Annotated in this window: 53 protein-coding genes and 1 tRNA gene (2 of these 54 cut by a window edge); 42 read left to right on the top strand and 12 right to left on the bottom strand. The window is 68.5% G+C overall.

The window, feature by feature from the left end; translation table 11 throughout:
* The 11 genes from ACQ4LY_RS10055 to ACQ4LY_RS10105 form a co-directional block, all read left to right on the top strand.
* Positions 1-434, top strand: the 3' portion of a protein-coding gene (locus ACQ4LY_RS10055) for an FAS1-like dehydratase domain-containing protein (protein ID WP_431071077.1). It extends 22 nt beyond the left edge of the window; only the last 434 of its 456 coding nucleotides appear in the window; its start codon lies beyond the left edge, outside the window; its stop codon occupies positions 432-434.
* Positions 434-832: a MaoC/PaaZ C-terminal domain-containing protein gene (locus ACQ4LY_RS10060; protein ID WP_431071079.1), complete on the top strand. Its 399-nt coding sequence runs from the start codon at positions 434-436 to the stop codon at positions 830-832. Before ACQ4LY_RS10055 ends, ACQ4LY_RS10060 begins: the two co-directional genes overlap by 1 nt.
* Positions 833-846: 14 nt before the next feature.
* Positions 847-1,977 (top strand): UDP-N-acetylmuramate dehydrogenase, encoded by a 1,131-nt coding sequence (locus ACQ4LY_RS10065; protein ID WP_431075666.1) that lies wholly within the window; start codon positions 847-849, stop codon positions 1,975-1,977.
* Positions 1,978-1,984: 7 nt separating this feature from the next.
* Positions 1,985-2,605 carry a nicotinamide riboside transporter PnuC gene (gene pnuC / locus ACQ4LY_RS10070; RefSeq protein WP_431071081.1) on the top strand — a complete coding sequence of 207 codons (621 nt, stop codon included), beginning with the start codon at positions 1,985-1,987 and terminating at the stop codon, positions 2,603-2,605.
* A 10-nt stretch (positions 2,606-2,615) separates the two neighbouring features.
* Complete coding sequence (locus ACQ4LY_RS10075) at positions 2,616-3,686, top strand: AAA family ATPase (protein ID WP_431071083.1); 1,071 nt, start codon at positions 2,616-2,618, stop codon at positions 3,684-3,686.
* Positions 3,687-3,690: 4 nt separating this feature from the next.
* The gene (locus tag ACQ4LY_RS10080) at positions 3,691-5,259 is read left to right on the top strand and encodes an AAA family ATPase (protein ID WP_431071085.1); all 1,569 of its coding nucleotides are present in this window, start codon (positions 3,691-3,693) and stop codon (positions 5,257-5,259) included.
* Positions 5,256-5,930 carry a potassium transporter Kef gene (locus ACQ4LY_RS10085; protein ID WP_431071087.1) on the top strand — a complete coding sequence of 225 codons (675 nt, stop codon included), beginning with the start codon at positions 5,256-5,258 and terminating at the stop codon, positions 5,928-5,930. Before ACQ4LY_RS10080 ends, ACQ4LY_RS10085 begins: the two co-directional genes overlap by 4 nt.
* A complete protein-coding gene (locus ACQ4LY_RS10090; protein ID WP_431071089.1) occupies positions 5,927-7,801 on the top strand; it encodes a VWA domain-containing protein in 1,875 nt (624 codons plus the stop codon). Before ACQ4LY_RS10085 ends, ACQ4LY_RS10090 begins: the two co-directional genes overlap by 4 nt.
* A complete protein-coding gene (locus ACQ4LY_RS10095; protein WP_431071091.1) occupies positions 7,794-8,402 on the top strand; it encodes a phosphohydrolase in 609 nt (202 codons plus the stop codon). The genes ACQ4LY_RS10090 and ACQ4LY_RS10095 overlap by 8 nt, the downstream gene beginning before the upstream one ends.
* Positions 8,395-9,756, top strand: coding sequence for a CoF synthetase (locus tag ACQ4LY_RS10100; RefSeq protein ID WP_431071093.1), 1,362 nt, complete (start codon positions 8,395-8,397; stop codon positions 9,754-9,756). Before ACQ4LY_RS10095 ends, ACQ4LY_RS10100 begins: the two co-directional genes overlap by 8 nt.
* A 67-nt stretch (positions 9,757-9,823) precedes the next feature.
* A complete protein-coding gene (locus ACQ4LY_RS10105) occupies positions 9,824-10,225 on the top strand; it encodes a VOC family protein (protein ID WP_431071095.1) in 402 nt (133 codons plus the stop codon).
* Between the two features lie 94 nt (positions 10,226-10,319).
* Here ACQ4LY_RS10105 and ACQ4LY_RS10110 read toward each other — a convergent pair whose 3' ends face one another.
* The 3 genes from ACQ4LY_RS10110 to ACQ4LY_RS10120 are packed head-to-tail and all read right to left on the bottom strand — an operon-like array spanning position 10,320 to position 12,770.
* Complete coding sequence (locus ACQ4LY_RS10110) at positions 10,320-11,519, bottom strand: pyridoxal phosphate-dependent aminotransferase (protein WP_431071097.1); 1,200 nt, start codon at positions 11,517-11,519, stop codon at positions 10,320-10,322.
* Between the two features lie 49 nt (positions 11,520-11,568).
* On the bottom strand, positions 11,569-12,336 hold the full coding sequence (locus tag ACQ4LY_RS10115) for an amino acid permease (RefSeq protein WP_431071099.1): 768 nt from the start codon (positions 12,334-12,336) through the stop codon (positions 11,569-11,571).
* Positions 12,333-12,770: an amino acid permease gene (locus ACQ4LY_RS10120; RefSeq protein WP_431071101.1), complete on the bottom strand. Its 438-nt coding sequence runs from the start codon at positions 12,768-12,770 to the stop codon at positions 12,333-12,335. The genes ACQ4LY_RS10115 and ACQ4LY_RS10120 overlap by 4 nt, the downstream gene beginning before the upstream one ends.
* A gap of 180 nt (positions 12,771-12,950) precedes the next feature.
* Between ACQ4LY_RS10120 and ACQ4LY_RS10125 the strand changes: the two genes are divergently transcribed.
* The 8 genes from ACQ4LY_RS10125 to ACQ4LY_RS10160 all read left to right on the top strand — a co-directional run bounded on the left by ACQ4LY_RS10125 (position 12,951) and on the right by ACQ4LY_RS10160 (position 21,056).
* Entirely contained in the window at positions 12,951-13,409 is a 459-nt protein-coding gene (locus ACQ4LY_RS10125) for an Lrp/AsnC family transcriptional regulator (protein ID WP_431071103.1), read from the top strand.
* A 46-nt stretch (positions 13,410-13,455) separates the two neighbouring features.
* Positions 13,456-14,283, top strand: a complete 828-nt coding sequence (locus ACQ4LY_RS10130; RefSeq protein ID WP_431071105.1) for a PaaX family transcriptional regulator — start codon at positions 13,456-13,458, stop codon at positions 14,281-14,283.
* Positions 14,284-14,361: 78 nt separating this feature from the next.
* Positions 14,362-14,802, top strand: coding sequence for a cupin domain-containing protein (locus tag ACQ4LY_RS10135; RefSeq protein WP_431071107.1), 441 nt, complete (start codon positions 14,362-14,364; stop codon positions 14,800-14,802).
* Positions 14,799-15,662 (top strand): acyl-CoA thioesterase, encoded by an 864-nt coding sequence (locus ACQ4LY_RS10140; RefSeq protein ID WP_431071109.1) that lies wholly within the window; start codon positions 14,799-14,801, stop codon positions 15,660-15,662. The genes ACQ4LY_RS10135 and ACQ4LY_RS10140 overlap by 4 nt, the downstream gene beginning before the upstream one ends.
* A gap of 30 nt (positions 15,663-15,692) precedes the next feature.
* Positions 15,693-17,354 (top strand): AMP-binding protein, encoded by a 1,662-nt coding sequence (locus ACQ4LY_RS10145; RefSeq protein WP_431071111.1) that lies wholly within the window; start codon positions 15,693-15,695, stop codon positions 17,352-17,354.
* 1 nt (position 17,355) lies between these two features.
* The gene (locus ACQ4LY_RS10150) at positions 17,356-19,746 is read left to right on the top strand and encodes a bifunctional salicylyl-CoA 5-hydroxylase/oxidoreductase (protein WP_431071113.1); all 2,391 of its coding nucleotides are present in this window, start codon (positions 17,356-17,358) and stop codon (positions 19,744-19,746) included.
* A 66-nt stretch (positions 19,747-19,812) separates the two neighbouring features.
* Positions 19,813-20,220, top strand: a complete 408-nt coding sequence (locus ACQ4LY_RS10155; protein ID WP_431071115.1) for a RidA family protein — start codon at positions 19,813-19,815, stop codon at positions 20,218-20,220.
* Complete coding sequence (locus ACQ4LY_RS10160) at positions 20,220-21,056, top strand: fumarylacetoacetate hydrolase family protein (protein WP_431071117.1); 837 nt, start codon at positions 20,220-20,222, stop codon at positions 21,054-21,056. Before ACQ4LY_RS10155 ends, ACQ4LY_RS10160 begins: the two co-directional genes overlap by 1 nt.
* Positions 21,057-21,170: 114 nt before the next feature.
* Here ACQ4LY_RS10160 and ald read toward each other — a convergent pair whose 3' ends face one another.
* The gene (gene ald, locus ACQ4LY_RS10165; RefSeq protein ID WP_431071119.1) at positions 21,171-22,265 is read right to left on the bottom strand and encodes an alanine dehydrogenase; all 1,095 of its coding nucleotides are present in this window, start codon (positions 22,263-22,265) and stop codon (positions 21,171-21,173) included.
* A 115-nt stretch (positions 22,266-22,380) separates the two neighbouring features.
* On the opposite strand from ald, the gene ACQ4LY_RS10170 reads away from it, so the two are divergent.
* Positions 22,381-22,890, top strand: coding sequence for an Lrp/AsnC family transcriptional regulator (locus ACQ4LY_RS10170; RefSeq protein WP_431071121.1), 510 nt, complete (start codon positions 22,381-22,383; stop codon positions 22,888-22,890).
* A 137-nt stretch (positions 22,891-23,027) separates the two neighbouring features.
* On the opposite strand, the gene ACQ4LY_RS10175 is transcribed toward ACQ4LY_RS10170, so the two are convergent.
* From ACQ4LY_RS10175 to aceA, 4 genes are all read right to left on the bottom strand, one after another.
* Positions 23,028-23,462, bottom strand: coding sequence for a hypothetical protein (locus ACQ4LY_RS10175; protein ID WP_431071123.1), 435 nt, complete (start codon positions 23,460-23,462; stop codon positions 23,028-23,030).
* 41 nt (positions 23,463-23,503) lie between these two features.
* Positions 23,504-23,884 carry a hypothetical protein gene (locus ACQ4LY_RS10180; protein ID WP_431071125.1) on the bottom strand — a complete coding sequence of 127 codons (381 nt, stop codon included), beginning with the start codon at positions 23,882-23,884 and terminating at the stop codon, positions 23,504-23,506.
* Between the two features lie 114 nt (positions 23,885-23,998).
* A complete protein-coding gene (gene aceB, locus ACQ4LY_RS10185) occupies positions 23,999-25,681 on the bottom strand; it encodes a malate synthase A (protein ID WP_431071127.1) in 1,683 nt (560 codons plus the stop codon).
* Positions 25,682-25,703: 22 nt separating this feature from the next.
* Positions 25,704-27,029 (bottom strand): isocitrate lyase, encoded by a 1,326-nt coding sequence (gene aceA / locus ACQ4LY_RS10190; protein ID WP_431071129.1) that lies wholly within the window; start codon positions 27,027-27,029, stop codon positions 25,704-25,706.
* 136 nt (positions 27,030-27,165) lie between these two features.
* On the opposite strand from aceA, the gene ACQ4LY_RS10195 reads away from it, so the two are divergent.
* Positions 27,166-28,617 (top strand): helix-turn-helix domain-containing protein, encoded by a 1,452-nt coding sequence (locus ACQ4LY_RS10195; RefSeq protein ID WP_431071131.1) that lies wholly within the window; start codon positions 27,166-27,168, stop codon positions 28,615-28,617.
* 183 nt (positions 28,618-28,800) lie between these two features.
* On the top strand, positions 28,801-29,490 hold the full coding sequence (locus ACQ4LY_RS10200; protein ID WP_431071133.1) for a hypothetical protein: 690 nt from the start codon (positions 28,801-28,803) through the stop codon (positions 29,488-29,490).
* Between the two features lie 10 nt (positions 29,491-29,500).
* Here the strand turns inward: ACQ4LY_RS10200 and ACQ4LY_RS10205 are convergent, their stop codons facing one another.
* Positions 29,501-31,009, bottom strand: coding sequence for a PucR family transcriptional regulator ligand-binding domain-containing protein (locus ACQ4LY_RS10205; RefSeq protein WP_431071135.1), 1,509 nt, complete (start codon positions 31,007-31,009; stop codon positions 29,501-29,503).
* Between the two features lie 116 nt (positions 31,010-31,125).
* Between ACQ4LY_RS10205 and gabT the strand changes: the two genes are divergently transcribed.
* The 7 genes from gabT (at position 31,126) to poxB (ending at position 41,120) form a co-directional block, all read left to right on the top strand.
* Positions 31,126-32,487, top strand: coding sequence for a 4-aminobutyrate--2-oxoglutarate transaminase (gene gabT / locus ACQ4LY_RS10210; protein WP_431071137.1), 1,362 nt, complete (start codon positions 31,126-31,128; stop codon positions 32,485-32,487).
* A 111-nt stretch (positions 32,488-32,598) separates the two neighbouring features.
* Positions 32,599-33,981, top strand: coding sequence for a flavin monoamine oxidase family protein (locus ACQ4LY_RS10215; RefSeq protein ID WP_431071139.1), 1,383 nt, complete (start codon positions 32,599-32,601; stop codon positions 33,979-33,981).
* On the top strand, positions 33,981-34,865 hold the full coding sequence (locus tag ACQ4LY_RS10220; RefSeq protein ID WP_431071141.1) for a universal stress protein: 885 nt from the start codon (positions 33,981-33,983) through the stop codon (positions 34,863-34,865). The genes ACQ4LY_RS10215 and ACQ4LY_RS10220 overlap by 1 nt, the downstream gene beginning before the upstream one ends.
* Complete coding sequence (locus tag ACQ4LY_RS10225) at positions 34,865-36,409, top strand: APC family permease (RefSeq protein WP_431071143.1); 1,545 nt, start codon at positions 34,865-34,867, stop codon at positions 36,407-36,409. Before ACQ4LY_RS10220 ends, ACQ4LY_RS10225 begins: the two co-directional genes overlap by 1 nt.
* Positions 36,410-36,440: 31 nt before the next feature.
* On the top strand, positions 36,441-37,907 hold the full coding sequence (locus ACQ4LY_RS10230) for an NAD-dependent succinate-semialdehyde dehydrogenase (protein ID WP_056312776.1): 1,467 nt from the start codon (positions 36,441-36,443) through the stop codon (positions 37,905-37,907).
* A 26-nt stretch (positions 37,908-37,933) separates the two neighbouring features.
* Positions 37,934-39,298 (top strand): NAD-dependent succinate-semialdehyde dehydrogenase, encoded by a 1,365-nt coding sequence (locus ACQ4LY_RS10235; RefSeq protein ID WP_431071146.1) that lies wholly within the window; start codon positions 37,934-37,936, stop codon positions 39,296-39,298.
* Positions 39,299-39,395: 97 nt separating this feature from the next.
* Positions 39,396-41,120 (top strand): ubiquinone-dependent pyruvate dehydrogenase, encoded by a 1,725-nt coding sequence (poxB, locus tag ACQ4LY_RS10240; protein WP_431071148.1) that lies wholly within the window; start codon positions 39,396-39,398, stop codon positions 41,118-41,120.
* Between the two features lie 128 nt (positions 41,121-41,248).
* Here poxB and ACQ4LY_RS10245 read toward each other — a convergent pair whose 3' ends face one another.
* On the bottom strand, positions 41,249-44,047 hold the full coding sequence (locus ACQ4LY_RS10245; RefSeq protein ID WP_431071150.1) for a hypothetical protein: 2,799 nt from the start codon (positions 44,045-44,047) through the stop codon (positions 41,249-41,251).
* A 27-nt stretch (positions 44,048-44,074) separates the two neighbouring features.
* Positions 44,075-45,898 (bottom strand): HSP90 family protein, encoded by a 1,824-nt coding sequence (locus ACQ4LY_RS10250; RefSeq protein ID WP_431071152.1) that lies wholly within the window; start codon positions 45,896-45,898, stop codon positions 44,075-44,077.
* Between the two features lie 192 nt (positions 45,899-46,090).
* Here ACQ4LY_RS10250 and ACQ4LY_RS10255 point away from each other — a divergent pair.
* The 8 genes from ACQ4LY_RS10255 to ACQ4LY_RS10290 all read left to right on the top strand — a co-directional run bounded on the left by ACQ4LY_RS10255 (position 46,091) and on the right by ACQ4LY_RS10290 (position 51,658).
* A tRNA-Trp gene (locus tag ACQ4LY_RS10255) sits at positions 46,091-46,163 on the top strand.
* Between the two features lie 39 nt (positions 46,164-46,202).
* The gene (secE, locus tag ACQ4LY_RS10260; protein WP_056514052.1) at positions 46,203-46,475 is read left to right on the top strand and encodes a preprotein translocase subunit SecE; all 273 of its coding nucleotides are present in this window, start codon (positions 46,203-46,205) and stop codon (positions 46,473-46,475) included.
* Between the two features lie 41 nt (positions 46,476-46,516).
* Positions 46,517-47,560 (top strand): transcription termination/antitermination protein NusG, encoded by a 1,044-nt coding sequence (gene nusG / locus ACQ4LY_RS10265; RefSeq protein ID WP_431071154.1) that lies wholly within the window; start codon positions 46,517-46,519, stop codon positions 47,558-47,560.
* Between the two features lie 507 nt (positions 47,561-48,067).
* Entirely contained in the window at positions 48,068-48,499 is a 432-nt protein-coding gene (gene rplK, locus ACQ4LY_RS10270) for a 50S ribosomal protein L11 (protein ID WP_056312763.1), read from the top strand.
* Between the two features lie 11 nt (positions 48,500-48,510).
* Positions 48,511-49,200, top strand: coding sequence for a 50S ribosomal protein L1 (gene rplA / locus ACQ4LY_RS10275; RefSeq protein ID WP_400865858.1), 690 nt, complete (start codon positions 48,511-48,513; stop codon positions 49,198-49,200).
* Positions 49,201-49,362: 162 nt separating this feature from the next.
* Entirely contained in the window at positions 49,363-50,181 is an 819-nt protein-coding gene (locus tag ACQ4LY_RS10280) for an amino acid ABC transporter substrate-binding protein (RefSeq protein ID WP_431071156.1), read from the top strand.
* Between the two features lie 3 nt (positions 50,182-50,184).
* Positions 50,185-50,850, top strand: coding sequence for an amino acid ABC transporter permease (locus tag ACQ4LY_RS10285; protein ID WP_431071158.1), 666 nt, complete (start codon positions 50,185-50,187; stop codon positions 50,848-50,850).
* A complete protein-coding gene (locus ACQ4LY_RS10290; RefSeq protein ID WP_431071160.1) occupies positions 50,837-51,658 on the top strand; it encodes an amino acid ABC transporter ATP-binding protein in 822 nt (273 codons plus the stop codon). Before ACQ4LY_RS10285 ends, ACQ4LY_RS10290 begins: the two co-directional genes overlap by 14 nt.
* Before the next feature lie 18 nt (positions 51,659-51,676).
* On the opposite strand, the gene ACQ4LY_RS10295 is transcribed toward ACQ4LY_RS10290, so the two are convergent.
* A complete protein-coding gene (locus ACQ4LY_RS10295; protein WP_431071162.1) occupies positions 51,677-52,351 on the bottom strand; it encodes a LysE/ArgO family amino acid transporter in 675 nt (224 codons plus the stop codon).
* Positions 52,352-52,421: 70 nt separating this feature from the next.
* Here ACQ4LY_RS10295 and ACQ4LY_RS10300 point away from each other — a divergent pair, with 70 nt between their 5' ends.
* The 5 genes from ACQ4LY_RS10300 to ACQ4LY_RS10320 all read left to right on the top strand — a co-directional run.
* Positions 52,422-53,297: a LysR family transcriptional regulator ArgP gene (locus tag ACQ4LY_RS10300; protein WP_431071164.1), complete on the top strand. Its 876-nt coding sequence runs from the start codon at positions 52,422-52,424 to the stop codon at positions 53,295-53,297.
* A 249-nt stretch (positions 53,298-53,546) separates the two neighbouring features.
* Positions 53,547-54,170 carry a SipW-dependent-type signal peptide-containing protein gene (locus ACQ4LY_RS10305; RefSeq protein WP_431071166.1) on the top strand — a complete coding sequence of 208 codons (624 nt, stop codon included), beginning with the start codon at positions 53,547-53,549 and terminating at the stop codon, positions 54,168-54,170.
* Positions 54,171-54,172: 2 nt separating this feature from the next.
* Complete coding sequence (locus tag ACQ4LY_RS10310; protein ID WP_431071168.1) at positions 54,173-54,790, top strand: SipW-dependent-type signal peptide-containing protein; 618 nt, start codon at positions 54,173-54,175, stop codon at positions 54,788-54,790.
* A gap of 41 nt (positions 54,791-54,831) precedes the next feature.
* Complete coding sequence (locus ACQ4LY_RS10315) at positions 54,832-55,461, top strand: signal peptidase I (protein ID WP_431071170.1); 630 nt, start codon at positions 54,832-54,834, stop codon at positions 55,459-55,461.
* Positions 55,461-56,083, top strand: partial view of a hypothetical protein gene (locus ACQ4LY_RS10320; protein ID WP_431071172.1) — the 5' portion only. It continues 34 nt past the right edge of the window; the window shows 623 of its 657 coding nt (coding positions 1-623); it begins with the start codon at positions 55,461-55,463; its stop codon lies off the right edge, out of view. The genes ACQ4LY_RS10315 and ACQ4LY_RS10320 overlap by 1 nt, the downstream gene beginning before the upstream one ends.

A 56,083-nucleotide genomic window follows, 5' to 3' on the forward strand; every position in this document is an offset into this window, starting at 1 on the left:
TCGGTCGTGAGTTCCCCCCGACCGCCCCCTACCTCGTCGGCCGTGAGAAGGTGCGCGAGTTCGCGCGCGCCGTCTTCGCCGACGCCCCTCAGCACACCGACGTCGAGGCCGCTCGTGCAGCGGGCTTCGACGATGTCGTGGCGCCCCCGACCTTCGCGATGGTGATCCAGGATCACACGCTTCAGCAGCTGCTCGCCGAACCGGATTCGGGCATCGTCCTCGCACGAACGATCCACGCCGAGCAGAAGTTCTCGTACTCCCGGCCGATCGTCGCGGGCGACGAGCTCGTCGGGCGACTCAGCGTCACCGGCATTCGCATGATGGGCGGCAACGCCATGATCACGAGCGCCGCCGAGATCACGGATGCTGCAGGCGAGCACGTCGTCACCGCCACCAGCGTGCTGCTGGTCGGCGCCGAAGAAGGAGCCGCGTGATGCCGTTCGCTGTCGGAGACGTCGTCGCAGAGCGCACCGTCCACCTCACGCGGGAGTCGCTCGTCCGGTACGCCGGTGCCTCCGGCGACTTCAACCCGATCCACTACCGTGACGACATCGCCGCCTCGGTGGGACTGCCCGGTGTCCTCGCGCACGGCATGCTCACGATGGGCATCGCCTCGTCCGTGGTCGTCGCAGCTCTCGAGCCCGGCGCTCAGATCCTCGACTACGGCGTGCGCTTCACGAAGCCCGTCGTCGTCGACCCGAGCGAGGGAGCCGATCTGCACGTGGTCGCCACCGTCGGAGCGGTCGACGAGACGTCGACGAGGATCGATCTCAAGGTCACGTTCGACGAGACGACCGTGCTGGTCAAGGCGCAGCTGCGCATCGCCTCCTGATGGGTGACCGCGTGGTGCACGAGATCGAGCCGGTGCAGCTCTCGACGCTGACGACGCTCCACACCGGGGGAGCGCCCGAGCGGATGCTCGCGGCCTCGACCACGGCCGAGCTCGTCGACGCCCTCACCGACGTGTGGTCCCGCGGCGAGGAGTGGTTCGTCCTCGGCGGAGGCTCCAACCTGTTCATCGGCGACGAGCCGTTCGAGGGCACGGTGATCCGCGTCCTGACTCGCGGCATCGAAGAGCTCCCCTCTCCGCACGCAGGTCGGGTCAGACTGCGCGTGCAGGCGGGCCACGGCTGGGACGACCTCGTCGCCTACGCCGTCGAGCACGGCTATGCCGGTCTCGAGGCCATGAGCGGCATCCCCGGCACCGTCGGCGCGGCTCCCGTGCAGAACATCGGCGCCTACGGCCAGGAGATCCAGGAGACCCTCGTCGAGGTCGAGCTGATCGACGAGGCGACGGGCGAGGTATCCGTGGTGTCCGCCGCCGATCTGGGTCTCGGCTTCCGAACGTCCGTGCTCAAGCATCACTACGGCAGTGTGCCTGAGCGACCAGCCGTCATCCTGTCGGTGACGGTCGATCTGGTCGTGGCGGGAGAGCGTGTCGTCCGCGGCGAACAGCTGCGTCGGGCTCTCGCACTCGACTCGGATGCTCCGGTGCCCCTCGCATGGGTGCGGGAGCGCATTCTCGCCACCCGCGCATCGAAGGGCATGCTGCTCGACGAGCACGACCGGGACACTCATGGCGTCGGCTCGTTCTTCCAGAACGCGATCGTGCCCGATGCCGTGGCCCGCGCGCTGCCGCCCGAGTGCCCTCGCTGGCCCGTGGCCCCCGACCTCGATGCCGTGACGGTGATCCCGCTCGCGTCGTACGACGGATTCGTGCCGCCGGTGAAGACCGAGGCCCCGGACGTCAAGGTGAGCGCCGCGTGGCTGATCGAGCAGGCCGGGATCCGCAAGGGCTTCAAGCTGCCTCGGTCGCGTGCGTCCGTCTCGACCAAGCACGCCCTGGCGCTGACCAACCGCGGCGGCGCGACCGCCGCCGAGGTCTCGGAGCTCGCGCGCTTCATACAGAGCCGCGTGCACGCCGAGTTCGGTCTGGTGCTGCAGCCGGAGCCCGTGCTGCTCGGCGTCGAACTGTAGGAGCCCCGTGCTCGAATGGCTCCAGGCCGAGTGGCCTCAGGTTCTCGGTTTCGTCACGGGTGCGGTCTGCGTGTGGCTCGCCGGGCGTCGGAACGTCTGGAACTACCCGATCGGCATCGCCAACAACGTGGTGCTGTTCGTCGTCTTCATCGGCGCGGGGCTCTATGCCACGGCTGTGCTGCAGGTCGTCTATCTGCTGATGGGCCTGCATGGCTGGTGGCGCTGGACGCACGGCGCCGAGCAGAGCCGCACGTACGTCGTGAACACCCCGCGCCGAGCATGGCCGTGGCTGGTGCTCGCTGCGATCGCGGGCGCTGCCGTACTGGTGTGGGTGCTCACGACGTTCACCGACTCGCAGGTGGCGATCCCGGATGCTGCGACGACCGCCGCGAGCCTGGTTGCTCAGTACATGCTCAACCGCAAATGGATCGAGAACTGGTTCGTCTGGATCGGCGTCGACATCGCCTTCGTCGGCCTCTCGATCGTCGCAGGTCTGTGGGTCATCTCCGCGCTCTACGCCCTCTTCATCGGGCTCTGCGTGATCGGATACCGCTCGTGGCGTCGGGCTGCAGGCGCCGATCGCGATGCCGCGGCAGCGGGCACGACGTCCGCTCCCGCCCGGGCATGAGGCGACGGGCATGAGCGGTCACGGACTGGTGCTCGGCAAGTTCTACCCTTTCCACAGCGGGCATTCGCATCTCATCCGTCAGGCGCAGCGGGCGAGTGACCGGGTCACCGTCCAGGTGCTCGGCGCCTCGATCGAGTCGATTCCGCTCGAGGTGCGCGCCGACTGGATCCGAGAGTCGCACCCCGGCGTGCGAGTGGTCGCCGCGATGGACGACGCCCCGGTCGACTTCGAGTCGGAAGCAGCGTGGGACGAGCACATGGCGCTGATCGCCTCGCTGCTCGACGAACCCGTCGACACCGTGTTCTCGTGCGACGCGTACGGGGGCGAACTGGCGAGGCGACTGGATGCCCGCTGGGTGCGCATCGATGAGGGGCGACGCATCAATCCCGTCTCAGGCACCGCCATCCGCGCCGATGTCGCCGGCAACTGGCATGAGCTCGCGCCGGCGGTGCGGTCCTGGCTGACCGCCCGGGTCGTGGTGCTGGGGGCGGAGTCCACCGGATCCACGACTCTCGCTGCGGCGCTGGCCGACAGGCTGGGAACACTGTGGGTGCCGGAGTACGGCCGCGAGCACTCCGAGATCCGTGAGGGCGGCCTCGAATCCCCGTGGCGGAGTGACGAGTTCGACCTGATCGTCGATCGACAGGTCGCTCTCGAACAGCGCGCTCTGCGGGAGGTGCCGGTGCCGGTGCTGGTCTGCGACACCGATGTGCTCGCGACAGCGCTGTGGCACGAGCGCTACGTCGGTTCGACGGCCGCGCGCCTGAACGAGGCCGCCGCCGCGCATCCGCCGTTGCTCTACGTCCTCACGGGTGACGAGATCCCGTTCGAGCAGGACGGCATGCGCGACGGCGAGCACATCCGCCATGGCATGCAGCAGCGGTTCCGCGATGTGCTGGCAGTGCAGGACGTGCCCTGGCTCGAGGTGCGTGGCGATGTTCCGACACGGGTCGAGGCCGCGGCATCCGCTCTCGAGCCCCTGCTCGCCGAGCACCTGAGCTTCGCCGTTCCGCTCGAGGCACGGCCGCTCGACGAGCAGCGCGCGCTCCAGCAGCACGCCCGATCGACATCGTTAGGATGATCGCATGCCCGACCGCTGGAACAGAGTCTCCGCCTCGCCCACGAACCCCGGCAGCGGACACGGCGTCGATGCGCTGACCGCCGAGGACCTGTTCCGGCCGGCTGCACGGGCCGCGGTGCCGCTCGACGAGAAGCTCCGTCAGGTCTACTACTGGATCGTCAATCGAGCGGTGATCTCGCCCTACTACGACATGGAGTTCTCACACGGAGAGCCGCTCTCGATCGGGCTGGGAGATGCCGGGGCGGCTGTATCGCTGCCGACCCAGGCGTCGTTCTCGTCCAACGTCCTCGTGCCGCTGCTCACGTTCGCGGTGGGTGGCAGATGCCTGCTGATCGGCGGACCCGGTCGGGGCAAGACCACCGTCGCCGTGCTCATGGGGGTGCTCGCGGGCACCTCGTCTGCGGATGTCAGGCGCGCCGTACAGCAGGGGCAGCCGCAGCTCACGGTCAGCGATCTCGTCGGCATCCCGTTGCCGCGCGATCTCGTCGGAGCAGAGCGGCTCGCCGACATCCGCATCGCCTGGCGCGACTGGCTGGGGCTTCCCGTCAAGATCATCGACGAGTACAACCGCATTCCCACCAAGACCCAGTCGGCGCTCCTGACGATGGTCGCAGAGGGCTACGTCGAGAGCCACGACCAGATGCGCCGCACCGCACCGGACGGGGGAGTGGAGAGCTGGTTCTTCACCGCGAACGACGACGCGGGCGGCGGAACCTTCCCCGTCATCCAGGCGCTGCGCGACCGCATGGACGTCACCGTGCAGGCGGCCGGGTTCAACAGCCGGTTCTTCGACGAGCTGATCACCCGGGTCGAGGCGGGCGAGAAGCCCGAGGAGCACGTGCCCGCCGAACTCGCGTTCGACGCGGCGCAGCAGCACGAGATGCGCGCGCAGATCCGCGCGATGCCCATACCCGATGCCGTGCGCGAGCGCCTGCGGTTCTTCCTCAGCCATTTCGAGTTCGTGCAGCACGGCGGGCGCCGCTTCGAGTACCGCACCAAGGACGTCGTGACGACGGCGGGCGGACGCGTCGGCGAGGTCATCGAGGCGAACAGCGGTGCCGATCTCGAGGTCGATCTCGGTGCGCAGACCCGCAACGGACTCTCGGTGCGCGCTCTGCAGACGCTCATCATGTACGCCAAAGCCATGGCCTGGTTCCGGGGCGTGGACGCCGTCGAACTCGACGACGTCGCCGCAGTCCTGCCGTTCGTGCTCCGTGGCAAGCTGCTGCCCAACGCCACGCATCCGCGGTTCGACGTCGGCGCCGAGCGTGAGCTCAGCACCGACACCGTCAGCTGGCTGGCCGACCTGTTCGCCCAGTCGTGCCGACAGTACGACGCGCTCGGACGAGACACCGACGACGAGGTGGCCACGCTCCTCAGGGAATTCGACCGAGGCCTCGACGGCCTGCCGGCACTCGAGGCCTCTCGTCGAATCACCGCGGTCGAGGCGCAGCTGCGCCGGATCGCCACGGTCGGCAAGCTGTACGGTCGCGACTTCGACGACGTCATCGCGTTGAAGTACCTGCATCAGCGTTACACGGCCTACGTACGCTGGCAGGAGCTGCGCGGGTGAACCGCGTCCCGGTGCAGTTGGCGAACGTCTCGGCGCCGTTCCCGCCCGCCGAGCTTCCCGATCTCTCGGCGGCGGGGCTCGATGTGGCGCTCGCGGCGGAATCGGTGCGGGGTGCCCACGGCGATCCGCTGCTGTTCGGACGCGCGCTCGCCGCGGGGGTCGAGCACGACCCGGCGTCCCTCACCGACCGCGATCTCGCGCTCGACCTCGTCGCGATCGCCGCGTGGCGTGCGGGCGCGCTCGGGCTGCGCGCCGATGCGCTCACCAGGCTCGACGCTCTCGACTCCGCAGAGCAGCGGGTGTCGGCGGCCGCGGCCCTCGGCGTCGGCGTAGACGTGCTCGACGAGTTCCGGCGTCGGCAGCGGAGCGACCGCTTCTGGTGGCCCGGCCGTGCCGACCAGCGTGGCTACGTGCTCGCCACAGGAGGCTTCCGCGGCCTCGGAGGTGCGTGGATCCGTCCTCCTGAGCGCGTCGAGCCACTGCCGGATGACGGTGCCTTCGCCTTCCTCGTCGCCGGCGCCTGGTGGCGTCTCGACAGTGACGTGTGGGGCACGCGGCTCTCGCTGCTTTCCGAGCGACCGTCGACGGCTGAACCGCGCGACGACCGGGTGACCATCGTGATCGGACCGGATACTCACCTGGCCTGGGTGCACGTGCGGGAGCAGGGGTGACGGCCCTCCCCGATCGGGTTCCGCTCACCGACGACGCCCGATCGGCGTGGGAGCGGGCGCTCGCCCTGTGGCGGGTGCGGCTCGACGACCCGGTCGTCCGTCCGGGGGCGGCGGCGACGCACGGTGCCCCCGCGTGGTTCTCGTTCCCTCCGTCGGTGACCGTCGACCCCCGCTATCTCGCCGATCACGGGCTCGCCGACGAGCTGTGGAGCATGTTCGCCCACGAGATCGGACACCACGTGCTGGCGCCGAGCACCCGCATCAACTCGCTCAAGATCGACCACCAGATGGCGCGCGCGATCACCGCCGCCACGGCGCGCGTGGATGCGGGGGACGGGGCGCGGAGGCTGTCGAATCTGTGGAGCGATCTGCTCGTGAACACACGCGTCGCCCAGCTGCAGCGGGCGGAGCAGACCGGCGCGCCCACCGCCACCCGAGATCTCGGCATCGTCCGGCTCGGCCTCGCGCTCTATCCGGCGCCGACGGGCAGCGCCGATCGGCTGTGGTGGGTGTACTGCCGCGCGTACGAACTGCTCTGGCAGCTGCCGGCAGGCACCCTGTGCCCACTCGAGGCTCCGCCCCGACCGGAACGTGCGCGTGTGCGGACGACCCTCGTGCCGCTCAGTCAGATCCCCGAGAAGCACCGCGAGAAGGAACGCGCACTGCGTGCAGCCCAGGCCGAACGCGAGCGGGTGGCGGCAGAGCTTGCCGGGGCGACGGCGACGAACCCGGCCGTCGACGCCGCTCTCGTCGCGGATGCCGTGCGCTCGTTCGCGACCGACCCCGTTTCGGGTGCCGCGCTGTTCGGGGTGATCGCGGCCCCCTATCTCGCCGAGCAGGCGGGGGCGGCGGAGAGCGGTGCCGGCGAGCCGCTCGCCGGATGCGGTGTCGACGACGCCCCTGCCACGGCAGACGAGCTCGGCCGCATCCTCGCCGATCAGCGCCTGCGCGGCGATCTGCCGCGACACCCCGGCATGGTGCGGGATCCCGACGGACAGGACGACCCGGAGGACACGACCGACGATGGAGCGAAGAAGGACAGACAGCGTCTGACGATCGCGCGCACTCTCGCGCTGTACCGCGAGAGCGGCGAGGACGCCGTGCTCGCCGCCTGGTACCGCAACGAAGCGGCCGCATGGGTGCGTCCGTACACACGACCGGCTCCGTCGACGCCGACCGGCGGCATCCCCGGTCCCGTGGAACTGTGGGAGGTGGGAGACGCACTGGCCGACCTCGACTGGCCGCTGACGTTGCGCGGGGGCACCGTGATCCCCGGGGTCACGACCCGCCGGCGCTCGGAGCTCGACGACGAGCCGATCGTTCGCGAGACCAGCCTCGAGCTCGACCTCTACATCGACTCGTCAGGATCCATGGTCCATCCGCGCAACGGCTCGCCCGCCGTGCTCGCCGGCACGATTCTCGCGCTGTCGATCCTGCGCGGCGGAGGACGGGTCAGGGTCACGAGCTTCTCGGGCACGGGTGAGGTGGCGGGGATGCCGCGATTCGGCCGCGACCCCGCCGAGATCATCGCCGCGATCTCGCTGTTCTTCGGCAGATCGACATCGTTCCCGCTCGACCTCTACGCCACCAGGTACGCGGGGCTCCCGCCAGCGGACGAAGACGACCAGCGGCATGTGGTGGTGCTCTCCGACGACGGACTGGTGTCGATGTTCGGTGTCGGCAACGAGCCGTACCAGGGCGTCGCTCGCACCGTTCGAGAGGTTCTCACGACCGGTACGCTCGTGCTCATGGACCGTAGACACCAGGTCGCGCAGCTCGCCGAGCGCGACGGCTACGACGTGGTGTATCTGCAGACGATGGCCGACGCTCCCGCAGCGTGCGCGGCCCTGGCGGAGGCTCTGCATGGCTGACACCGAGGCACTCCTCGCCGCGTGGAGCGAGCGCTCGGGAGGAGAGCCCGAGGCCTGGGCCCGCACGAGACCAGGACCCTCGCTCGATTCGGTCGCTGCTCGTATCTCCCGCGTGCCCCAGGAGTTCCTCGATGAGCGGATCTCATTGCGTGCCCTGGCGGGAGACGTCCTGGGTGGTCAGATCGTCGCCGCCGGGTTCGAGGACGACCCTCGTGTGCGTCAGGGGGCCGCGGTCGGACTGTGGCTCGTCGCGAGCGAAGGTCTCATTGAGTCGCTCGATCCGGCACTCTCGACCGGATGGGCCGCCCTCGCCGTCGATGCGCTCGCGCTGCGCGTCGCCCCGGTCGCCGACCCCGCGGAATGGACCTCCGACGACGAGCGGCGCACCGAGGCCGCTCGCACGTTCCTGCTCTGGTGCGGCTTCCTCCCCGCGGGGGAGGATGCGGCGACCGCCGCCTCCCTTCTCGCCGCCTGCGACTCGCTGGCCCGCGACCGGGCGCTCGCCGAGGCGTACGAGGGCCACAGGCACCGGGCCGACATCGCCCGCAAACTCGAAGAGGCCCGCCGCAAGGAGGCGGCGGCGCGGTACTCCAGTGAGTGATCCTGACCTCCGTGGTGCGCTGACCCTCGCCGAGTACACGCCGGGAGAGGCTGCCGTGCTCACCGACGCAGAGCGCTGGCCGACCATCGACGCCGGGGGAGTGGCGAGACTCGCGCGCTGGCGTTCGCATCCGGATGCCCCGCAGTGGACCCACGCGACCGGTGATCGCCTCACCGCCGAGCAGGCAGAGCGGGTGCGGCATCCGCTCTCCACCGAAGACTGGCTCCGCGAACATCTCGTGGCCGCGCGACGCACGCTGCGCTATCGGGGGATGCCGGAGGACGCTGCGCTCGAGGACTTCCCGACGATCACGCGAGCCGACCTCGTCGACGATCTCGCTGCGTTCGTGCCGCTGGATGCGGACCTCTCACGCATGCTGCACGGCACGAGCTCGGGCTCCACCGGAGCGGCGCTGCTCATCCCCGACGACGTCGAGGAGGTCGCGCGCGGCTTCCACCTGCTCGTCGCGCTCGCCGCATCCGCCGGGGCCGTGGTCGCCGCCGACGGCGAACGGATGGCGGTGGCGAACCTCGTCTTCCAACGGCAGGCGTTCACCTACGTGTCAGTGATCTCGAGCTTCGCGCATCGCGCCATGGCGCGACTGAACCTGCATCCCTCCGCCTGGGACGACATCGACGCACGCGCCCGATTCCTCGGGGAGGCCGATCCGCAGATCCTGAGCGGGCATCCGACGAGCCTCGCCGAGTTGCTGGATGCCGGACTCGACGCCGTACTGCACCCTGCCGTGATTTTCTCGGGTGCCATGGCACTCTCCTCGCCGCTGCGTGCGCGCCTCGAAGTGGCGTTCGGCTGCCCGGTGATCGACGTGTACGGTCTGCACGAGGCGCGCCCGATCGCCGCGCGCACCGATGACGGGCCGTTCCGGATCCTCGACCGGCGAGTGCACGTCGAGGTCCTCGCCCCTCGCCGCGACGTCGCCGTGCCCCCGGGGGTCATGGGAGAGATCGTGGTGACCGCGGGGGAGAACCCGTTGCTGCCGCTGGTGCGGTACCGCACCGGCGACTTCGGCCGGCTTGTCAGCCTCGACGACGGCGCGTTCGGCATCGTCGACCTCGAAGGACGTGACAACACGCGCTTCCGCGCGGCCGACGGCACCCTCGTGCCGTGCGTCGAGCTGACGCAGCAGCTGCAGGCCCGTGGTGCGCTGGGGTGGTCGATCGATCAGGGCGACGACGGGCGGGTGCGCGCGGCGATCGCGGGCGGCGATGAGGCAGGCATCCGCACGGCTCTCGAGGCGCTGCTCGGGATGCCGGTCGAGCTGCACCGGGTGGAACGTCTCATCGACCTCGGCGAGGGCAAGCCGCGGCGCTATCGCAGCAGCGTCCCCGACTGACGGCCTCGCCCTGACCGACGAGGTCGCGCCGACTGACAACGTCGCCCGTTCGCCGTACACTCGCGGCATGAGCGGACTGATCCCTTACCTGCTGTTCCCGGGAAACGCGGCCGAGGCCCTGGAGCACTACCGCTCCGTCTTCGGCGGCGATCTGCAGCTGCTCGACTACTCGCAGGCCGGTCGTCACGACGGCCCGGGCGATGCGATCGCGCACGGACAGCTGTCCGGCCCGGTCGAGCTGGCAGGTGCCGACGCCGGAGCCGACGACGATGCCGTGCAGATGAGTGGCATGTTCCTCTCGCTGCTCGGCACGGCCGACGCGTCGACCCTGACCAGCTGGTTCGATCAGCTGTCCCTGGAGGGTCGAGTCATCGATGCCCTGCAGAAGAGACCGTGGGGCGACTACGACGGCACTCTCGTCGATCGCTACGGCATCCGCTGGCTCATGGGCTTCCACGACGAGGAGTGACCGGTCGTATAGTCTCGTCGCTGCGCTCCTCGCTCAACGACCGGGGTGCCTCCGACCCTGGTCGTCGAGCGAGCGGAGCGAGACGAAACGCAGGTCAGCTGAACAGTCGCTGCAGGCGCTGCACGCCCTCGAGCAACTGCTCGTCGCCGAGCGCGTACGACATGCGGAGGTATCCGGACGGGCCGAACGCCTCACCGGGGACGACCGCGACCTCGGCCTGGTCGAGGATGAGGTCGGCGAGCTCGAGCGAAGTGGACGGTGTCATGCCGCCCCAGGTGCGGCCGAGCAGGCCCTGCACATCCGGGTACACGTAGAACGCGCCGAGGGGGTTCGGCACGACGAGGCCGTCGATCTTCGACAGCTCCGACACGATCAGGCGGCGTCGGCGGTCGAAGGCCTCGCGGAACTGCTCGGCCTCGGTCTGGGGGCCGTTGAGGGCTGCGATCGCGGCCTTCTGGGCGATGTTGTTGACGTTGCTCGAGAGGTGCGACTGCAGGTTGCCGGCGATCTTGATGGCATCCGCGGGGCCGACCATCCAGCCCACACGCCATCCGGTCATCGCGTAGGTCTTCGCGACGCCGTTAACGAGGATCGTCTGGCCCGCGAGAGCCGGGACGGCCTCGACGATGGAGGTCGCCTTGACGCCCTCGTAGGTGAGATTCTGGTAGATCTCGTCCGAGATCACCCAGATGCCGTGCTCGAGCGCCCATTCGCCGATGGCCGCGGTCTCTTCGGCGGTGTACACGGAGCCGGTCGGGTTGGAGGGCGAGACGAACACCAGCACGGTCGTGCGCTCGGTACGAGCGGCCTCGAGCTGCTCGACGGTGACCTTGTAGTCCTGGTCGGCGCCGGCGAAGACCTCGACCGGAGTTCCGTCGGCGAGACGGATCGCCTCGGGGTAGGTGGTCCAGTAGGGCGCGGGCAGCAGCACCTCGTCGCCCGGGTTCACCACGGCCTGGAAGGCCTGATACACCGACTGCTTGCCGCCGTTGGTGACGATGACCTGGCTGGGGGAGATCTCGAGACCCGAGTCGCGAAGAGTCTTCGCGGCGATCGCCTCCCGAAGCGCAGGAAGGCCGGGCGCGGGCGTGTAGCGGTAGCTCGCCGGATCCGCCAGCGCCTCGGCTGCGGCGTCCACGATGAACTGCGGCGTCGCGAAGTCGGGCTCGCCCGCGGCATACGAGATGACGGGCTTGCCTTCTGCCTTGAGGGCCTTTGCCTTGGCATCGACCTTGAGGGTCGCCGATTCGGCGATGGCGGACAGCTTGCGAGAGAGAGGAGCGCGTTCGGTCACGAGTACGAGCGTACCCGGGTCGACCGTCCCGGTGACGGGGCGGATGCCGTCAAGATTCGCTGTTCTTCACAGCCGCTGTCGTGGTTCCGGTCTGCGTCTCGGTCCCAGCGGTCGCCCGCCGGCGCCTCTGTACGAAGAAGAAGGCGATGATCGCGATCACGAGACACGGGATGCCGAAGGGCAGCGTCGCCCGGAACTCCTCGGTCAGCGCGGTCGAGACGGCGATGGCGACCATCAGCACGGCGCCGATGACCGCCCCGATGCGCGACCCCCACACCGCGTACTTGGGCTTCTCTCCACGTGTCGCAAGATGGCGGCGGAACGCGACGTGCGTCACGAAGATCATGAACCAGGTGAAGAGGGCGCCGAACATCGAGATGGCGAACATCATCGTGAAGGCCTCGGTCGGGTTGAGCACATAGATCACCGTCGCGACGGCGATGCCGCCGGTCGAGAGGAGGAGAGCGTTCAACGGAGCGCCGTTCTTGGCCACCTTGCCGAGCATCCGGGGCGCTTCACCGGCTCTCGACAGCGAGAACATCATTCGCGTCGAGATGTACAGCTGGCTGTTCATGGCCGACAGTGCCGCGATGATCACCACGAAGTTGAGCACCGAGTCGGCGAACGGGATGCCGATGACCTGCATGACCGTCACGAAGGGGCTGGATCCCTCGAGGATCTCGGAGACGGGGGCGATGGAGACGATCAGGGAGAGCGTGAGGATGTAGAAGATCAAGAGGCGGAACGCCGTGACCTTGAACGCCTTCTTGACCGCCTTCTCGGGTTCTGCGGCTTCGCCGGCCGCGACCGCGATCATCTCGATGCTATCAGCGCCCCGCCGAACAGCACGACCCAGATCCACGGCGGGATGCCGGGGAACCACAACTGCATGTATTCGCCCACCGCCGTCACCTCGGTGCCCACGGCGAGCACGATGCAGCCCCAGTACATGTAACGCACCAGGAAACCGGCGAGCGGTCCGATGTAGTGCTCCGCGTACGCGCCGAAGGAGCCGGATGTCGGGTGCTGCACGGTCATCTCCGCGAGACCCGCCATCAGCAGCAGCGCGATCATGCCACCGATCAGATAGCTCACGATCACACTCGGACCGGCGAAGCCGATCGCGAACCTGCTGCCGAGGAAGAGGCCGGTGCCGATCGCCCCACCGAGGGCGATCATTCCGAGCTGCCGTGCGGTGAGTGACTTCTGCAGCCCGATCTCTCGGGTCTGGATGTCAGAGAATTCAGCCATGGTCGTCCTTCAGCGTCATTGCGTGCGGATGGGAGGGGGAGCCGCGGCGAGGCATCGCCCCAGCGCGACGCGAGTCTTGCAAGGATTCGATCGGAATGGCACAGTCGTGAAGATGATTCGACGAATTCACTGTTTCTCGAATCTGATTCGAAAAAGCACTGCTGGACTGAAAGGTGAACGATGACGTTCATTGTGACCGACGCCGACAGGCGGATCCTCCGCGAGCTGTCGCAGGACGGACGGCTGTCGAACAAGGAGCTCGCGGTCCGCGTGGGGCTCGCGCCGTCGACGTGCCACGGACGAGTGCGGATGCTCGAGGATGCCGGCGTCATCCGCGGGTATCGCGCGGTCGTCGATCCTCAGGCGGCGGGCGCCGCGATCAGTGCGCTGATCTCGGTGGCGGTGCTCGATCATGCGCGCAGCCAGGTCACCGAGCTCATTCCGCTCATGCAGGCGATCCCCGGCGTGCAGCAGGTCTTCCTCCTCGGCGGCGATCGGGATGTCGTGATCCATGTCGCGATGGCCGACGTGCCCGCGCTGCGCGAGTTCATCCGGGCGCACATCGGAGCGCATCCGGACCTCGGCCAGTCGCAGACCCAGCTCATCTTCGAACATGCCGTCGGCACGGCCCCGGCATGAGCGCCGATCCCGGTCGAGGCCGACGTGACCGGTACGCTGAGTGCTCATGAGCGCGGGTCATGATGCGGTGGATGCGGACGACCTCATGTCGGAGGGCGGCGTCCGACCGCAGCATCTCATCGTGACGGTGTTCGGGCGTTACGTCCGTGCCCACGGAGGCGAGATCCGCATCGCGGCCCTCATCGAGATGATGTCCGCGCTGGGACTCGATCCCGGCGTCGTACGGTCTTCGGTGTCGCGGCTGAAGCGACGAGGGATCCTCGTGAGTGAGGGGGGTGGCGCGTATCGACTCTCGTCCTCGCTCGAGGGCGTGTTCTCCGCGGGTGACAGGCGCATCTTCGCATCGCGGAGAGCGGAGCCCGCCGATCCGTGGCTGCTGGCGTCGTTCAGTATTCCTGAGAGCGAGCGCCCGCTGCGGCACCAGCTTCGCAGGATCCTGCAGCGGCTGGGGTTCGGGCAGGTGAGCGGCGGACTCTGGATCGCGCCCGGGCTGATCGCCGACGAAACGGAGACGGCGCTCCGCCGAGCCGGCCTCGACGGCTATGTGGAGCTCTTCCTCGGTTCGCGCGTCTCGTCGGATCCGCTCGAGAAAGCCGTGGGGGAGTGGTGGGATCTCGAGGGGATGGAACCGCTCTATCGCGGATTCGTCGACGCGTTCGGCGACGTGCCCGGGGAGATCGACCAGGGGGCCGCGTTCGCCGCCCATGTCCGAGCGATCACGCAATGGCGGCGTCTGGTGTATCTCGATCCCGGGCTGCCCCTGGAGCTGCTTCCGGAGCGCTGGGTCGGGGCGGAGGCCGGCGGCCTGTTCGCCGACCTGCATCGGCGACTGGAGCCGGATGCGGAGCGCTTCGTCAGTTCCGTGATGACCTGACGCGGCATATCGCTATCGCACTTGCGTGACGATCGTCACGTGTGTGACACTTCTTCGACACGGAGCGAAGGAGCTTTCATGACCGAGCACGAACTGCGCTGGGACCGGATCCCTCAGGTCACCCGCGGCGGCGAAGAGGACACGCAGACGATGTCGTCGGGCGGCTGCGTCCGCGTCTCCGGAGTCGGACCGCAGCACACCGAGGCGACGAAGATCTGGTTCGGCCAGGTGTCCAATGATCCCGGCTACCGATCACTGCCGCACCACCACGGCGAGGCTGAGACGGGAGGGTACGTCCTCCGAGGCACCGCCCGCATCTACTTCGGCGAGGGGTACCGCGAGCACCTCGACATGACCGCAGGCGACTGGGTGTTCGTGCCGCCGTTCATGCCGCACGTCGAGGCCAACATGTCTGTGACCGACGAGCTCGTCTGGCTGACCACCCGCACTCCTGACAACATCGTCGTCAATCTCGACGACGTCGACGACTCCACGCTCGACGGCTTCCGGCGCGTATGAGCACCTCTGCCGCCTTCCTCCGCGCCATCGCCCTCACCGAGGTGACGACGCAGACGGGTCGGGCGTTCGACGCGCAGCCGCAGCCGGTCCCGTGGCCCAAGGCCTACGGAGGAGACACCGTCGCACAGAGCATCGCGGCCGCACTCCGCACCGTCGGCGACGATCGGGCGCTGCATTCCGTGCACAGCACCTTCCTGCGCGGTGTCGATGTCACGAGGCCGGTGCGCTACGAGGTCGAGGTGATCCGTGACGGCCGGGGTTTCTCGACCAGGCACGTCCGTGGCCATCAGCACGGCAAGCTCGCGTTCATGGCGACGGCATCCTTCCACGTCCCCGAATCATTTCCCGACCATGCTCCGCCGATGCCGGAGGTACCCCTGCCCGAGCAGCTGCGCTCAACCGCCGACGTGCTCGCGGGGTTCGAAGGCGACGACATCGACTACTGGTCGCACGGTCGCAGCTTCGACCTGCGGCATGTCCCGGGGACCGTCTACATCGAGATCGAGGGCGACCGCGCGCCGCACCAGGCGGTGTGGGTGCGCTCCTTCGATCGGCTCGACGACGACCCCCGAACCCACCAGCTCGCGGTGGCCTACGTGTGCGACTACACGATCCTCGAACCGATGCTGCGCGTCCTCGGTCTTCCGTGGCGCACCGAAGGCCTCGTCACGGCCAGCCTCGACCATGCGATGTGGTTCCACTCGCCTGCGCGCGCCGACGAGTGGCTGCTCTACGCGCAGGAGAGTGCGGGGATCTCCGACGCCCGCGGCCTCGGTCTCGGCCGGTTCTACACCCGCGACGGACGCCTCGTGGCGACCGTCGCACAGGAGGGGATGATCCGCCCGGGTCGTCCGCTCTGACCTCCATCTCCTCTCCCGAAGGGACCGGCAATGACGCTTTCCCCCTCAGCGCACATCGACACGTTCGCACGCGATGCGCTGCCTCCTGCCCACCTCTGGCCCACCCTCGAATTCACGATTCCCGACGTCGTGTACCCGGAACGCATGAATGCGGCCGTCGAGCTCCTGGACCGGACGATAGACGACCTCGGTGCGGACCGCACGGCGATCCTGCTCGTCGACGGATCGACCTGGAGCTACGGCGAGCTCCGCCGGCGTGCCGACCAGTTCGCCCAGGTGCTCACCGAGGATCTCGGTCTGGTACCGGGGAACCGAGTTCTGCTCCGCATGCTCAACGGCCCGTGGACCGTGGTGTGCTGGCTCGGCGCGCTGAAGGCCGGGATGATCGTCGTCACCACGATGGTGGCATGGAAGGCGAGAGAGCTGAGTGCCATCGCGCACCGCGTGCAGCCCCGTCTGGCGGTCATCGACCACCGAGGCATCGACGACGCCGAGATCGCGTTCGCCGAGATGGAGGCGCCACCGGTCATCGTCGTCGCGGGCGGTGAGCGCGACGAACTCCTGCGGGCATGCGACTCCAAGCGAGGCGTGTTCACGGCGGTCGACACCGCCGCCGACGATGTCGCACTCCTCGGCGCCACGAGCGGTACGACAGGAGTGCCGAAGATCACGATGCACTTCCACCGCGACATCCTCGCCAACGCCGACACCTTCGCGCGGCACGTGCTGCATCTGACCGCGGATGACGTGAGCGCGAGCACCGCGCCACTCGCCTTCACCTTCGGACTCGGTGGCAACGTGGTGTTCCCGCTGCGGACGGGCGGTGCGATGGTGCTCGCGGAACGGGCCACACCGATCGAGCTCGCGAACCTCATCGAGCCCCTGGGAATCACGGTGCTCTACACCGCACCCACCGGATATCGGAGCATCATCAAAGAGGGGCTCGCGGGCGAGCTCCGCCGGCTGCGCCTCGGGATCGCGGCGGGCGAGCACCTCACGATCTCGACCTTCGAGGCCGTCGAGGCCGCCAGCGGACTCCGGCTGGTCAACGGCATCGGCGCGACCGAGATGCTGCACGTCTTCATATCGGCGTCCGGCGACGACATCCGGCCCGGTGCGACGGGACGGCCCGTGCCGGGCTATCGCGCGACCATCCTCGATGAGGACGGTCACGAGCTGGGTGCGGGCGAGCCGGGGAGGCTCGCCGTGATCGGCCCGACGGGATGCCGCTACCTCGACGATGAGCGGCAGCAGGTCTACGTGCGCGACGGCTGGAACATCACCGGCGACACGTTCGTGCAGGACGAAGACGGATACTTCACCTTCCAGGCTCGCAACGACTCGATGATCGTCACCGCCGGCTACAACGTCGGGGCGCCCGAGGTCGAAGAGGTCGTCCTCAGCCATGATGACGTGCTGGAGTGCGCGGTCATCGGGTGCCTCGACCCGGAACGGGGCATGATCGTCGCCGCCTTCGTGGTGCCTCGCGAGGGCGTCGTGCCCTCGGACGCCCTCACGGCCCGCATCCTCGACCACGTCAAAGCACATCTCGCGGTGTACAAGTGCCCTCGCCGCGTCGACTATCTCACCGAGCTGCCCCGCAACCCCAGCGGCAAGGTGCAGCACTTCATCCTTCGCGAACGAGCGGCCGCCGCGGCCGACCTCGCAGTATCACACACTCAAGGAGTCTGACATGCGCGTAGCCGTCATCGGCGGAGGGCCCGGAGGCCTCTACTTCGCCTCCCTCATGAAGCAGCTCGACGCCGCCCACGAGATCACCGTGTGGGAGCGCAATGCCCCGGACGACACCTTCGGATTCGGCGTGGTCTTCAGCGATGAGACCCTCGGTGGGATCGAGAACGCCGACCCGGTCATCGCCGCGCGGATGGGTGAGCAGTTCGCGCGGTGGACCGACATCGACATCACGTTCGGCGGCGTGACGCACACCGTCGGAGGGCAGGGGTTCGCAGCGATGGGACGCAAGGAGCTGCTGCAGCTCCTCCAGCAGCGCAGTCTCGAGCTCGGTGTCGACATCCGCTTCCGTGCACCGGCCCCGGACGCCGCCGAGCTCATGGCCGAGTACGACCTCGTGCTCGCGGCCGACGGTGTGAACTCTCTCGTGCGAGGACAGTTCGCCGAACGCTTCGGCCCTGATCTCGATCGTCGCGTCTCGAAGTACATGTGGCTCGGCACCGACAGGGTGTTCGAGGCGTTCACGTTCGCCGTGCTGCACACACCGCACGGCATCATGCAGCTGCATGGGTACCCGTATTCCGACGGAGGCAGCACGTTCCTGATCGAGATGCACGAGGACGTGTGGCGCGCTGCCGGCTTCGACGCCACCGAGGGCGAGGTGTTCCCTCCCGGCATCAGCGATCAGTATTCGGTCGACCGGATCCGAGAGATCTTCGCCGACGTGCTCGACGGTCATGAGGTGCTGACGAACAACTCCAAGTGGCTCAACTTCACCACGGTGCGCAATGAGCATTGGCACCATGAGAATCTCGTGATCCTGGGCGACGCGGCGCACACCGCGCACTTCTCGATCGGGTCCGGGACGAAGCTGGCGATGGAGGATGCTCTCGCGCTCGCCGCATGCGTGCACGAGCACGTCTCGCTCGACGAGGCTCTCGTCGCTTACGAGACCGAGCGTCGTCCTGTCGTCGCGTCGACCCAGCGCGCTGCGCAGGCCTCGCTCGAGTGGTTCGAGAGGATCGGGCAGTACGCCGATCAGGAGCCCCTGCAGTTCGCCTTCAACCTGCTCACGCGCAGCAGGCGCATCACGCTAGACAACCTGGCGGTGCGAGATCCCGACTTCGCGACCGAGATCGTGCGCGGTGCGCCGCTGGCGAGTCGCGAGGCCGACGAGCCGGCGATGTTCCGCCCCCATCGCATCGGACGACTCGAGCTCAAGAACCGCATCGTGGTCTCGCCCATGGACATGTACTCGTCGGTCGAGGGAGTGCCGGGCGACTTCCACCTGGCGCACCTGGGCTCGAAGGCGATGGGCGGTGCCGGGCTCGTGATGACCGAGATGGTGTGCGTGTCGTCCGAAGGGCGTATCACTCCGGGGTGCGCGGGGCTGTACTCGGATACCCAGGCGGACGCTTGGCGGCGCATCGTCGGCTACGTGCACGGCAACTCGACGGCGAGGATCGGCGTACAGATCGGGCACTCCGGACGCAAGGGCTCCACCCGCCGGATGTGGGACGGGATCGACCAGCCGCTCGATCAGGGCAACTGGAAGACCGTGGCGCCGTCACCTCTTCCGTATGGGCCGACGAACCAGGTGCCCGATGAGATCGATCGCGCGACCATGACCGCGATCCGCGAGGAGTTCGTGGCGGCGACCAGACGTGCAGCCGCCGCGGGCTTTGATCTGGTCGAGCTGCACGCAGCGCACGGATACCTCATCTCGTCGTTCCTCTCTCCGATCTCGAACCGGCGGACCGACGAGTACGGCGGTTCCCTCGAGAACCGCCTGCGCTACCCGCTCGAGGTGTTCGACGCCATGCGCGCCGCCTGGCCGGAGGATCTGCCGTTGACCGTGCGGCTCTCCGCCGAGGACTGGATCGACGGCGGGAACACGATCGACGACTCCGTCGAGATCGCTCGCGCCTTCATCGAGCACGGCGCGGACGCGATCGACGTGTCGTCGGGGCAGATCGCGTCGCACGAGAAACCTCAGTTCGGACGCAGCTATCAGACGCCGTTCGCCGATGCGATCCGCAACCGCGTCGCAGCCGCGGCTGGCGTCTCCGTGATCGCAGTCGGAGCCATCTCGAGTCACGACGACGTCAACTCGATCCTGCTGGCGGGCCGCGCCGACCTGGTCGCACTCGGTCGCACCCACCTGTGGGATCCGCAATGGACCCTGCACGCGGCCGCCGATCAGGGGTATCGCGGCCCTGGCGCCGTGTGGGTGCCGCAGCTGCGCGCCGGATCCCGCAAGCCGCCGACCTCGCGCACCGATGCGGTGCGCCCGCGCCTGGCGCTTGTACGCGATGTGCCGGACGAGAGCACCGACACGGCTCATCGGCGGTGGACGCCGCGGCCCGCCGGGGTCGAGGCCCTGGCTCGCTGAGCCGGTCGTCGATCGACGCGCGCAGACCCCAGCAACTCAGACAGAACGAAACTAAGGAGACCGCACATGTCGCGGCAGATCATCAACCCCGAGTCGCTCGTGAAGCCGAGTGGATTCGCACACGGCGTCCGAGCCGGGGAGTTCCTCTATCTCGGCGGTCAGACGGCGATGGATGCCGAGGGGCACATCGTCCCGGGCGGCATCGTGGAGCAGTTCGTCCAGGCGTTCTCGAACGTGCTGACCACGCTCGCGGCGGCAGGCGGCGAACCACGTGACCTCGTCGACGTCACCATCTACCTCACCGACGTCGACGACTATCAGCGCAACGGTCGCGAGATCGGCAGGCGCTGGCGCGAGCTCGCCGGCACCGAGTATCCCGCGATGGCGGGTATAGGCGTGACTCGGCTGTGGCAGCCGGAGGCGCTGATCGAGATCCAGGGCGTCGCGCACCTGTCGGGCGGGCAGGACGCCTGATGCGTCTCGCGACGGTGCGTCGAGACGGCGACACGCACGCGGCGGTGGGGGATGCGGCGGGATGGGTGCTGCTGGACGAGTCCGACGTGCAGGAGCTGATCGCCGCCCCCGACTGGCGCGGGCGCGCGGCGGATGCTCTGCGGCATCCGGCGAGGGCAGATGTCGACGCGCACGAGTTCGCCAACCCGGTGCCACGGCCCGCGAAGGTGTTCTGCTGCGGCTTGAATTATCGTGACCACATCGTCGAGACCGGACGACCGGTGCCGGAGTTCCCGACTCTGTTCGCGAAGTTCGCAGACACTCTGACCGGGCCCGCAGACGACATCGTCGTGCGCGAGACACGCAAGCTCGACTGGGAAGCGGAGCTGGCGGTCATCGTCGGCGCTGAGGTGCACCGGGCCGATCGTGAGCAGGCGAGGGCGGCGATCCTCGGATATGCGGTGTCGAACGACATCTCGATGCGGGACTGGCAGCAGCGCACGCTGCAGTGGTTGCAGGGCAAGGCGTTCGACGCGACGACCCCGGTGGGGCCGTGGATCGTCACCGCTGACGAACTCGATCCGAATGCCGGGCTGCGCATCACCTGTTCGCTGAATGACGAGCTCGTGCAGGATGCCGACACCGCGGCGCTCGTCTTCGATGCGGCCGACCTCGTGGCCTATGTCTCGCAGATCACGGCCCTCCGCCCCGGTGACATCGTCCTCACCGGAACACCGGGAGGTGTGGCTCTCGGGATGCCGGAGCCGCGGTGGCTTCGCGACGGAGACGTGCTCACGACCGAGATCGAGGGGATCGGCGCGCTCCGGAACACCATCCGCTTCGACCACGGACGCTAGACACGACCGACGGCGAGCAAGGCCGGGGAGTTCGACTCCCCGGCCTTCGCGCGTACCTCATCCGGTCAGCCGGCCGGCCAGGTCACCGTGTCACCCGGCTGGCTGGTCACGCAGTCATGCCGTGGCGAAGCCGTGCGCGCGGGCGACGGCATCCAATGTGATGCGACCGCCCTGCACGTTGAGTCCCTTGGCGAGTGCGGCGTCGTCTGCAGCCGCGCGCTCCCACCCCTTACCGGCGATGGCCGAGACGTAGGGGAGTGTGGCATTGGTGAGGGCGCGGGTGGCGGTCTCGGGCACGGCGCCCGGCATGTTGGCTACGCAGTAGTAGATCGAGTCGTGCACGGCGAAGGTGGGATCGTCGTGCGTGGTCGGACGCGACCCTTCGAAGCATCCGCCCTGGTCGATCGCGATGTCGACGAGCACCGATCCGGGCTTCATCGCCGCGACCATGTCGTCGGTGACGAGCTTGGGCGCGGCGGCACCGGGGATCAGCACCGAGCCGATCACGAGGTCGGCCGTCGCCAGCTCCTCCGCGATGTCGTACCTGCTCGACGCGCGGGTCTGCAGAGCGCCGCCGTAGCGGTGCTCGAGCTCGCGGAGGCGGGGCAGCGAGATGTCGATCACGGTCACCTGAGAACCGAGCCCGAGGGCGTTGGCTGCCGCGTGCTCGCCGGCGACACCGCCGCCGATCACGACGGTGTTGGCGCGGGGAGCGCCGGCGATTCCACCCATCAGCACGCCTCGCCCGCCCGCTGACCGCATCAGGGAGTACGAGCCCATGGTCACCGACAGGCGGCCGGCGATCTCACTCATCGGCACGAGCAGTGGCAGGCTGCGATCGGGCAGCTGCACGGTCTCATAGGCGACGGCGGTGGTTCCCGCGCCGACGAGAGCAGTGGTCAGCGCGCGATCCGCCGCGAGGTGCAGATAGGTGAAGAGAGTGAGGTCCGGGCGCAGGAAGCCGTACTCCTGCGCGATCGGCTCCTTCACCTTGATGAGCAGCTCGGCCTCGCCCCAGGTCTCTTCGGCCGTCGCGACGATCTCAGCGCCGGCCAGACGATAGGCCTCGTCGGAGATGCCGGAACCGACGCCCGCACCGGACTGCACGAGCACGCGGTGGCCCTCATGCACCAGGCGGTCGGCGCCCGCAGGTGTGAGTGCTGTGCGGTTCTCGTTGTTCTTGACCTCTGTGGGCACGCCGATCTTCATCGATCCTCCAAGTGACGGTTGCGTGGGTACATCTCAGAATCGCAGAAACATCGGTCGATCGACAGAATGCCTGAAGAACATTCGCTCCTTTGTTGAATCCTGCATAATCGTTCGCATGGAGACATCGTCTGAGGCCGCGCCGTCGAACACCCTTCGGGCCCCGGCGCTCGATGCGATCGATGCGCGGATCGTGCAGCTGCTGAGCGCTGACGGCAGGATGACGAACGCCGAGCTCGCCGGCCACCTCGGCGTCGCCCCGTCGACGGCTCACGCGCGTCTGCGCGCACTCGTCGACAGAGGCGTGATCAGCGGCTTCCATGCGAGCGTCGATGAGCGGATGCTCGGCGCGGGCCTGCAAGCGATCATCGGTGTGACCCTGCGCCCGAGCGGGCGCAGGGAGAGCATCGTCGAGTTCGCCGACCGTGTGCGGGTACTGCCGCAGGTCATCCAGGTGTTCTTCCTCGGGGGAGACGACGATTTCCTGCTGCACATCGCCGTCGCCGACTCGTCGGAGATGCGCGAGTTCGTGCTCGAGCACCTGTCGGCGCAGTCGAGCGTCGCCTCGACGAGGACCAGCATCGTGTTCGACTATCACCGAAACTCGGTGGCGGCCTCGTTCCGCTAGCCGGTGCCGGCCTCCGACTGACGGGTGTCGGGGCACAGCGGATCCACGTCGATTCTCGGTGCCTCGGATGCCCGCACGCCGCGACCGCCGCTGACCTGAGCTACGGTCGCGATCCTCGGCGTCCCTCGAATCGACTCTCAGGCGCCGAACGACGAAGGCAGTGCGCAGTAGTCCGCGAAGCGCCGGGTCGGGTTCACCGGGTCGGTCACGTCGACCAGCGCCGAGGCGATCGCGTGCGGTGGTTCGTCTCCTGCGAGCTGCCACACGATGAAGTTCCAGAGACCGCGCGCGGTGTCACTCAGCAGCGCGGGCGGACCCGAGACGACGAGCACGCCGCCATCGTCGGGAGACTCTCGGAACGGGGCGATGACGTCGGAGCGAAGATCGTGCTCATCGCCGTCGGGGGTGTGCGTGCGCACGGTCTGCTGGCCTGCGGCGGTCAGTGCCTCGGTGAGCTCATCGGCCGTGTGGCGTGAGCGCTCGGCATCCGCTCCCGCGACGACGAGCAGGCGTCGTCCCCGCGGGTAGAGGTGCAGGAACTCAGCGGAGATGTCGGACCAGACGTCGCTCATGTTCTCAGGCTACGCCCGCCGGTGATCACAGGCGCCGCCGGTCAGAACATGGTCAGGAAGCCGGCGAGCAGGGCGGCGACCATGAGAAGCACGGGCATCGCCACCAGCACCATGGACGCGCCGACGGTGAGGAGCGCAGCCACCCCCAGTTGCACGGGCAGTCTCGGTCGGGGTACACCCGTGCGAGGCAGGTTCCCGCCGAGCACGAGCCCGACCGCGCCGGTCGCGATCGCGAGGGTCTGCATAGGACGCACGAGCTCGATGGGGACAAGGAGGACAGCGGTCTCCTCAAAACCGAACACGACCAGGGTGAGCGGTATCGCGGTCAGCAGGGTGAGTGCGAGCGAGGCGGCGCTGAGGCCCAGGGATGCGGAGCGGCGGACGCGGAGAGCATGTTCGGAGAGAGGCGCAGGTGTCGACATCCCGCGAGCGTAGGGCGGGGCCGAGTCGCTCGAACGCGGTTGTCCACAGGGCCGAACAGCGGAGCCCCTCGGATGCAGGAACGCGGCATCCGAGGGGCTTCTGTGCAGTGCGAGTCAGCCCTCGTCGACGAGGAACCGGCTGTAGGCGCCGAGCGTCAGGAACGCCGGGAACTCCTCCTGCAGGGCGACGTCGCGGAAGATCTCCGCCGCGTCGTCGAACCGGTCGCCGGCCGATCGCGTCGCCTGTGCGAGCACATCGCGGATCAGGCCCTCGATGTACTCGGCCGTGATCGGCGTGCCGTCTTCGGTGGTGCGGTCCTGGTGGATCCACTGCCACACCTGCGAGCGGCTGATCTCGGCTGTGGCGGCATCCTCCATCAGATTGTCGATGGCGACCGCACCGAGGCCCCGCAGCCAGGCCTCGAGATAGCGGATCGCCACCGAGACGTTGTCGCGCACGCCGCGGGCCGTGATCGGGCGGCCGATGTGCACGTCGAGCAGCTGAGCCGCGGTCACCGTGACCTCGGGGCGCTGACGATCGACCTGGTGCGGTCGCTCGCCGAGCACGGCGTCGAACTCCGCCTGTGCCGTGGGGATCAGATCGGGGTGGGCCACCCAGGTGCCGTCGAAACCGTCGCCGGCCTCGCGCTTCTTGTCGGCCGACACCTTCTCGAATGCCCGTGCCGTGACCTCGGGATCGCGACGGTTGGGGATGAATGCGCTCATGCCACCGATCGCGTAGGCGCCCCGCTTGTGGCAGGTCTGCACGAGCAGTTCGGTGTAGGCCCGCATGAACGGCACCGTCATCGTGACCTCACTGCGATCGGGGAGGACGAAGCGCGCGCCGCGACCGCGGTAGTTCTTGATGATCGAGAAGATGTAGTCCCAGCGTCCGGCGTTGAGGCCAGCGCAGTGGTCGCGCAGCTCGTACAGGATCTCATCCATCTCGAACGCCGCGGGCAACGTCTCGATGAGCACGGTGGCACGGATCGTGCCATGCGGGATGCCGATGTACTCCTCGCTGAACGAGAACACGTCGTCCCACAGCTTCGCCTCTTCGCTCGACTCCAGCTTCGCGATGTAGAAGTAGGGCCCGCGGCCGTTCGCGATCAGCTCCTTCGCGTTGTGCAGGAAGTACAGGCCGAAGTCCACGAGCGAACCGGACGCCGCCGTGCGTCGCCCGGCCCGGTCGGTGAACTGCAGGTGCTTCTCCGGCAGGTGCCATCCGCGGGGGCGCATCACGATGGTGGGCGTGCGCTCGGCGGTGACGCGGTACTCCTTGCCCTGCCCCGACTCGGTCGACGGGCCCGTGAAGGAGAGCTCGCCGCGGATCGCGTCGCGGAGGGACAGCTGACCCTCGATGACGTTCTTCCACGTGGGACTGGTCGCATCCTCCTGGTCGGCGAGCCAGACACGAGCGCCCGAGTTGAGAGCGTTGATCGTCATCTTCGGGTCGGTCGGACCGGTGATCTCGACACGGCGGTCCTCGAGGCCGGGGCCTGCGCCGGCCACGCGCCACTCGGCATCCTGGCGGATGTGCGCGGTGTCGTCGCGGAATCGGGGGTCGTGGCCGTTGCCGATCTCGAACCGACGGCGCATCCGGTCGGCGAGCCGATCGTGGCGGCGCGAGGCGAAGCGATGGTGCAGCTCGGTGAGGAACGCGGTCGCCTCGGGACTGAGGATCTCGTCGTAGCGCTCGCGCAGCGGACCGGTCACGGTGATCGCCGGGCCCTGCTGCGTCGTCTGGATCGGAGCGGTGGTCGCGCTGATGGTCGGGGGTGCGGTGGGAGTGGTCATGATCTGAGTCCTTTGGAATGGCTTAGTGGAACTGCGCGGCTTCGGTGGAGCCTGCAAGGGCGAGGGTCGCGCTGTCGGGGTTGAGCGCGGTGGAGATGACGTCGAAGTAGCCGGTGCCCGCCTCGCGCTGGTGCTTGGTGGCGGTGTAGCCGTTCGCCTCGGCGGCGAACTCGGCCTCCTGCAGCTCGACGTACGCGCTCATGGCGCGCTCGGCGTAACCGCGGGCGAGGTCGAACATCGAGTGGTTCAGGGCGTGGAAGCCCGCGAGCGTGATGAACTGGAACTTGTAGCCCAGGTCAGCCAGCTCCTGCTGGAACGTCGCGATCTCGGCGTCCGACAGGTGGCGCTTCCAGTTGAAGCTCGGCGAGCAGTTGTAGGCGAGCAGCTTGCCGGGGAACTGCGCGTGGATGGCTGCGGCGAACTCACGGGCCAGCTCGATGTCTGGCTCGCCCGTCTCGACCCACAGCAGATCGGCGTACGGAGCGAACGCGAGACCGCGGCTGATGACCGACTCGATGCCGGGGCGGATGCGGTAGAAGCCCTCGGTCGTGCGCTCGCCGGTGGTGAACTGCTGGTCGCGCTCGTCGACGTCGCTGGTCAGCAGGTCGGCGGCGAGAGCATCCGTCCGGGCGATGATGACCGTCGGGACACCTGCCACGTCCGCCGCGAGGCGTGCCGCGTTCAGCGTGCGGATGTGCTGCTGAGTAGGCACGAGCACCTTGCCGCCGAGGTGACCGCACTTCTTCTCGCTCGCGAGCTGGTCCTCCCAGTGGATCGCCGCGGCGCCCGCCTGGATCAGCGACTGCGCGAGCTCGTAGGCGTTGAGCGGCCCGCCGAACCCGGCTTCGGCATCGGCGACGATCGGGGCGAGCCAGTCCTGCGTGACGTCGCCCTCGGCGTGCTCGAGCTGGTCCTGGCGGATCAGCGCGTTGTTGATCCGGCGCACGACCGCCGGCACCGAGTTCGCCGGATAGAGCGACTGGTCGGGGTACGTCTGGCCGGCGAGGTTGCCGTCGGCCGCGACCTGCCAGCCCGAGAGGTAGATCGCCTTGAGGCCCGCGCGCACCTGCTGCACTGCCTGGCCACCGGTGTAGGCGCCGAGCGCCCGCACGTAGTCCTCGGTGTGCAGGAGGTTCCAGAGGTTCTCGGCTCCGCGGTGGGCGAGGGTGGAGTCCTCGCGGACCGACCCGCGGATGCGGATGACGTCGTCGGCCGAGTACGTGCGCTCGACGCCGTCCCAACGAGGATCGGTCTCCCAGATCTCCCGGAGCTCGGCGGCCGTCTGAACCTGGTCGCCGGCGCGCAGACCGGCGGGGCGAGGTGTCTGGTTCTGAGCGGTGTTCGTCATGGTGTCTCCTCCGTTGGATGCCCGGACCGTGAAGCCGGGTGGCGTGTTTCCACTGTGGGTGAAGAAGCTGCGCACAAGTGGCCGATCCGCGTGTGAAGATCGACCAAAATTCTGTTTCTGTGACAGAATCGGCCGCATGAGCACCTCAGCGGTCGAAGAAGACGCCGACGCCCTCACGATCGGGCGACGCATCCGTCAGCTGCGCACGGCGCGCGGGATGACCCTCGACGACCTCGCGGCGGCCGTCGATCGGGCCCCCAGTCAGATGTCGATGATCGAGACGGGCAAGCGCGAGCCGAAGCTCACCCAGCTGCAGGCGATCGCGCGGGCACTCGGCGTCACGATCGACGCGCTGCTCGAGGGGGAGCCGCTCGACGAGCGCAGCGCGATCGAGATCGCCCTCGAACGTGCCATGAAGGGGCAGACGTTCCAGGCGCTCGGGATCGAGCCGTTCCGGATCGCCAAAAGCATGCCGACGGATGCCCTCAGGGCGCTGCTCGCGCTGCATGGTGAGATCGACCGGCTCAAGGACGAGCGCGCAGCCACGCCGGAGGAGGCCAGGCGCGCGAACGTCGAGCTGCGCCACCTGATGCGCCGGCAGGACAACCACTTCGCCGACCTAGAGACGAAGGCGGCGGAGATCCTTGCGGCCGTCGGGCATCCCGGCGGGCCGCTCACCCAGCGCACCGCATCCGAGATCGCGGCCTACCTCGGCTTCACCCTGCACTACGCACCCGACCTGCCGCAGACCACCCGGAGCGTGGCCGACCTCGCGAACGGGCGGCTGTACCTGTCGAGCAGCGTGCCGGCCAAGGGCGACGCGCGCACCGCGGTGCTGCAGGCGCTGTCCAGCCGCATCCTCGGTCACTCCGAACCGCGCAGCTACGCCGAGTTCCTTCGCCAGCGCGTCGAGACGAACTATCTCACCGGAGCGCTGCTGGTTCCTGAGGCCCACGTGGTGCCGGCGCTGAAGGACGCGAAGTCGCGTAGAGCGATCTCGATCGAGGACCTGCGCGATGCCTATTCGGTGTCGTATGAGACGGCCGCGCACCGCTTCACGAACCTCGCGACCCGTCATCTCGACATCCCCGTGCACTTCCTCAAGGTGCACGAGTCGGGCACGATCACGAAGGCATACGAGAACGACGACGTGAACTTCCCGACCGATCGGCTGGGGGCGATCGAGGGGCAGATGTGCTGCCGTCGCTGGACCAGCCGCGTCGTGTTCGACGAGGACGACCGCTTCAACCCCTACTACCAGTACACCGACACGGGCAACGGCACCTACTGGTGCACGGCCCGCGTCGAAGCGTCGAGCGAGGGGCTGCACTCGGTCAGCGTGGGCGTGCGCTTCGACGACACGAAGTGGTTCGTCGGACGAGACACCCCGCATCGCGGAGTCTCGAAGCACTCGGTCGAGGTGTGCTGTCGCAGGGCGCCGGCCGAGCTCGAGGGGCGGTGGCGTGAGAACTCCTGGCCGAACGTGAAGACGCCCCGCACCCTGCTGGCGACTCTGCCGACGGGGGCCTTCCCTGGCGTGGACACGACGGATGTGTACGAGTTCCTCGAGGCGCACGCGCCGCGGTGACGGTTCAGGGCGTCGGCACCTCCGGCTTCTGTGGAAGACGGCGACGGCCACCGATGCCCGAGCCGCGGCTACCCTGAGACGGTGAGTCTCGGGGGAGTGTCCGGATTGCGGCGGCGCCGCACATTCATCGGTCGTCCGCCGCAGTCCCTGCGGCCGTCACCGCAGCGGAAGGCGCCCTGGTGGATGATCCTGATCGCACTCGCCGCGCTGGTCGGCATCGTGATCGTCGTCAACAGGTACGGGATGCCGACCCTGTGGCTTCTCGTGCTGCCGCTCGCGGGCGTCGTGCTGATGGAGTTCGAGCGTCGGAGGCTCCGCTCCGGAGACCCATTCGTGGATGCGATGGTGGGTCCCGGTGTCATGGTGTTCGGCTCTCGTCGCCGAGTGGCGTGGGTCGGTGTCGTCACGGTGCTGCTCGGCGTCGCCGCTCTGCTCCTCGCCTTCGGGCCGGCGCATCCGTTCGTGACAGATCTTGGTCGACGGTCGACGGCCGGTGTTCTCCTGGCGCCACTCATCTGCGTGATACAGGGCGCGATCGTGGCGGGTCTCGCGCTGCGTTCCGGTCGAGTCCGAGTCGACGAGCTCGGGGTGACGATCAGCGCGCCTTTGAGCCGCACTCACACGGTCGGATGGGCGGACGTTCTCACTGCATTCATCGATGAGAAGCATGTCTTTCTGTCGCGGATGGACGGCGGAAGGCCGCGCGTCGGCTCGCGATATCTGCGAACCGACCCGGCGATCATCGTCGAGATCATCGCGCGCTGTGCGGCGGATCCGCAGGCCCGACCACTTCTCGGCGACGCGATCATCGACGAGATGCATGCCGAGGAGCGCTGGCGCCGGCACCATCGAGCGGCGCCGGCGGGGTCATGACATCGATCGTCTAGTCCCGCGCGGTCTGCAGCAGCGCCCACAGCTCGGCGCGGGCGGGGAACGACGACAGGTCGGAGCCGAGCAGCGCGCCGGCCTGCGCGATGCGTGACCGCAGGGTGTGGCGGTGCACCCCGAGTGCAGCCGCCGCCGGATCGGCCTTCGCATCGTTCTCCAGCCAGGTGCGCAGCGAACGTTCGAGGTCGCCGCCCGATCGCGCATCGTGGTCACGGATCGGTGCCAGGCGCGACTCGGCGACGAGGCGCGCCTCATCCGTCGCGAGTGCGCTGAGGATGCTCGACCCTGCGGCGTCGGCGAAGTGGAACACCCCCGTGCCGGACTGCTGGCGCAGTGCCGCGAGCGCCTGCGCGTGCGCTCGCGAGAACGCGTCGTAGGACTCCGATCCTGAGGCGCCGATGCGGATGCCGAAGCGGGTCGCGATCTCGTCGAGCAGCGCCTCGTCGGCCATCGACAGGCACAGCACGACACCCTCCGGCGATTCCGCGAGGAAGCTCGCGGTGCCGTGCTCGGAGCGCCGCCGCTCCCACCAGTCGGTCAGCGGGCCGGCCGGGGCGTCAGCGGCGATCGCCACCACGACGGGGGCTGCGGGCATGCTGCCGAGCACCCTCCGCGCGAGAGAGGGGTCGTCATCGAGCAGAGAACTCAACAGCTGCGAGTTCAGCCGTCGCCGGCTGCGGGCGAGCTGATCGCTCTGCTCGAGGGCGAGTCCGGCCATCGCGATCACCGAGGTCACGACCGTGCGGGCCTCGGCATCGAGCGCGTCGACGGCCAAAGCGATCACGCCCCGCAGGTGTCCGCCGCGTCCGACGGTGAAGAGTGTGAATGTCTGCTCGTCGATCGTGAGCGACTGCCCTGCCTCGAGTCCGCGGGTGAGGATCTCGGTGACGCGTTCGCCGAGCTCGGCCAGCCGTCCGGCCGTCACGGCCGTTCGCGGATACGACAGCTGCAGGGCGCCTGATGCGTCGTACATGCCGACCCAGACTCCGAGACGCCGGCCGAGCTCTGCGACGGTCGCATCGAGCCCGTGCGGGCGGAGCGCGGCGAGTGCCAGCGCGCGCTGCGTGTCGAGCGCCCACGACCTTCGGGCGTATGCCTGTGCCGCGATCGCTTCGGAATGTGCACGGGCGACGGCGATGAACGGCGTGCGATAGGGCACCTCGAACAGGGGGATCCCTCGGCGTGCGCACTCGATGACGAGCTCGTCGGGGATGCCGGCGCGGTGCACATCCGTGCCGAAGCCGAGACCGAGCACACCGCGGTCGGAGAGGCGCCCGACGTAGACGTCGAAGTCGGTGCCGGCGTCGAACTGGGTGCCGGTGGTCAGCAGAGCGAGATCCTCCGCGAGGAATGGCGTCGGATCAGCGAGGTCGGAGCTGTGCACCCATCGCAATGGGCGATCCAGCGCGCCGCGCGGGAGGTCGGCCTCTGCGGAGATGAGGCCCAGGCCGAGGTCGCGACGGCTGAGCAGCGCTCGAAGCGTGGGCTGCTCAGCTGCATCCATGTCCTGCTCCTTCTCCGACTCCGGCCGACGTGCTTATACAGCTTGGCGATGACCTCGATCAGATTGTACAGCCGGGCGAATGCGGCGGTCGATGCTCGGGTCGTACGCTCGCCCACATGGCACTCCTCGACAACGCAGCTGTTGCAGTTCCCCTCGGCGGACCCGAGCTCCCCCAGGAGCGTCGCCTCGTGACAGACCTTCCCGGCCCCCGGTCGGCGGAGATCCTCGCACGCAAGGCGGACGCCGTGGCAGCGGGCGTCGGGCATACGGTCCCCGTGGCGGCCGTCGCCGCCGGCGGAGGAGTGGTCGTCGACGCCGACGGCAACTCGCTCATCGACCTCGGTTCCGGCATCGCCGTGACCACGGTCGGCAACGCACACCCGAAGGTCGCCGCAGCGGTCGCCGCGCAGGCCGCGCAGTTCACGCACACCTGCTTCATGATCTCGCCGTACGAGTCGTACATCGGCGTCGCCGAGGCTCTCAACCGGCTCACCCCCGGCGACTTCGCGAAGAAGAGCGCGCTGTTCAACTCCGGCGCCGAGGCCGTCGAGAACGCGATCAAGATCGCCCGCAAGCACACCGGTCGCCAGGCCGTCGTCGCCTTCGACCACGGCTACCACGGCCGCACCAACCTCACCATGGCACTGACCGCCAAGTCGATGCCATACAAGAGCGGCTTCGGCCCGTTCGCGCCCGAGGTGTACCGCGCGCCGATGTCGTACCCGTTCCGCGACGGACTCGCCGGCCCCGAGGCGGCATCCCGCGTCATCCTCCAGCTCGAGAAGCAGATCGGTGCCGACAACCTCGCCGCCGTGATCATCGAGCCGATCCAGGGCGAGGGCGGCTTCATCGTCCCCGCCGAGGGCTTCCTGCCGGCGATCGCCGCATGGTGCCGAGCGAACGGCGTCGTCTTCATCGCCGACGAGGTGCAGACAGGCTTCGCCCGCACCGGCCACATGTTCGCGAGCGAGATCTTCGGCATCGAGCCCGACCTCATCACGACGGCCAAGGGCATCGCGGGTGGTCTGCCGCTCGCCGCCGTCACCGGTCGCGCCGAGATCATGGACGCCTCGCACTCCGGCGGACTCGGCGGCACCTACGGCGGAAACCCGATCGCGTGCGCGGCAGCCCTCGCGGCGATCGACGTCTTCGAGAACGACGGTGTGATCGAGCGGGCGCGCGAGATCGGCGAGATCCTCACACAGCGCCTCGGCGCGATGCAGGAGAAGGATGCGCGCATCGGCGACATCCGTGGACACGGCGCGATGATCGGAGCCGAGTTCGTCGATCCCGAGACCCAGGCACCGGATGCCGCGCTCACCGCAGCCGTCGCCAAGGCGTGCGTCGCCCAGGGCGTCATCGTCCTCACCTGCGGCACCTACGGCAACGTCATCCGCTTCCTGCCCCCGCTCGCGATCGGCGACGAACTGCTGAACGAGGGTCTCGACGTGGTCGCTGCGGCGCTCGCCGCGGCCTGATCGACCAGCGGTCGCACACCCTGCGACCGCCACCACACGTCCGGTCGCGATCCGTATCGGGGGATTTCGGATCGCGACCGGCACTACCCCTTTCCAACGAAGGAGAAGCAGATGGCTGAGATCACCCGTGACGTGCTGATCGTCGGTGCGGGAGCCGCAGGGCTCACGGCGGCGAACGACCTGCGCAAGGCCGGCCTGTCGGTCGCCGTCCTGGAGGCCCGCGACCGCGTCGGAGGCCGTCTGTGGACCGACGTCATCGACGGCGCCATGCTCGAGATCGGCGGACAGTGGGTCTCGCCCGACCAGGACGCGCTGAAGGACACGATCGAGGAGCTGGGGCTCGAGACCTACAGCCGCTACCGCGAGGGTGACAGCGTGTACGTCGGCCCCGACGGTCAGACGCACCGCTTCACCGGAGAGATGTTCCCGGTGTCGGCTGAGACCGAGGCGGTCATCGCCGAGATCACGGAGCGCCTCGACGCCATGGTCGCCGAGATCGACCCCGACCGTCCGTGGGAGCACGCGAATGCCGAGGAGTGGGACTCGGTCACCTGGGATGCCTGGCTGCGAGCGCAGACCGACGACGACGAGGCAGTGCGCAACCTGGCCTTCGCCACGGGATCCGCGATGCTCACAAAGCCCACGCACTCGTTCTCGCTGCTGCAGTCGCTGCTGATGGCCGCATCCGCGGGGTCGTACTCGAACCTCGTCGACGCCGACTTCATCCTCGACAAGCGCGTCGTCGGCGGCCTGCAGAAGGTGCCGCTGCTGCTGGCCGAGCGCCTCGGAGAAGACGTGCTGCTGAACCAGCCGGTGCGCTCGCTCGAGTGGGGCGCCGACGGCGTGGCCGCCACCACCGACGACACCACGGTGCGCGCGCGGTTCGCCATCCTCGCCCATGCTCCGGTGCTGTACAGCCGCATCGCCTTCGTGCCGCCGCTCCCGCGTCGCCAGCACCAGATGCACCAGCACATCTCGATGGGCTTCGTCATCAAGGTGCACGCCGTCTACGACCGCCCGTTCTGGCGAGAGCAGGGCCTCAGCGGCACCGCGTTCAGTCCGTACGAGCTGGCGCACGAGGCGTACGACAACACGAACCACGCCGACGAGCGCGGCACCCTCGTCGGTTTCGTCAGCGACCAGAACGCCGATGACCTCTTCACGCTCACGGCAGAGGAGCGCAAGGAGCGCATCCTCGAGTCGCTGTCGCACTACTACGGATCCGAGGCCAAAAACCCCGTCGTCTACTACGAGAGCGACTGGGGCACCGAGGAGTGGACGCGCGGCGCGTATGCGGCGAGCTTCGACATGGGGGGCCTCCACCGCTACGGCGCAGACCTGCGCTCGGCCGTCGGCCCGATCCACTTCGCGTGCAGCGACCTCGCGGGCGCCGGTTACCAGCACGTCGACGGCGCGATCCGAATGGGCCACCTCGTGGCATCGAACATCGTCGACTCGAGCCGCGCGACCGGCGACACGGCCGAGGTCGGCTGATGACCGGCGCAGTCGTCGTCGGCTACACGGCGACGGATGCCGGTGCGGATGCCGCGGCTCTCGGCGCGCGGCTCGCCCGCAGCCTCGGGGCGGTCCTGCACCTCGTGATCGTGCTGCCCTCCGAGGGCACCCGCAGTGCGGCGGTCCCCCCGGAGCGTGCGTACGAGGATCACATCCGCCGTCAGGCGAAGGAGTGGCTCGAGGATGCAGTCGTCCGACTGCCGCAGGAGCTCACCCGCACGGGGCATGTCCGCTTCGGCGAGTCCTTCGCCGAAGGGCTGATCGCTGCGGGCGAGGAGTTCGACGCCAGGTTGATCGTCATCGGCACCGCCGGCGGCAGCATCTTCGGCCGCCACCGTCTCGGCAGTGTCGCCTCGGAGCTGCTGCATTCCTCGACCATCCCCGTCGCGCTCGCCCCCGCCGGCACGGCGGAGCAGGACGACCACGTGCTTCCTCGGGTGACCGCCGCCGTCGGCAACCGCGCCGGCGCCGACAACCTGCTCGACGAGGCGGCCGCGATCGCGACCGAGTCCCGGGTCGGCCTGCGTCTCGTCTCGCTCGTGCCGTTCGATGTGCCGCCCGGTCTCGACACCGGTGCGATCCGAGTGGTCGGTGACGCACACGCGAACGACGTGCTCGAGGTGGCCAAAAGCCTGCTTCCCGACGAGCTGAAGGCCGAGGTCGAGGAGGCCCCGGGCGACACGGTCGAGGATGCGGTCGCGAATCTCTCGTGGCTCCCCGGCGAGGTCATCCTCGTCGGCTCGAGCCGTCTGGCGCAGCCGCGCCGCCTGTTCCTGGGCTCGACCGCGGCGAAGATGCTGCACGAACTGCCCGTACCCATGATCGTCGTCCCGCGCACCCGCGCCGAAGCAGGAGTCCGCTGATGAGCAGCTCGAACCGGGCGACGGAGCCCGCATCCGGTGTGACGACCGGTATCTCCCAGAAGGGACTCAGCGCAGGAGCCGTCGGCGTGCTCGGAGCCGTCGTCATCGGCGTCTCCACGATCGCGCCCGCATACACGCTCACCGCATCGCTCGGACCGACGGTCGCGGTCGTCGGCACCCAGGTGCCGGCGATCATGCTCGTCGGGTTCATCCCGATGCTGCTGACCGCGTTCGGCTACCGCGAACTCAACCGCATGATGCCCGACTCCGGCACCTCGTTCACCTGGGGTGTGCGGGCGTTCGGCCCGTGGGTCGGCTGGATGACCGGATGGGGCCTGATCGCCGCCACCGTCATCGTGCTGTCGAACCTCGCCGGGATCGCGGTCGAGTTCCTGTTCCTGCTGATCGCCCAGCTCAGCGGCAACCCCGAGATCGCAGATCTCGCCTTCAACCCGTTCATCAACGTGGTCGTCTGTCTGCTCTTCATGCTCGGCGCGACACTGGTGTCGTACCGCGACATGCAGACCACGCAGAAGTTCCAGTACATCCTCGTCGGCTTCCAGGTGCTCGTGCTCGTCGTCTTCGCGACCGTCGCGATCGTCAAGGCGGTCAACGGAGACGCTCCCGAGCCGACCGCGTTCTCGTGGTCGTGGTTCAACCCGTTCGAGGTGCCGTCTTTCAGCGCCTTCGCCGCCGGCCTCTCGTTGTCGATCTTCATCTTCTGGGGCTGGGACGTCGTCCTGACCATGAACGAAGAGACGAAGGACCCGGCCAAGACCCCGGGCCGCGCCGCGATGGTCACCGTCGTGGTCGTCGTCGCCCTGTACCTGCTGCTCGCGATCGGCCTGATCATGTTCGCCGGCGTCGGCACGGGCGACTACGGTCTCGCGAACGAGGACATCTCGGCGAACGTGTTCTTCGCCCTGTCCGACCCGATTCTCGGACCGCTCGCGTTCCTCGTGTCGCTCGCGGTGCTGTCGAGCTCGGCGGCATCCCTGCAGTCGACTGCCGTGGGCCCCGCCCGCACGCTGCTGGCGATGGGGCACTATGGTGCCCTGCCGAAGAAGTTCGCCCGCGTCAGCCCGCGGTTCTTCACCCCCGGCTACTCGACGATCGTGTCGGCCGTGGTCGCATCCGTCTTCTACGCCGTGATGCGTCTGGTGAGTGAGAACGTGCTCACCGACACGATCCTGTCACTCGGCATGATGATCTGCTTCTATTACGGTCTCACCGCGTTCGCGTGCGTCTGGTACTTCCGCAAGCAGTGGTTCGACTCGGCCAGGAGCTTCTTCTTCACGTTCCTGTTCCCGCTCGTCGGCGGCGCCATCCTGGCCGTGCTGTTCGTGACGACGCTGATCGACTCGATGGATCCCGCGTACGGCAGCGGATCGAGCATCGGCGGTCTCGGCCTCGTGTTCGTCCTCGGCGTCGGCATCATCGTGATCGGCATCGTGATCATGATCTGGCAGTCGATCAAACGCCCGGCGTTCTTCCGCGGCGAGACTCTCAGCATGGATGCTCCCGCCAGCGCGCGTCGCCGCTGATCCCACCCCCGTCCCCACAGAAAGAGATTCCATGAGCACTCAGACAGAGCAGGCGCTGCTCGACAGCATTCCCACCGGCCTCTTCATCGGGGGAGAGTGGATCGACGGCGAGACCGGCGGCACGTTCGACGTACAGGACCCGGCGACCGGTGCGGTCATCCGCACGATCGCAGATGCGACCCCCGCTGACGGCATCCGCGCCCTGGATGCGGCCGTGGCCGCGCAGGACTCATGGGCCGCCACCGCTCCGCGCACCCGCAGCGAGATCCTGCGACGCGCGTTCGACCTCGTGCAGGAGCACAAGGAGGACCTCGCGCTGCTGATGACGCTCGAGATGGGCAAGCCGCTCGCCGAGGCACGCGGAGAGGTCGCCTACGGCGGCGAGTTCCTTCGGTGGTTCAGCGAAGAGGCGGTGCGCATCAGCGGTCGCTACGGCATCAACCCCGAGGGCACCGGCCACATGGTCGTCTCGCAGCGTCCGGTCGGACCGTCGTTCTTCGTGACGCCGTGGAACTTCCCCTTCGCGATGGCGACGCGCAAGATCGCTCCCGCTCTGGCCGCCGGCTGCACCGTGGTCATCAAGCCCCCGGCACTCACCCCGCTGACGACGATCTTCTTCACGTCGCTGCTCGAGAAGGCAGGGCTCCCCGCCGGCGTCGTCAACGTCGTGCAGACATCGAAGTCCTCGGCGCTGTCCGCGCCGATCATCGCCGACCCGCGCCTGCGCAAGCTGTCGTTCACGGGGTCGACCGAGGTCGGCCGCAAGCTCATCGCGCAGGCCGCCGAGGGCGTGCTGCGCGTCTCGATGGAGCTGGGTGGCAACGCCCCGTTCGTCGTGTTCGACGACGCCGACCTCGACAAGGCGGTGGACGGCGCGCTGGCTGCGAAGTTCCGCAACATCGGGCAGGCGTGCACGGCGGCCAACCGCTTCATCGTCCACAAGGACGTCGCCGAGGAGTTCGCCCGCAAGGTCACTGAGCGCGTCAACGCCATGAAGATCGGCCGCGGCACCGAAGAGGGCGTCTCGATCGGACCGCTCATCGATGAGGGAGCCGTCGCCAAGGCGGGCGAACTCGTCGACGACGCCGTCGAACGCGGCGCGACACTGCTCGCCGGCGGCAAGGCGCTCGAGGGAACCGGCACGTTCTACGAGCCGACCGTCCTCACCGATGTCGTCGCCGGCTCGGCGATCCTTCGCGAGGAGATCTTCGGACCGGTGCTCGCGATCGCGACCTTCGACACGGAGGACGATGCGGTGCGTCTCGCGAACGACACCGAGTACGGCCTCGTCTCGTACGTCTTCACCGAGAACCTGCAGCGCGGCCAGCGCATGATCGACAAGCTCGAGACCGGCATGATGGGTCTCAACGTGGGCGTGGTGTCCAACGCCGCGGCCCCCTTCGGCGGCGTCAAGCAGTCCGGCGTCGGCCGCGAGGGCGGTCTCGAGGGCATCCACGAGTACCTGTCCACCAAGTACACGCTGATCCCGGTCTCCTGACCGGTCGGCCCAGAGGAGGAGAGAGCATGACCGATTACGCCGTCATCAACCCCGCCACCGGAGAGACGCTGGCGTCTTTCGACACCTTCACGGATGCGCAGATCGAGGCGGCGATCGCTGCCGCCGACGAGGCGCACCGCGAGTGGTCCCGCTCGTCGACCGTGGCTGAGCGCGCAGCGCTGCTGCGCCGTGCGGCCGAGCTGCACCGCGAACGCCGTGAGGAGCTCGCAGACGTGTTCGTCCGCGAGATGGGAAAGCCCCGCGAGGCCGCGCTCGGCGAGGTCGACTTCGCCGCCGACATCGCCGAGTACTACGCCGACCAGGCCGAGGAGATCATGGCCGACCAGCCGATCGCCATCCTCGGAGACGGCACGGCGATCGTCCGTCGCTCGTCGCTCGGACCGCTCGTCGGCATCATGCCGTGGAACTTCCCGGCATATCAGATCGTGCGTTTCGCGGCGCCGAACCTGATCGTGGGGAACACGATCCTGCTCAAGCCCGCACCGCAGTGCCCCGAGTCGTCGACAGCTCTCGAGGCGATCTACCACGACGCAGGATTCCCGAAGGGCGCATACCAGAACGTGCTCGCGACGAACGACCAGATCGCCGACATGATCGCCGACCCTCGCGTGCAGGGAGTCTCCCTCACGGGATCCGAGCGCGCCGGTGCGGCGGTCGCCGAGATCGCCGGACGCAACCTCAAGAAGGTCGCGCTGGAGCTCGGCGGGTCCGACCCGTTCATCGTGCTCTCGACCGACGACCTCGACGCCACCGTGCAGGCCGGCGTCGACGCACGTCTCGACAACAACGGCCAGGCCTGCAACGGCGCCAAGCGCTTCATCATCGTCGACGGTCTCTACGACTCGTTCGTCGAGAAGTTCACCGCCGCGATGGCGTCGGTGACGGCGACCGACCCGATGCTGGACGACACCGTGCTCGGCCCGGTCTCGTCCGAGACGGCGGCCGAGAACCTGCAGAAGCAGATCGACCAGGCCGTCGAGCAGGGTGCCACCCTTCTCACCGGCGGCACGCGCGATGGCGCGTTCTTCGCTCCGACCGTGCTGGCCGACGTGACGCCCGAGATGAACGTCTACCGCGAGGAGCTCTTCGGCCCCGCGGCCGTCGTCTACCGGGTCGCCGACGAGGACGCCGCGGTCGCCCTCGCGAACGACACCACCTTCGGCCTCGGGTCGTACGTCTTCACGACCGACGCCGAGCAGGCCGAGCGCGTCGCCGACAACATCGAGGCGGGCATGGTCTATGTCAACCTCGTGCTCGCCGACAGCCCCGAGCTGCCGTTCGGCGGCATCAAGCGCAGCGGCACCTCGCGTGAGCTCGGTCACCTCGCGGCCGACGAGTTCGTCAACAAGAAGCTCATCCGCATCGGCTGAGCGACGCGCACGACAGGAGGGGCGGATGCTCCGGCATCCGTCCCTTTCTCGTCCCCGGCCCGGGGCGCACCGCACCCGGCGGGCGTAGGTTGGAAGCATGGCAACCGTCGCAGCGAACATCGTCAAGACTCTCCGCGCGAATGGGATCGACCGTGTCTACGGCCTCCCTGGTGACTCCCTCAACGGGTTCACCGATGCGCTCCGCAAGGACGGCGGCATCCGATGGGTGCACGTGCGACACGAGGAGTCCGCGGCCTTCGCGGCGGCTGCGGACGCGGCGCTCACGGGCGACCTCGCGGTGGTGGCCGGTTCGTGCGGCCCCGGCAACCTGCACCTGATCAACGGACTCTACGATGCCAATCGCTCGCGGGTGCCGGTGCTGGCGATCGCGGCCCACATCCCGACCACCGAGATCGGCACCGGCTACTTCCAGGAGACCCACCCGCAGGAGCTGTTCCGCGAGTGCAGCGTCTACGTCGAGTACGTCGCCGACCCCAAGCAGATGCCCCGCCTTCTCGAGATCGCGATGCGCGCGGCGATCGAGCAGCGGGGCGTCGCCGTGCTCGTCATCCCGGGCGATGTCGCGCTGGCGGAGATCCCCGACGACCGTGCCGTCGTCATCGAGCGCGCGCGCCCGGTGATCGTGCCGAGCGATGACGAGCTCGAGCGCGCCGCGACCCTGCTCAACGCCTCGAAGAAGACCACGATCCTCGCCGGCGCGGGCGTCGAAGGCTCGCACGACGAGGTCATCGCCCTGGCCGACAGGCTCGGCGCTCCGATCGTGCACGCCCTCCGAGGCAAGGAGTTCATCGAGTACGACAATCCCTTCGACGTCGGTATGACCGGACTTCTCGGCTTCGCCTCGGGTTACCGCGCGATGGAGGCGGCCGACACCCTTCTGGTGCTGGGCAGCGACTTCCCGTATGAGCAGTTCTACCCAGAGCACGCCACGACCATCCAGGTCGACATCCGCGGCTCGCAGCTGGGCAGACGGCATCCGCTCGATCTCGGTCTCGTCGGCGACGTCGGGGCGACCGCTGCCGCCCTGTTGCCTCGGCTCGCGGCGAAGAGCGATCGCGCCCACCTCGACGACTCGACAGCGCACTACCGCAAGACCAGGGCGAAGCTCGACGACCTCGCGACGCCGACGAAAGCCGGTCGTCCCATCCACCCGCAGTACCTCGCCAGGCTGCTCGACGAGCAGGCGTCGGATGACGCGATCTTCACGGCCGACGTCGGATCGCCGACCGTGTGGGCGGCCCGGTACCTGTCGATGACCGAGAACCGTCGACTGATCGGCTCGTTCACGCACGGATCGATGGCCAACGCGCTGCTGCACGGCATCGGCGCGCAGGTCTCGCACCCCGACCGGCAGGTGATCGCCCTCGCGGGTGATGGCGGGCTCGCGATGATGCTGGGGGAGCTGCTGACCCTCACGCAGAACGGGCTGCCGGTGAAGACGATCGTCGTGAACAACTCGTCGCTGAACTTCGTCGAACTCGAGATGAAGGCCGCCGGCTTCGTGAACTACGGCACCTCTCTCGACAACCCGAGCTTCGCGGCGATCGCCGAGGCCATGGGAATCTTCGCGCGCCGAGTGGAGAACAGCGAGGATCTTCCGGATGCTGTGCGCGAGGTGCTCTCTCACGACGGCCCCGCCCTGCTCGACGTCGTGACGGAGCGGCAGGAGCTGTCGATGCCGCCGGCGATCGAGGCCGCGCAGGTCAAGGGCTTCGCGCTGTACGCGATCCGCACGGTGATGTCGGGCAAGGGAGACGAACTGCTCGACCTCGCGAGGGCCAACTGGCGTCAGTTCCTCTGAGCCTCGGCATTCCGTCGCCCGCGCGCTTCGCCGGTCCGATCGCGCTTCTCAAGTCCGATCTCGCATGATCCGGACTTACGAGGCGTGATCGGACTTGTGAGGCGCGCGCGGCGCGGCTCGCGATCGAGTCAGCTGTCGAGGAGCGCCCGCGCCTGGGCGGCCTCGACGTGACGGCCCAGTGCTTCGAGCACGTCGCCCAGCTCGAGCGCCGACACCTGGCGGAGCGGCGGATGCTCGGCCGCGTGCTCCAGCGCGCTGCGGTAGATCGGCACGGCATCCGCGGCGCGCTCGTCGCCCGCGAGCAGCCGAGCGGCGAACAGCTCGGAGCCGCCGGCGGAACCTGCATCCCCGATCGACGCGAACCCGTCGGCAGCGGTCAGAGCCGCGGCCACGGCCTCGTCCGTGCGGCCGAACTGGGCGAGCGCGCGGCCGCGCGAGTCGGTGACGTCGGCGAGCAGCCAGCCCGCCTCGTGCTCCTGCGCGAGCGCTGCCACCTCGTCGAAGAGGGCGAACGCGCGGTCGTCCTGTCGCGCGCCGTACGCCTGACCCAGGTTGTGCAGCACATCGGCGAGGGCGCCGACGGCATCCGGCGCCTTGCGGACGATCCCGGCTGCCGTCTCGAGCGATTCGATCGCCTCGTCGTTCTCTTCGAAACGGGCGAGGATCTTCGCGCGCTCGGTCAGCGCCACGGCTTGGTCTGCGTGCTCCTCAGCCTCGCCGAAGAGCTGCGCGGCGTATCCGTAGGCGCCGACGGCCTGCCCGAACTCCCCGGATGCACCCAGTGCGCGGGCGAGGAGGGATGCCGTCATCGCGCGTGATGCGGGGTGCACCTCGGCCTGCTCCTCGCTCTCAAGCACCTGTCCGAACAGCTCAGCAGCGACCTCGGCCTCGCCTGCTGCGAGCATGGCCCGCGCGAGACGGAAGTCAGCGCCCGCCTGATCGCCGCCCTCCTGGGCGACGAGACGCGAGGTGACGCGGTAGCGGGTGACGGCCTTCTCGGGGTCGCCCGCGTCTTCCCAGAGCGCTCCGGCGAGCAGGTGCGCCGCAGCCAGGGCCTTGGTCGCTCCGAGGCTCGCCAGCAGGCGTGATGCCTCGTCGGCATCCGCCGCACCCTCCACGAACGCCTCGCTGCCCCCGCGCACTCTGGCGCGGGTCTGCAGGGCCTGCGCCCGGTGTCCGATGCTGAGGTCGTCCTGAGCCAGGAACCGATCGAGCAGGGCGGATGCCGCCTCGATGTCGTTCTTCTGCAGCACGGCGGCGATCGCGATGAGCGTCGTGGTGTTCGACAGGCGCGCGTCGGCGGCCTCGGCGAATGCGCGGGCGGCGATCTCGGCCATGTCGAGGGCGGCGCCGGGCTCCTCGGCGTGCATGTGCAGCGAGGCGCGGCTGATCGCGAGGTCGCCGCGCGACCAGGCGGGAAGCGCAGCGGCGGTCGCGAGCTCGTCCTCGAGGGCGGCCGCCGCGTCGGGGGTGTTGAGTCCGAAGGTCGCGAGGCCGAGCCTCTGCTCGAGGTCGGCCTGCGCATCGAGCCCTGCGGCCCGCAGCGCATCGATCCGTGACGGGAGCAGCTCGGCGGCTTCGTCGGCGCGATCGAGCGCGATCAGGATGCCGAGGCGCATCGACATGAGCTGGGCGAGCTTCGACGGATCCTCCACGTCGAGAGCGTGGGGAAGTGCCAGCAGCGTCTCGTGCTCGGCCCCGAACTGAGCGAGGTCCATCACGCGGTCGAACCAGGCATCGGCGTCGGCGGGAATCGTGGCGTCGGGGGCAGCGGTGAACGCATCCGATCTGATCGGGACGTCGTAGTGCTCGGTCGAGAGCGCACGTATGCGGGCCAGTGTGCGCGAATGCCCCTCGGTGCCGTCTCGCCGGTCGAAGTCGGCACCGATGCGCTCTGCGGACGCCCAGGCGGCGACCGCGAGGTCGGCGGCGCCCCAGGTGCCGTCGTGCTCGCCGAAGAAGGCGGTGAGTGCAGGAGCGTCGGCTCCTCGCACCGGGGTGTCGCCGTGGCCGGTCGCCGCCACGCGGTCGAGCGCGAACCCGATTGCGGCGAGGGCGGCGAAATGCGCGTCGACGTTGAGACCGTCGTGTGCGAGCCATGAGATGTGGCGCTCGACCTGGGCGAGAGCACGCGCCTCGTTGCCGGTCAGCGCCGAGAACACGATGTTGTTCGCGACGATCCGCAGGTTGTCGGGGTTGTCCTTCGCCAGGCGGTAGCTGCGAAGGTGCGCGCTCTTCGCCTCGTCGAACCGCCCGGCGCGCAGGTACGGCACGAGCACCCGTGAGAGGGCGTGCTCGGGCTCTTCTCCGCACGAGAATCCACCCTCGAGCATCTCCTCGACGAGTCGGATCGCCTCCGCATCGCGATCGGTCTCGGCGAAGAAGCCGGCGGCCTGACTGCGGCCGCAGGCGTCGCAGTGGCTGTGGTCGTCGCGGGGAGTCGCCTCCAGCTGCACGCGCAGCGCCTCGGCCTCTTCGATGCGGCCGGCATCCCAGGCATCCTCGAACCGCGCGGTGAGCACTCCGCTGAGACCGAGTCCTGCCGTGCGGTAATGCGCCTCCATGTCATCGAGAACCGCGGCGATCTGCTCGACCGAGAACGCGGGAGAGGACCGCAGCGACGACGCCATCCACTTGAACTGCCACATCAGGTCGGCGCCGCCGTACTCCAGATCGGCGGGGAAGCGCTGCGGGTCGGCGTCGTGCCGGGCGAGGCACCACGCGAACGAGTTCAGCATCACATCTGTCGCGCCGTTCATGTTCGCCGATGCTGTCTGGCGCATGCGGGCCTCGTACTCGAGCCGCTCGTCGCCGAGTTCGACGGCGAGGGCGACGGCATCCGCGACCAGCGCCTGCTCGGCGGGGCCCCACGGGGTGCGGTCGATCTCCTCGATGAGCTGCGTGAAGCGCTTCTGCGGACGTGCCATGCGGGGTTCCTTCGGACGGAGTGCGGATCAGAGCGCGTCGCCGAAGGGGAGCGAGTCCTCTTCGATGCCGGCCGAGAGTGAGACGAGGTCGGCGAGCGCCGTGGACATGAGAGCGCGGTCAGCGTCCGAGAGCGGATGGTGCCCGGACAGGAGCGCCTGGATGTAGAGCAGCTGCACCGTGCGGGCGAACACCGCGTCGTCCTGCACCCGCACCAGGGCGCGCACGACCCGGTTCGACCAGTTCAGACACAGGCGGGCGCTCAGATCGTCGTCGCGCGATGCAGAGAGCGTCGAGTCGATGCGGTCGAGCACTCCGCCCCACAGCGAGCCGGTGATGCCCTTCGTGCGGCCGCGGTCGATCTTTCGCAGCACCTCGGGGTCGGCAACGTAGAGGGCGGCGAGTTCGGGCTGGTCGATCGAGCGCACCATGACCGAGCAGCCGGATGCCGTCAGCACGCCGCCGGCGCGAGCCTCGAGCGCCATCGCGGCGTCACGGTCGTCGAGGGGCGGCGGATCCAGTCGGTCGAGCTCGCCGGTCACGTCGACGAGCTCGACGGTGGTCTGCGGGTAGAGATCGGGGAGCATCCGCACGAGGTCGGCGTCGTACAGATAACCGCCGTTGACCAGCACTTCGGAGCTGGGGGAGATTCCCGCGACCTGACGGAACTCGTCGACCGACGGGGCGAAGCGCACGTGCGGATACCGCTCCACGAGATCGCCGATGCGCATCGTGCCGTGGGTGGTCTCGAGAGTCAGCCAGCGGGTGATGAACCGCGCGAGCTCCTCATCGTGACGAACCAGCGATTTCAGCCCCACCTCGTGGATCGCGACGAACTGCGCGAGCCGGTGCGGCTCGCGCAGGCCCAGCTCGAGCACCCAGCGACGGATGCCGGCGCCGAACTGCTCGCGCACGCGCTCCAGCGCCGCGTCGTCGACCAGGGACTCGCGGCTCGCAGTCGGCGCGAGGCCGGTCGAATCGACGACCGCGCGCACGAAGAAGGCCCACTCCGGAAGCACGTCGTCGATGCGCTCGCCGAGCAGCATCCTGCCGAGGTACATCCGTGTCGCCTGCCGCGCGCCTGGGGGCGGAGCGTAGGGGAGCACATAGGCGAGGCCGTGGGTGCCGGTCGCGGGCTCGGCGAGCTCGATGACATCGAGCGGCGAGGCGCCGAGGAGGTCACGCCCGTACTGGACCGCCTCGTCGACGTTCTCCGCCGCATCGAGGAAGGGTGCGCGGCGGGTCACGTCGACGTCGCCGTGCGGGGAGTCGATCGTGACCCGTACGGGGAGGAACTCTGCGAACGTCGTGGCCAGCTCGCGAACGGCCGCGGGGCGCAGCAGGTCGTCGGAGTCGAAGCGGGGCACCAGGTGCACGCTCGTGCCGATCGGCAGGTCGTCGTCGATCTCGACGACGCGGAACGTGCCGTCGGCGCTGCCCGTCCACTCGACGGCCGAACCGCCACGTGCGCTGCGCGAACGGATCACGATGGTGTCGGCCACCATGAAGCAGCTGAGCAGGCCGATGCCGAACTGGCCCAGGTAGTCGCTGCGGGGGAGATCGAAGATGTCGCGCTTCGAGCTGCGCCCCACCGTCGCGAGCAGATCGGCCACCTCTCCGGCGGTGAGCCCCACGCCGTCGTCTCGCAGGACGAACTCGCCGGAGGCCTCAGTCAGCGGGGTGATGCGGATGCGTCCGCCCTCGCCGTCGACCTCGCCTCGGGCCGTGATGGCGTCTCTGGCGTTCTGCAGGAGCTCCCGCAGATACACGCGAGGGCTCGAATAGATGTGGCGACTCAGAAGGTCGACGACCCCGCGCAGGTCCACCTGGAACTGCTGCACCTCAGCGCTCACTGCGCTCCCTCCGGTTGCATCCGCCCGCCGAGCCTAACAACAACACCCCGGCCCGACCCGGTTCGGCACCTGGCGGAGGATGCCGTATGCTTGACGAGCAGTTGTTGTCTGCATTCTTTCGCCGTGCCCCGGTCCTTCCGGTCCGGTTGCGGTGGCAGGATGAAGATGACACCCCGAGACCTCCCGGTCTCTAGGGCGGTAGCTCAATTGGCAGAGCAGCGGTCTCCAAAACCGCAGGTTGCAGGTTCGATTCCTGTCCGCCCTGCGCGTCAGCACACGCTGACACACGAAAGGTACATTCAGGATGGATCAGGACGAACCGCGCGGCGAGGTCGTCGCGTCAGGAGCCACCCGCGAGAAGAAGCGTGGAATCGCAGGCTTCTTCGGGAGCATCGCCCTGTTCTTCCGTCAGGTCATCGCAGAGCTGCGCAAGGTCGTCACGCCGACCCGCAAGGAACTGGTCAAGTTCACCGCGGTGGTGCTCGTCTTCGTTCTGATCGTCATGGGCATCGTCTACGGACTTGACACCCTGTTCGCCTGGGTGACGCACGTGGTGTTCGGAGTCCCGGGCGCCTGACGCCCTCGCGGCTCCGGCCGCAGTGATTGGAAAGAAACAACGTGTCTGAACGATATTCCGACGACGCCGACTGGGCGACGGCTGCCGAGCAGTCCAGCGAAGAGGACGAAGCCCAGGAGGGCAACGTTCTCGCAGCGGAGGAGAACTCGGTCACCTCGGCCGAGCACGTCGCCCTCCACATCGAGGACGTCGACGGCGAGGACGAGTCCGACACGCAGGACGACAGCGACATCGAAATCGACGACCCGGAGGCTGACGCGATCGTGAACGACGCTCTCAATCTGGACGAAGCGGCTGAGTCTGAGGCTGCCGCTGAGGTCCTCAACGACTCTGTGGCGGAAGAGACCGCCGAGCTCGAGGCCGCTGAGGCCGACGAGGTCACCCCGTACGACGGCCCCGACCTCGGCTCTGATGACGAGCAGGGCGACGAAGACGCCGAGTCCGACGACGACGACGCCGAGGAAGACCCGTACGAGGCGTTCCGCCTCGACCTGCGGATGCTCCCGGGCAAGTGGTACGTCATCCACTCGTACGCCGGTTTCGAGCGCAAGGTCAAGGCGAACATCGAGCAGCGCAAGTCGACGCTCGAGGTCGAGGACGAGATCTACCAGATCGAGGTCCCGATGGAGGACGTCGTCGAGATCAAGAACGGCCAGCGCAAGATGGTCACCCGCGTGCGCATCCCGGGCTACGTGCTCGTGCGCATGGAGCTCACGGAAGACACCTGGTCTGTCGTACGCCACACGCCCGGTGTCACCGGCTTCGTGGGCAACGCCCATAACCCGACCCCCCTGCGTTTCGAAGAGGCCTTCAACATGCTGAAGTCCCTCGTCGAGGTCAAGGACGCTCCGACCGCGAAGAACATCGCGTCGAAGGGCGGCGTCGCCGTCGCTCGTCCGCTGCCGGCCGAGGTCGACTTCGAGGTCGGCGAGACCATCACGATCAAGGAGGGCTCGTTCGCGGGTCTTCCCGGCTCGATCAGCGAGATCAAGCCCGAGAGCGGCAAGCTCACCGTGCTCGTGTCGCTCTTCGAGCGCGAGACCCCGGTCGAGCTCTCGTTCGATCAGGTCACCAAGATGGTCTGACACACGGATTCACGAGAACGGCCGTCCCATTCGGGGCGGCCGTTCTCGCGTTCCCGGCCCGAGCGCCGTCGCGCTCGGTGCGGGGTCACTTCTGCATCCGCGGGTCGGTGCGGGGTCATTTCTGCATCCGCGGGACCGTGCGGGGTCACTTCCGCATCCGAATCGGGCCGTTCGGGTGCGCTATTGGCCTCGCGCGGCATCGGGGCCGTGCGGGGTCACTTCTGCATCCGCGGGTCTGTGCGGGGTCACTTCTGCATCCGCGGGTCTGTGCGGGGTCATTTCTGCATCCGAATCGGGCGATTCGGGTGCGTTTCCGGCCCCGCCCGGGTTCCGCACCGGCCCGACCCGGCGCTGCCTGAGGCGGCAGTAGTCCGCGTGGTCGCAGATCAGGTAGACTTGTCTGGTTTGTGTGCCGCTTCGGCGTGCGCGCAGACGACCGCAGCCCGGAGATGCCGGGTTCGCGGGAGAGCGGATGCATCCGCATCTGTTCGATGAAAGGAAGAGGATATGGCACCGAAGAAGAAGGTGACCGGCCTGATCAAGCTTCAGATCAACGCCGGTGCAGCCAACCCGGCGCCGCCGATCGGCCCCGCGCTCGGTCAGCATGGCGTCAACATCATGGAGTTCTGCAAGGCGTACAACGCCGCGACCGAGTCGCAGCGCGGCAACGTCATCCCCGTCGAGATCACCGTCTACGAGGACCGCAGCTTCACGTTCATCCTGAAGACCCCGCCGGCGGCGGAGCTCATCAAGAAGGCAGCCGGCGTGCCCAAGGGCTCGGCGACGCCTCACACGGTCAAGGTCGCGAAGATCACCAAGGACCAGGTCCGTCAGATCGCCGAGACCAAGCAGGCCGACCTGAACGCAAACGACATCGAGGCCGCCTCGAAGATCATCGCCGGCACCGCCCGTTCCATGGGCATCACGGTCGAGGGCTGAGGAGAATAATCATGGCTACGAAGTCCAAGGCATACAAGGCTGCCGCCGAGAAGATCGAGGCAGACCGTTTCTACACTCCCACCGAGGCTGTCGCTCTCGCCAAGGAGACCGGCTCGTCGAAGTTCGACTCGACCGTCGAGGTCGCGCTGAAGCTCGCGGTCGACCCCCGCAAGGCAGACCAGATGGTGCGCGGCACCGTCATCCTGCCCCACGGCACCGGTAAGACCGCCCGCGTCATCGTCTTCGCCACCGGCCCCGCGGCCGAGGCAGCGATCGCCGCAGGTGCAGATGAGGTCGGCGGCGCCGAGCTCATCGAGAAGGTCGCCGCAGGCTGGACCGCGTTCGACGCGGCCGTCTCGACCCCGGAGCTCATGGGCCAGGTCGGTCGTCTCGGAAAGGTCCTGGGTCCGCGTGGACTCATGCCGAACCCGAAGACCGGCACCGTGACCCCCAACACGGCCAAGGCCGTCGAGGAGATCAAGGGCGGAAAGATCGAGTTCCGCGTCGACAAGCACGCCAACGTGCACTTCGTCGTCGGCAAGTCGTCGTTCTCCGCTGAGCAGCTCGACGAGAACATCGGCGCAGCGCTCGAGGAGATCGTCCGCCTCAAGCCGTCGAGCTCGAAGGGCCGTTACATCCAGAAGGGCGCCGTGTCGACCACGTTCGGCCCCGGCATCCCGCTGGACGTCAACTCCATCTGAATGTGATTTCTGAAAGGCCCCCGCAGTATGCGGGGGCCTTTCTGCATCCCCGGGACGACATCGAGCGTCATCCGATGTTGGGATGCGGAGCGGATGCCACGTACTGTGGGTGAGTTCCGCGCCACAGCACTCGCGCCTCATACCGCACCCCAGGAGGGTCACATGTCCCGTCGCCTCATCGCCGTCACCGCATTGGTCGTCGCCGCCGCAGCACTCACCGCCTGCAGCGGCAGCACCGCGCCCGCCGAGAGCAGCTCGAGCGAAGAGGGCGCGGGCGACGGATTCGGTCTCGTCAAGGACGGCGTCCTCACGGTCGCCACCGAAGGCACCTACCGTCCGTTCAGCTTCCACGCCGACGGCGGCACGGGAGATCTCACCGGCTTCGACGTCGAGATCATCCAGGCCGTGGCCGAGAAGCTGGACCTCGAGGTCGAGTTCCAGGAGACCCAGTGGGATGCGATCTTCGCCGGCCTCGACGCGGGGCGCTTCGACGTGATCGCGAACCAGGTCAGCATCAACGACGAGCGCGAGGAGAAGTACCTGTTCAGCGCACCGTACACCGTCTCGCCCGGCGTGATCGTCGTCCCCGAGGATGACGACTCGATCTCGTCGTTCGACGACCTCGAAGGCAAGACCACGGCGCAGTCGCTCACGAGCAACTGGTATGAGCTGGCCACCGAATCGGGCGCCACGGTCGAGGGCGTCGAGGGCTGGGCACAGGCGGTCGAGCTCGTGCGCCAGGGTCGCGTCGACGCCACCGTCAACGACAAGCTGACCTTCCTCGACTACGAGACCACCAACAGCCCCTCCGGACTCAAGATCGCCGCCGAGACCGACGACGCCGGTGAGCAGGCGTTCGTGTTCACGAAGGACAAGACGTCTCTCGTCGAGGCGATCGACGGGGCTCTCGAAGAGCTCCGCGCCGACGGCACCCTGGCGGAGATCAGCGACAAGTACTTCGGCGAAGACGTCACGCAGTAGCGCATGGACAATCCCTGGCAGCTGTTCCTCGACTCGCTCGGGCCCATCGCTCTGGCGGGGGTGACCGTGACGGTTCCGCTCGCGCTGATCTCGTTCGCGGTCGGTCTGGTGATCGCGGTCGGCGCTGCGCTGATGAGGATCTCGGTGAATCCGATCGTCTCGGGCATCGCGCGGTTCTACATCTCGGTGATCCGCGGTACGCCGATGATCGTGCAGCTGTTCGTGATCTTCTACGGCCTCGGGTCGATCGGGCTCAAGATCGATCCGTGGCCGAGTGCGATCATCGCGCTCTCGCTCAACGTGGGTGGCTACGGGGCCGAGGTCGTGCGGGCCGCGATCATCTCGGTGCCGAAGGGTCAGTGGGAGGCGGCGTACACGGTCGGCATGAACCGTACGCGCACGTTGACGCGCATCATCCTGCCGCAGGCCGCCAGGGTCTCGGTGCCGCCGCTGTCGAACACCTTCATCTCGCTGGTGAAGGACACGTCCCTCGCGTCACTGATCCTCGTCACCGAGCTGTTCAAGGTGGCGCAGCAGATCGCGTCGGCGACCCTGGAGTTCATGGTGCTCTATCTCGCCGCAGCGCTGGTGTACTGGGTGCTCTGTCTCGTGCTGTCGTTCGGGCAGAGTGCGCTCGAGAGGAGGCTCGACCGAAATGTCGCCCACTGACCCCACCGGCTCGAGAGAGCCCACGACGGACGCCCTGCTGACCGCCCGCGACCTGCACAAGCGCTTCGGTGACAACGAGGTGCTCCGCGGCATCGACCTGACGCTGCACCGCGGCGAGGTCGTGGTGCTGATCGGGCCGAGCGGATCGGGAAAGACGACGGTGCTGAGGGCCCTCAACGGCCTCGAGACGCCGGACTCCGGCACGATCGTCGTGGCCGGGGGACCCGACATCGACTTCGCACCGGACGCGCCGGTGAAGCCCCGCCTGCGCAAGCAGAAGCGTCTGGCGCTGCGCGACCGTTCGGCGATGGTCTTCCAGCATCACAATCTCTTCCCACATCTCTCGGTGATAGAGAACGTGATCGAGGGGCCGTGGCGCGTGCAGGGACGGCCGAAGACCGAGGCAATCGCCGAGGCGCGCGTGCTCCTCGCCAGGGTCGGACTCGCAGACAAGGAGAACGCGCGCCCGCACGAGCTCTCCGGCGGGCAGCAGCAGCGTGTCGGCATCGTCCGCGCGCTCGCATTGCGCCCCGACCTGCTGCTGTTCGACGAACCGACCAGCGCGCTCGACCCTGAACTCGTCGGCGAGGTGCTGCTCGTGATCAAGGAGCTGGCAGACGAGGGCTGGAGCATGGTGGTCGTCACTCACGAGCTGAGCTTCGCGCGCGAGGCGGCTGACCGCGTGTTCTTCATGGACGCGGGCGTCGTCGTCGAAGAGGGGCCGCCCTCCGAGATCTTCGGGGCTCCGCAGCATGAGCGCACGCAGAGATTCCTCACCCGCATCCTGCGTCCGCTCGACGGGGACTGACGACCGGTCGGATTCGGATCAGGGCACGATCACCGGCAGCACCAGGCTGACGGCGAGCGTGATCATCACGACGGCGATCAGCGCGTCGAGGATGCGCCATGACCGCTCGGTGCGCAGCCAGCGTCCGACGTAGCGGGCGCCGAAGCCGAGGGCTGTGAACCACAGGACGCTGGCGGCCATCGCACCGGCCGCGAACAGCCAGCGTTCCTCGCCGTGGGTGGCGGCGATCGAGCCGAGCATCAGGACCGTGTCGAGGTAGACGTGCGGGTTCAGCCAGGTGAGCGCGAGCACGGTCGCGATCACGGGCACGAGAGAGGTGCGGGTGGCGGTGCGAGTGGTGGTGGCGGTGCGCCCGGCAGTCGGAGTGGAGGAGATGCCATCGGCAGAGTCCGTGTCAGTTCGCAGCTCCTCGCCGCCGCGCCATGCACGGCGCGCGGCGATGACGCCGTACGCGAGCAGGAACAGCGCGCCGGCCCACCGGGCCACGACCACGAGCCAGGGGGCGGCGGAGATGACGAAGCCGAGCCCGGCGACGCCCGCGGCGATCAACAGCGCGTCCGAGAGGGCGCAGATGACCACGACAGGCAGGACATGCTCGCGGCGGATGCCCTGGCGCAGCACGAAGACGTTCTGCGCGCCGATTGCGACGATCAGGGAGAGGCCGAGTCCGAGGCCTGCGAAGACGGAGAGCATGGTTCCACGCTAGGCATCATCGGACATCAGCACCAGCGAGGATAACTACTGAACCATTAGCATGATTAATGTGAAGATCGATCCCGAGCTTGCCGCGACCGTTGCCGCCGTCGCGGACGAGGGAACCCTCGACGCGGCATCCCGAACGTTGCGGGTGACTCCGTCGGCGGTCAGTCAGCGACTCAAGGCGCTCGAGGAGCAGCTGGGGCGCGTGCTCGTCGTGCGCACGAAGCCGGCGCAGCTGACAGAAGCAGGAGAGGCGGTCGTCCGACTCGCGCGACAGATCGCCCTGCTCGAGCACGATGCCCTCGCCGGGTTGGGGCTCGAGGGCGGTGAGGCTTCACGCACGCGCATCCCTCTCGCGGTCAACGCCGACTCGATGGCGACCTGGTTCCTGTCCCCGCTCGCGCGGCTCTCGGCGGCACATGACCTCGACTTCGATCTGCATCGGGATGACCAGAACTTCACCGCACGGCTCCTCGAGTCGGGCACCGTGATGGCGGCGGTCACGAGCGAGGCCGAGCCGGTGGCAGGATGCTCGGTCGCACCGCTCGGTGTGCTCGAGTATCACGCGATGGCCGAGCGAGGCTTCGTCGAGCGCTGGTTCCGCGGCGGCGTGAGTCCTGACGCTCTCGCGACGGCGCCGTTCGTGGACTTCGATCGCCGTGATGCTCTGCAGCACGAATGGCTCGCCTCCATGGGCGTGCCGCATCAAGGAGTGCCGAGGCACTATGTGCCGGCCTCCGCCGACTATGCGCTGGCGGTGCGCCTCGGACTGGGGTGGGGCATGGTGCCGCTGCTGCAGCGCGAAGACGGGCTGGTGCCTCTCGGCGGTCCGCCGCTGCGAGTGCGCCTCTACTGGCAGCAGTGGAACCTGCGCTCGGCGCTGCTCGACACGATCGCCGCCGAGATCGCGGACGAAGCGCGGCGGGTTCTCGCGAGCTGACGGCGACCAGAGGATGGTCGGCTCGGAGCGGGGGTCGACGGACCTCATCCGCTCGACAGGTTCGCCAGACACCTGGACGTTTATTGCGCGAATAACGCAGTAAATGTTCAATCGTGATCCCGGTGCCCTTGATTTGCGCGCACACGTGGACAAAACTGACCCGAACGAACTGAACATGTGGATGCGGGCCACTGAGGGGCGGCCATTCCCAGGCATCCGCGCGTCGGAATTCCTGAGGGGGAATGTGCAATGTCAACGAAGGACACGCAACGCAAGGTTCTCGCAGTGCTGGCCGGAGGGCTCGTGCTCGGTGTCGGAATCGGGGTGACCCTCGCGGCGTGGAACGACTCGGAGTTCGCGACCGGAACCTTCACCGCCGGATCGTTCAATCTCGAAGGATCCACCACCAGCGCGACCACCGGATACGACGACCACAACGCCGACAACGGCGACACCGCGGCATCGCTCGTGTTCCAGCTCCCGGCCGTCGCCTCGTCGATGTCGCCCGGCGACGTCGTATACGCGCCGTTCTGGGTGCGCCTCGACGCCACGACGACCAACTCGGCCACGCTTCTGCCCGCAGGGATCAGCGCAGGCACGGGCGGCAACGAGGCGAACCTGTCGTACACGGTGACGGCCATCGCCGCCGGCGACACCTGCGGTGCCGCAGCGACCGGGACCGTCGTCGCGAGTGGCACGACGCTCAGCGCCCAGACCGGCGCCACATCGGTGCCGCTCGCCGAGGGCGCTCCGGCCGGAACCGCGGGGACACCTGTGCAGCTGTGCTTCGCGGTGACCGCCGGCGCAGGGCTCACCCAGGGCGCTGCCGCGACCGCGACGTGGGAGTTCACCGCCACCTCGACCGCGGACTGATCATGGCCGACACCCGCAGAAGCATGCGGGAGGGGAAGCGACTGCTCTCCCGTCGGATACGAGCCCTGCTCGCGGGCGGGCTGGTGTTCGGCGTCGGTGCGACGATGACGCTCGCCGCATGGAACGACTCGGAGTACGGCAACGCGACCTTCACCGCCGGACGGTTCGACATCGTCGGGGCCACGGATGGCACGACGTTCTCGAGCCACCCCGTCGGCACCCCGGCCGCACTGTCGTTCAGCGCGCCCTTCAGCGCCATGGCACCGGGCAACACGGTCTATGCGCTGTTCAGCGTGAGGACGGCGAATCCGTCGGTCGCGGGCACGCTGCAGCTGAGCGTGACGTCCACGGCCGGCACCGGGCTCGGGACCTACCTCCGCTACGGCGTCCGCTCGATCGCCGGGACGACGTGCAACGGCACCACCTACACGTCGGGCACCGCCGTCGTGCCCGACAACTCGACGATGGCGACAGGGGGGACCGGCACCCAGGCGGTCGCAGCGAACGGAGGCACGACCGTGAACTACTGCATCGCGGTCACGCTGCCTGCAGCGACCGACAACGGTGCGCAGGGCCTGACCGCGATCCAGACGTGGCAGGTGGCCGGCACCTCGTCGTGACGGCGGCGAACGGCAGCACGAGAGAAGCGGAAGGGACGTCGATGAGCACACCGACGAGGCGAAGCCTGCGCGAGCAGGCCGCGTTCGACCGCGAGTCCGCGGGCCCGACCGGCGCTCAGGTGCCGTCGGGCGCGGCGAGAAGGGCACGGAGAGGCATCGGTAGGATGCTCACCGACGTGCTGTTGTGGATCGCGGCGATCGCCGGAGTGGTCTGCATGCTCCTGGTCGTGCTCGCGCTCACGGTGAACATCACCCTCATCATGTTCCGCACCGGATCCATGTCCCCGACGATCCCCGCCGGATCCGTGGCCGTTGTGCAGGAGGTCGCGGCATCCGACATCGAGGTCGGCGACGTGGTCACGGTCGACCGTGTGGGCGACCTGCCGGTCACTCACCGCGTCACCTCGATCTCGCCGGGGGCGAGCGACGCCGAACGGGTGATCACCATGCGCGGAGATGCCAACGCCGGCGATGATCCGTACCCGTACACGGTGCAGACTGTGCGGGTCGTGCTGTTCTCGGTGCCGGGGATCGCGTCGGTGATCGTCGCGATGGGCAACCCCTACGTACTCGGTGCGCTCACGATCGCGGCGACGGCGCTCGTCGTGTGGGCGTTCTGGCCGCGCTCGTCGAATTCGCGGCACCGAGCCACGTCCGAGGAGCACCGCTGATGACGCGGCGGGCCGGAAGACCGCTGGTCGTCTCGGCGCTCGTCGTCGGCTTCGTCGTCGCGGCGACACCCGCCTGGGCGGCGCCCTCGACGCAGGTCGTTCAAGGCGACGTGCTCCGTCTCGTCTCCGTCGCCGACTGGGATGCCGCGTCGAGCCTGCTGCCGGGACAGCCCGTGCAGTGGGATGTCACCGTCAGTGCCGAGGCTCCCGATCCGGGGACCGTGACGGTGGGCATCAGCGCGAGCGGCGACGCGGCTCTGGTCGTCGACGCTCTCGAATGCGCGCAGGGGTGGGACGCGAGCGGATGCGCGGGGGGAGCGGTGCCGCTGAAGACCGACTGGGCGATTCCGCGTGACGGCCTCGAGGTGCAGCTCCTCGAGACCGCCGACACCGAGGTCGCCCATCTGAGATTCGTCATCGCGCTCGCCGGAGACGAGCTCGGTAGCACGCAGGTGCGGGTGCACGCACGGGGTGCGGGGGAGTCCGCCGTGATCGGGCCGGACGGCGGCGGGCTCGCGACCACCGGCATACCGCCGATCACACCCTGGTTCGTCGCCGGAGGGGCCGTCCTGGTCTGCGCGGGACTCGCATCGATCGCCGTGCGTCGTCGTCGGGCGCTCGC

It is taken from the genome of Microbacterium phyllosphaerae, assembly GCF_050628115.1.
Lineage (GTDB): Bacteria > Actinomycetota > Actinomycetes > Actinomycetales > Microbacteriaceae > Microbacterium > Microbacterium phyllosphaerae_A.

Excerpts from the sequence above, each read along its gene's own strand:
- ACQ4LY_RS10220 (WP_431071141.1), top strand. The coding sequence starts at position 33,981 with ATGACCGGCGCAGTCGTCGTCGGCTACACGGCGACGGATGCCGGTGCG.
- ACQ4LY_RS10280 (WP_431071156.1), top strand. The coding sequence starts at position 49,363 with ATGTCCCGTCGCCTCATCGCCGTCACCGCATTGGTCGTCGCCGCCGCA.
- ACQ4LY_RS10150 (WP_431071113.1), top strand. The coding sequence starts at position 17,356 with ATGCGCGTAGCCGTCATCGGCGGAGGGCCCGGAGGCCTCTACTTCGCC.
- rplA (WP_400865858.1), top strand. The coding sequence starts at position 48,511 with ATGGCTACGAAGTCCAAGGCATACAAGGCTGCCGCCGAGAAGATCGAG.
- ACQ4LY_RS10315 (WP_431071170.1), top strand. The coding sequence starts at position 54,832 with ATGAGCACACCGACGAGGCGAAGCCTGCGCGAGCAGGCCGCGTTCGAC.
- ACQ4LY_RS10225 (WP_431071143.1), top strand. The coding sequence starts at position 34,865 with ATGAGCAGCTCGAACCGGGCGACGGAGCCCGCATCCGGTGTGACGACC.
- ACQ4LY_RS10200 (WP_431071133.1), top strand. The coding sequence starts at position 28,801 with ATGATCCTGATCGCACTCGCCGCGCTGGTCGGCATCGTGATCGTCGTC.
- ACQ4LY_RS10080 (WP_431071085.1), top strand. The coding sequence starts at position 3,691 with ATGCCCGACCGCTGGAACAGAGTCTCCGCCTCGCCCACGAACCCCGGC.
- ACQ4LY_RS10235 (WP_431071146.1), top strand. The coding sequence starts at position 37,934 with ATGACCGATTACGCCGTCATCAACCCCGCCACCGGAGAGACGCTGGCG.
- ACQ4LY_RS10145 (WP_431071111.1), top strand. The coding sequence starts at position 15,693 with ATGACGCTTTCCCCCTCAGCGCACATCGACACGTTCGCACGCGATGCG.
- ACQ4LY_RS10305 (WP_431071166.1), top strand. The coding sequence starts at position 53,547 with ATGTCAACGAAGGACACGCAACGCAAGGTTCTCGCAGTGCTGGCCGGA.
- ACQ4LY_RS10195 (WP_431071131.1), top strand. The coding sequence starts at position 27,166 with ATGAGCACCTCAGCGGTCGAAGAAGACGCCGACGCCCTCACGATCGGG.
- ald (WP_431071119.1), bottom strand. The coding sequence starts at position 22,265 with ATGAAGATCGGCGTGCCCACAGAGGTCAAGAACAACGAGAACCGCACA.
- aceA (WP_431071129.1), bottom strand. The coding sequence starts at position 27,029 with ATGACGAACACCGCTCAGAACCAGACACCTCGCCCCGCCGGTCTGCGC.
- ACQ4LY_RS10180 (WP_431071125.1), bottom strand. The coding sequence starts at position 23,884 with ATGTCGACACCTGCGCCTCTCTCCGAACATGCTCTCCGCGTCCGCCGC.
- ACQ4LY_RS10115 (WP_431071099.1), bottom strand. The coding sequence starts at position 12,336 with ATGATCGCGGTCGCGGCCGGCGAAGCCGCAGAACCCGAGAAGGCGGTC.
- ACQ4LY_RS10120 (WP_431071101.1), bottom strand. The coding sequence starts at position 12,770 with ATGGCTGAATTCTCTGACATCCAGACCCGAGAGATCGGGCTGCAGAAG.
- ACQ4LY_RS10295 (WP_431071162.1), bottom strand. The coding sequence starts at position 52,351 with ATGCTCTCCGTCTTCGCAGGCCTCGGACTCGGCCTCTCCCTGATCGTC.
- gabT (WP_431071137.1), top strand. The coding sequence starts at position 31,126 with ATGGCACTCCTCGACAACGCAGCTGTTGCAGTTCCCCTCGGCGGACCC.
- ACQ4LY_RS10215 (WP_431071139.1), top strand. The coding sequence starts at position 32,599 with ATGGCTGAGATCACCCGTGACGTGCTGATCGTCGGTGCGGGAGCCGCA.
- ACQ4LY_RS10130 (WP_431071105.1), top strand. The coding sequence starts at position 13,456 with ATGAGCGCGGGTCATGATGCGGTGGATGCGGACGACCTCATGTCGGAG.
- aceB (WP_431071127.1), bottom strand. The coding sequence starts at position 25,681 with ATGACCACTCCCACCGCACCCCCGACCATCAGCGCGACCACCGCTCCG.
- ACQ4LY_RS10175 (WP_431071123.1), bottom strand. The coding sequence starts at position 23,462 with ATGAGCGACGTCTGGTCCGACATCTCCGCTGAGTTCCTGCACCTCTAC.
- ACQ4LY_RS10310 (WP_431071168.1), top strand. The coding sequence starts at position 54,173 with ATGGCCGACACCCGCAGAAGCATGCGGGAGGGGAAGCGACTGCTCTCC.
- poxB (WP_431071148.1), top strand. The coding sequence starts at position 39,396 with ATGGCAACCGTCGCAGCGAACATCGTCAAGACTCTCCGCGCGAATGGG.
- ACQ4LY_RS10205 (WP_431071135.1), bottom strand. The coding sequence starts at position 31,009 with ATGGATGCAGCTGAGCAGCCCACGCTTCGAGCGCTGCTCAGCCGTCGC.
- secE (WP_056514052.1), top strand. The coding sequence starts at position 46,203 with ATGGATCAGGACGAACCGCGCGGCGAGGTCGTCGCGTCAGGAGCCACC.
- ACQ4LY_RS10075 (WP_431071083.1), top strand. The coding sequence starts at position 2,616 with ATGAGCGGTCACGGACTGGTGCTCGGCAAGTTCTACCCTTTCCACAGC.
- ACQ4LY_RS10290 (WP_431071160.1), top strand. The coding sequence starts at position 50,837 with ATGTCGCCCACTGACCCCACCGGCTCGAGAGAGCCCACGACGGACGCC.
- ACQ4LY_RS10245 (WP_431071150.1), bottom strand. The coding sequence starts at position 44,047 with ATGGCACGTCCGCAGAAGCGCTTCACGCAGCTCATCGAGGAGATCGAC.
- ACQ4LY_RS10095 (WP_431071091.1), top strand. The coding sequence starts at position 7,794 with ATGGCTGACACCGAGGCACTCCTCGCCGCGTGGAGCGAGCGCTCGGGA.
- ACQ4LY_RS10170 (WP_431071121.1), top strand. The coding sequence starts at position 22,381 with ATGGAGACATCGTCTGAGGCCGCGCCGTCGAACACCCTTCGGGCCCCG.
- ACQ4LY_RS10135 (WP_431071107.1), top strand. The coding sequence starts at position 14,362 with ATGACCGAGCACGAACTGCGCTGGGACCGGATCCCTCAGGTCACCCGC.
- ACQ4LY_RS10285 (WP_431071158.1), top strand. The coding sequence starts at position 50,185 with ATGGACAATCCCTGGCAGCTGTTCCTCGACTCGCTCGGGCCCATCGCT.
- ACQ4LY_RS10125 (WP_431071103.1), top strand. The coding sequence starts at position 12,951 with ATGACGTTCATTGTGACCGACGCCGACAGGCGGATCCTCCGCGAGCTG.
- ACQ4LY_RS10140 (WP_431071109.1), top strand. The coding sequence starts at position 14,799 with ATGAGCACCTCTGCCGCCTTCCTCCGCGCCATCGCCCTCACCGAGGTG.
- ACQ4LY_RS10105 (WP_431071095.1), top strand. The coding sequence starts at position 9,824 with ATGAGCGGACTGATCCCTTACCTGCTGTTCCCGGGAAACGCGGCCGAG.
- ACQ4LY_RS10155 (WP_431071115.1), top strand. The coding sequence starts at position 19,813 with ATGTCGCGGCAGATCATCAACCCCGAGTCGCTCGTGAAGCCGAGTGGA.
- ACQ4LY_RS10230 (WP_056312776.1), top strand. The coding sequence starts at position 36,441 with ATGAGCACTCAGACAGAGCAGGCGCTGCTCGACAGCATTCCCACCGGC.
- rplK (WP_056312763.1), top strand. The coding sequence starts at position 48,068 with ATGGCACCGAAGAAGAAGGTGACCGGCCTGATCAAGCTTCAGATCAAC.
- ACQ4LY_RS10160 (WP_431071117.1), top strand. The coding sequence starts at position 20,220 with ATGCGTCTCGCGACGGTGCGTCGAGACGGCGACACGCACGCGGCGGTG.
- ACQ4LY_RS10060 (WP_431071079.1), top strand. The coding sequence starts at position 434 with ATGCCGTTCGCTGTCGGAGACGTCGTCGCAGAGCGCACCGTCCACCTC.